Raw genomic sequence first — 55,331 nt, 5'->3', positions numbered from 1 at the left:
GCTGACCCAGTTCGGCGAGAACGTGACGCCCAACCAGCACGCGCTGGCCGAGCAGTTCGGGCTCTACGACAACACGTACGACATCGGCACCAACTCGGCCGAGGGCCACAACTGGCTGATGCAGGCCGACAACCCCGAGTACACCGAGTCCTCGGCCGGCGAGTACGCGCGCAGCTACGACACCGAGGACGACGCGCTCGGCCACCAGAAGACGGGCTTCCTGTGGAGCGGTGCGCAGGCGGCCGGCAGAAGCGTGCGGGACTTCGGTGAGTTCCAGCAGTTCCTGACGAAGCCGTCGGACGCCAGCTGGCAGAACCTGTACTGCGACGCCAAGAACATGGCCACGACCGGGCAGGGCACCGCCTACCCGCTGAACTCGTCGTCGCCGATCCCGTCGCTCAACAACGTGTCCGTGCCCGGCTTCCCGAAGTTCGACACCAGCGTCCCGGACGTCTACCGGGAGCAGATCTGGCAGCAGGACTTCGAGAAGAACGGTCCGGCGAACCTGAACATGTTCTGGCTCTCCAGCGACCACACCGGCGGTCCGGCGAGCCCCGCCGCCCAGGTCGCGGACAACGACCTCGCGACCGGCAGGATCGTCGACAAGATCTCGCACAGCAGGTACTGGAAGGACTCGGCGATCTTCGTCGTCGAGGACGACTCCCAGGCCGGCCTCGACCACGTCGACGGCCACCGCGCGCCGATCCAGATCATCAGCCCCTGGGCCCAGCACGACAAGGTCGACAGCCACTACTACTCGCAGATCACCGTGATCCGCACCATCGAGCAGATCCTCGGGGTCCGCCCGATGAACCAGAAGGACTCCGCGGCCACCCCGATGCGCGGCGCCTTCACCGGCCGCCCGGACTACACGCCGTTCGACGCGCTGCCCAACCGGACCTCGCTGACCGACGGTCTGAGCACCCCGCCGTCCTGCGGCGTGGACACCCCGGCGAAGCAGTCCCTCAAGGCGGCCGCCGTGCCCGCGGCGAAGGTGCCGGCGGACAAGCGGTCCCTCGCGGCCACCTGGAACGCCTGGAAGTCGAAGCAGCGGCTGACCGGCCCCAACGCCGTGCCCGACTACGCGAACCCCGCGCAGATGAACCACCTCACCTGGTACGAGACCCACAACTGGGCCACGCCGTACCCCGGTGAGAGCAAGATCTACGCCCCGAACGACGTACCGGGCGCGTACATCCCGTCCGCGGAGAACGACGACTGACGCGGTCCGGACCGCACCGAGGACCTCTGGCCGGCCACAGCGCCCGCCAGGGGTCCTCGCCGTCTCCCGTGCAGGAGCACCTGCTGGAGTTCGGCGGTGCACATCATGTAGCCGTCCGGCGTCGTCAGGCGTTCCCGGTAGTGGGCGAGGTCCGTGCCCAGGGCGTACACCCGCACCGGGGTCGCCGCGGCACGCGCGGACCGCACCACGCTGCGCAGTGCGTCCAGGACGGCGGGGTGCCGGGTCTGGTAGGAGTCGGCCACCAGGTGGTTGCCGCGGTCCGCGGCGAGATAGAACTGCACCAGATCCTTCGTGCCGACGAAGACCTCGCTGGCCCCGGCAGCGCAGAGGGCCGCGGTGGCGTGCACCGCGGCGGGGGTCTCGACGAACGCGGACAGGGGCACGTCCCGCGGCACGTCGAGGTGCGCCCTGAGCCGGGCGAACTCCCTTTCATCGGTGAGGAACGGAACCGAGAGGTGGACGCGTCGCGCATCCTCCCCGAGCCGCCCCCGCAGGGTCCGCAGCAGTGCGTGCAGTGCGTCCCGGTAGGCGGTGGAGCGCAGCAGCCAGCGAGCGCCGTGCAGGCCGAGTTCGGGGTTGGGCTCGACCGTCACCGGGGCCTGTTCGGTGACGTCGGCCGCGTGGTCGGAGCGGAGGTCGAGGAGCCTGAGGACCAGTCGCTGGCCGGGCAGGAGCGCGTCGACGAGGGCGCACAGCCGGTCCGCGACGGACTGCCCGTAGCTCTCGACGGCGGCGGGGCCACCGTGAAGGGAGTCCAGCGGGCGCAGAGCCGCCGCCAGGCAGAGGAACTCCTCCCGGATGAAGAAGCAGTCGACCAGCTCCGCGCCCGGTGCGCACGCGTTGACCGTGCGGATGTCCTCCAGGTCCGCGATGACCGCACACGCCGAGCCGAGATCGTCCGGAGACGGAGACGGAGACGGCGACGGAGACGGAGACGGAGACGGTGACGGAGACGGCGACGGTGACGGCCACGGCGACGCGACCGCGGTCCTCGGCCCCGAAGGCCCGGCGGTCGCAGGGGATCCGATGAGGATCGATCGGCTCCCCAGATCCAGTGTCACCTCGCCGACCAGGTCCGCGAGATCCGCCCGGTCGACGCGGAGCACGGGAATTCCTCTGGCGCGGCAGAGGGACTGCATATGGCCGGTCAGTCCCCCCGAACCGCAGACGACCGCTCGCGCCGTCACGATCGCGTCGTACAGACCGGCGTGAAGAACCGGGGTGACGAGGATGGATCCCACCAGCGGACTTCTTGTGTGATTGCAGATGCCGCGCAGCACACTCTGTACACCGCCGGTCAGAAGGGATCCCTGAATCCGTCGCCCGTTCAAGCGGTACTCCCGTAGTCCCGTACTCCTGTACCCCCGTGCGGTCTTGTGGCAAGTCTGTCAGCGGCCATGATGCGGTCATCGAAGACACCGGCGAGCAAATGGCGGATCTTCGGGAAATCGCAATACCGCCGAGGAGTGCGCGTCAGGCTCCCGCCTCTTCGGCGTCCGCTATCCCCAGTTGTCGACGCAGCTGACGTGGTGTCACGGAGACGTCGGTGAGGCGTGCGACGGCGGCCCGGTTGACGGCCACCCGCATGAGGCGATCGCGCGAGGAAGCATTTCCCGGAAAGGCCGGACGCCCATCCACGGACCGGATACAGGCGTCCACTCTGGAATCGAGCAGTTCCCGCTCACGTCGGGTGCGTGTGGCCAGCCTCCGCACCTCCAGCATCACCGCCTCCTCGAATCCGCCCCGGACCGCTTCCTCCGCCAAATCGCCCACGTCGCCGCGGAATTGACGGGGATCCTCAGCCGGCCCGTCCTCGCGCAGTTCCAGTCGCGCGACGACGCGGGCGGCGACCGCGATGGACTGGTTCTTGATGGAGGCGAGATTGAAGGCGAACGCACCGGTCCGGCCGTTCCGCACGAACTCGTCGCCCTCTCGCAGCGCACCGACCGCGGAGACCGGGCCGGCCGGCTCGCCGCCGGGGCCCAGCAGCGTTCCGTGCTCGTCGACCTCCAGACCGCGCCCGGTGCGCCGATGGGGTACCGCGATCCCTCTTCGCAGGAGGTTCCGCCAGAGCGGCCGGCCCACCCTGCTGTAGTCCCACTCCCTGCCGAAATTGGACACCACCAGGTCGGCCTCGATCGTGTGTCTGCGCTCCGCGGACGCGACCGAGACGACCAGCCGCCCCGACTCCGCCGACGTGATCCGCTCCACCGCGCCGACGACCAGCCGCACCGGCCCGGCCACGGGATCCATCGCGCGCTCGATGACCCCCATGGTGTACTCCACCGCGCCGACCCGGTACGCGGCGATCGCGGTCCCGAACTCGTCCAGCAGGCGCCGCAGTTCCGCGGAGGGGATCCGCTCGATGGCCTCGGGAAGATACGGCTCCCACGCCTTCGCCACCCGCTCCGCGATCACCGCCGGGTGAACTCCGGGGTGATCCCGGGCGACCGTGGAGCACGCCGTCTCCCACGCGGACCGTACCCGGGCAACGAACTCCGCACGGTTCCGGTACGGCTCCAGCAGCGCTCTCGGACAGGGCAGCGGCAAGACCCCGTGCTCATGGTCGGCCGGGTACGTCCTGAACATCGTCCCGGTCCTGGAGACCAGATGGATCCGGCCGGTGTGTCCCTGGCGCAGCAGCAGGCCCGCCGAGTCGTACGCGCTCAGCACCGATCCGACGATCGCGACGCTCGCTTCGGACGGGAGTGCCACGAGCTTGCGGACACCGGCCGCGGAGTAGGGGTTGCGCACGAAGGACGGGTGCGTGAGCACCTCGGAGGCGAAGGGCGGTTCCCTGAGTTCGAGACCGGTCGCGAGCACGACGTGTTCGGCGAACAGAAGACACGGGTGCGGGCCCTGCCCGGCACCGGGCCCGCTCGCCGACAGCCGGCACACGGTCACACCGACTCCTGTCGGGCGTACCTCCATGTCGACCGCCTCGCCGTCCGCTTCGACGAGTACGACACCGGGACAGGCCTCCCGCCTGGCCTCGGCCAGCCGGTCGATCAGGTAGTCCTGGAAGATCCGCCGGGGTGCCGGGCCCTGCTCGGCGAACTCGTGCCGCGCCCACCGCGCCGGCCACTCCCGGCGGTCCGCCTCGACGTTGGCCCAGCGGACGAAATCGAGAACATCCTCCCGGAACACCGACATCCGGCCCGCCTGGATGTTGAACACATGGTCCCAGGGGTTGCCCTCCCGGTGGTAGGCGACACCGGCGGACCGGTAGTCGGGACGCCGCTCCAGAAGGACGATCTCAAGCGGTCTGCGCGCGAAGCGGAGCAGCCGGATCGCCGTGGCGGTGCCCGCCAGGCCCGCCCCGACTATCAGCACTCTCGGGCACCCGTGTGTTCGCCCCATGGCCAAGCCTCCCGCTTCGGCGACGACAACCCGACTCTGCTGTCTCACGCCGGGCGGGGGCCTGTCCAGGGCGCCCGGTCTGGACGCGTTGCTCTGGCGAGATGGCGACGGCGCGTGCAGCGTGGAGACAGAGGGGGTGAAACGACGGGGCGGGAGAGCCGTAGGAGAGGTGGGAGATATGGACAGGGATGCCGTCCTGCCCCGGGTGGTCGTCGGTGTCGACGGGTCGTCGTCCTCGTACGCGGCCCTGCGCTGGGCCGTGCACTACGCGGGCCTCGTCGGCGCCACCGTGGACGCCGTCGCGGTGTGGGAGCTGCCGGGGCTGTACGGCTGGTCGGCGCCCGCCGTCGACATGGACGTCGACGAGGAGGAGACCCGGCAGCGGATGCACAAGGAGCTGACCGACGTGCTCGGCGCCGACGCGGCCGGCACGGTCCGCAGCCTTGTCGTGCACGGCAACGCCGCCGACGTGCTGCTGCGGGCCGCCGAAGGGGCCGAGGTGCTGGTCGTCGGCGGCCGGGGCAGGGGTGGGTTCGCGGCCGCCCTGCTCGGCTCGGTCAGCCAGCACGTGGCCCAGCACGCGAGCTGCCCGGTCGTGATCGTGCGCGCCCAGAAGGAGTGACCCCGCCGACTCGCCACAGGCGCCGGCCAAGCACTCGGCCGCGCCCTTGCCGAGGGGCTCGCGGCCCGTCCGGACCCGGAGGCGGTCAGCCGGCGGTCCTGTGTTCGCTGATCCAGAGGGCGGCGAGGAGTCCGGAGCCGGCGGTGAGGACGGCGGCGGCGACGACCGTGGCGTTCAGGCCGAGGGCATCGGCGAGGAGGCCCGCGACCAGGGCGCCGACGGCGTAGCCGATGTCGCGCCAGAAGCGGTAGGCGCCCAGCGCGTTGGCGCGCCAGGCCGGGTGCGCGTGGCCGGAGACCGAGGCGATCAGCGCCGGGTAGACCATGGCGGTGCCGAGTCCGAGCGCCACGGCGGAGAGGACGCCCGCCAGCAGCGGGGTGTCCAGCAGGGCCAGGGCCAGGACGAACCCGGCGGCCTGGGTGAGCATGCCGGCGACGATGAGGGGCTTGCGGCCGATACGGTCCGACAGCCGGCCGGTGGGGATCTGGCCGAGCCCCCAGAGGATGGGATAGAGGCCCTTGATGAGGCCGACGGCGGCGAGGCCGAGACCGTGGTCGGTGAAGAGCAGGGGGAACACGCCCCAGGTCAGGCCGTCGTTCAGGTTGTTGACCAGGCCGGCCTGGCTGGCGCCGCGCAGCGACGGGTGGTGCCAGGAGGTCCGGGCGAAGGTGGCGCCCAGCGTGGTGCTCTCGCCGGTCGGCACCGGCGCGGTGTGCTGGGAGAGTTCGAGGGCGACGTGCGCCGCGGTGTCGCGCACGATCAGGGCGAGGGCGAGCCCGGCCACCACGAACACCACGCCGATGAGTTCCGGGACCGGGCGCAGGCCGTAGGCGGTGGCGAGGTAGCCGGTGACCAGGGCGGTGACGCCGACGGCGGTGTAGCCGGCCGCCTCGTTCAGCCCGGTGGCCAGTCCGCGCCGCGCGGGACCGACGAGGTCGATCTTCATATTGACGGTCATCGACCAGGTCAGACCCTGGTTGAGGCCGAGCAGGACGTTCGCGGCGACGATCCAGCCCCAGGACGGCGGCGAGGCCAGGGCGAACGGCACGGGGATGCCGATGAGCCAGCCGGCCACGAGAAGCTGCTCGCGGCGGAAACGGGCTGTGAGCGCGCCGGCGGCGAGATTCGTCAGGGCCTTGGTGAGTCCGAAGGCGATGATGAAGGAGAAGACGGCCAGGTCATCGCCGAGGCGGAAGGTGTGGGCGCCGATCAGCGGAACGGTGGTGCGTTCCAGACCGACCAGGCCGCCGACACAGACGTTGACGATGACGAGCAGCGTGAACTGACGAGCAGCGTGAACTGCAGCCGGTTCTCCCGGAGCCCCAGCCGCACGGGCCCGGCCGGGGACGCGGTCGTCGTGCCGCATCGGGTGCCGCCCTCGACGAGGCGCCCGCCGTGGGCGGCGGCGTGGTCGCCCGGCCCGCCGTCCAGCACGGTGAGTCCGCTGTGGCCCGCGCGTTCCAGGACGCTGGCCGCGGTCATGGCGCGCTCCCCGTGTCCGCAGGCCACGACCGCGCCCCGCGGGACCTCGGCGGCGCGGGCGGCGAGGGCGCCGAGTTCGAGGTGGCGGGCGCCGGCGACGTGCCCGGCGGTGTACTCGGCTTCCTGCCGTACGTCGACGTACGGAGCGGCGGGCGCCCGGTCGGCGGTGACGAACGCGGCGGCCGAGGTCGGCAGGCCGGCCTCCCGCCAGGCGGCGATGCCTCCCGAGAGCCGGCCGGCGAGACACTCGTAACCGATCTTGTACGCCTGCCAGACGATCTCCGGCACGTCCTGGTCCTCGTCGACCACGAAGGCGACGGGCGCCGTGTCGGGCAGGAGCCGGCCCAGCCAGGTGGCGAACTGGCCGCGCAGGGGGATGGAGAGCGACCCCGGTATATGCGCGGCGGCATACCGCGCCGCGGGACGGACGTCGACGACCTGGCCGCCGTCGGCGAGCAGCGCACGCACCTGCCCGGCCTCCAGGGCGGGCAGCGGCGGTACGCCGGTCAGGACGCCGGGGCCGCGCCGGTTGAGCTCGGCGAGCCGGTCGAAGTAGGTGGGGTGGCTGCCGAGGCTCGCGATCAGCCGGGCCACGAAGGCGTCCTCGTCGGGTGCGGCGAGCAGCGGGTTCGACCGCTTCTCGGCGCCGATGGCGCTGGTGCGCGCGGTGCTGGGCGGGGCGGAGCAGAACGAGCCCGCGCCATGGGGGGGCCACACCGCGGTCTCGTCCGGCAGCCGGATCAACCGCCGCAGCGAGCGGTACTGCGCGCGGGCCAGCTCCTCGGTGCGCACGGCGCCCAGGAGGTCGGTGCGGGCGGCCGCGTGCACGATCAGGGAGCCGCCGGTGAACACCCCGAGCGGGCGCTCGCCGTCCAGCAGCAGCAAGGACAGGTGCTCGTCGGTGTGCCCGGGGGTGGCCAGCGCGCGCAGCGTCAGCCCGCCCAGCTCGACCTCGTCGCCGTCGGCGAGGCCCCGATGCGCGAAGACGCGGCGCCCGGCGGCCGAGGCCAGCACGGTGGCCCCGTGGCCGTGGCCGAGCTGGACGGCGCCGGACAGGAAGTCGGCGTGCAGATGAGTGTCGGCCGCGAACGCGACGCGCAGCCCGCGCCGGACGGCCGCGGAGTGCAGGGCGCGCAGATCGCGGCTCGCGTCCACGGCCAGGGCACGGGCGTCGCCCAGGTCGACGAGGTAGGCGCTGTTGCCCAGCCCCTCGTCCACCAGCGGGATCAGATGGTCGTCGGCGAAGCCCACGGCGGTTTCTCCGAAGTGCCGGTCCGCCCTCTACAATATTCCATGGATTTATGGAGGAAGGTGGGGACGTCATGACGGGCACGACGGATTCCGGCTCGAAGGGGACCGGCTCGAAGGCGCGGCTGTACGACGCCTTCGCGGCCAGCGGCAAGGCCCTGGCCGGCGGAAAGCGCCTGGAACTGCTCGACCTGCTCGCTCAGGGCGAGCGGACCGTCGACGCCCTCGCGAAGGCGGCCGGGCTGAACCTGACGACCGCCTCGGCCCACCTGCAGACGCTCAAACAGGCCGGATTCGTCACCACCCGCCGGGAGGGCGTACGCATCCACTACCGGCTCGCCGGGGACGATGTCGCGCTGCTGTTCGCCCTGCTGCGCAAGGTCGCGGAGCGGCACCAGGCCGCCGTACCCGCCGCCCGCGACGCCTACCTGGGAGACGACGGAGCCGAGGAGGTCACCCGCGAGGAACTCAGGGCGCGTGTCGCGGCGGGGCGGGCGACGGTGCTCGATGTCCGGCCCGTGGCGGAGTACCGGGCCGGACACATCCCCGGTGCGCTCTCCATCCCGGTCGGTGAACTGGCCGACCGCATCAACGAGTTGCCCGAGGACACCGAGATCGTCGTGTACTGCCGCGGTGAGTACTGCGTCCTCGCGTACGACGCCGTACGCCTGCTGACCGACCACGGGCGCCGCGCCATTCGGCTGAGCGACGGCATGCTCGAATGGCGCCTGGCAGAGATGCCCGTGGACGCGGCGGAGCTGAGGTGACCGACGCGCTCCCGCTCCGCCCGCGTCGGCCCCGAAGCGATCCGATCCGGGAACGGAACGTCAGCGGCGCAGGCCCAGGACCTCGCGGCCGGCGTAGCGGGCCTGGGTGCCCAGTTCCTCCTCGATGCGGACCAGCTGGTTGTACTTGGCGGTGCGGTCGGCGCGGGAGAGCGAACCGGTCTTGATCTGGCCGCAGCCGGTGGCCACGGCGAGGTCGGCGATGGTGGTGTCCTCCGTCTCGCCCGAGCGGTGGGACATGACGACCGTGTAGCCGGCGCGGTGGGCGGTGGCGATCGTGGCCAGGGTCTCGGTGAGGGTGCCGATCTGATTGACCTTGACCAGGATCGAGTTGGCGATCCCGTCCCGGATGCCGGCGCGCAGCAGCGCCTCATTGGTGCAGAAGACGTCGTCGCCGGTGAGCTGACAGCGGTCGCCGAGCCGGGCGGTCAGCTCGCGCCAGCCCGCGTGGTCGTCCTCGGCCATCGGGTCCTCGATGGAGGCGACCGGGTGACGCTCGACGAGGCCGGCGAGATAGTCGGCGTGTTCGGCGGGGGTGCGCCGGACCCCCTCGCCCGTGTAGTCGTACACACCGTCGCGGAAGAACTCGGAGGTGGCCGGGTCCATCACGACGGTGATGTCCGTGCCGGGCTTGTAGCCGGTCTCCTCGATGGCGCGTACGACGAACTCCAGGGCCTCGTCGGCGGTGCGCAGATCGGGCGCGAAACCGCCCTCGTCACCGACGTTCACACTGTGGCCGGCGGCGCGCAGGGAGTTGCGCAGGGTGTGGAAGACCTCCGAGCCCATACGGACGGCCTCCGCGAAGGAGGCCGCGCCGATGGGGGCGATCATGAACTCCTGGAAGTCCAGCGGATTGTCGGCGTGGGCGCCGCCGTTGACGATGTTCATCATCGGCACCGGCAGCAGCCGGGCGTCGACGCCGCCGACATAGCGGTACAGCGGCAGGCGGTGCGCTGCCGCGGCGGCCTTGGCGGTGGCCAGTGAGACGCCCAGCAGCGCGTTGGCGCCCAGCCGTGCCTTGGCGGCCGTGCCGTCCAGCTCGATCATGGCGCCGTCGACGGTCGCCTGGTCCTCGGCGTCGAGTCCCGCCACGGCGTCCGCGATGCTCTCGTTCACCGCGTCCACGGCCCGCCGCACGCCCTTGCCGTGAAAGCGGGCCGGGTCGCCGTCACGCAGTTCGACGGCCTCCCGGGCGCCGGTGGAGGCCCCGGACGGGACGGCGGCGCGGCCGAGGGAGCCGTCCTTCAGTTCCACGTCGACCTCGACCGTGGGATTGCCCCGGCTGTCGATGATCTCTCGTGCCACGACCCGGCTGATGGCGGTCACGCTGCAACTCCTCACGCTGGGCCCGCCTCGCGGCGGGCGACGGATTCTCTGGAAATGCGCCCAGGAAAGTTCCGATGACAAACAAAGTGAGTCCCGAAAAGGAACCTACTATGGGTGCATGAGGATGCACAACGCTGACGAGACCTGCGGCATCGCCCAGGCCGCGCTGGTCCTGGGGGACTGGTGGAACGTGCTGGTGCTGCGGGAGGTCGCGCGTGGGCACGTCCGCTTCGACGCGCTGGCCGCGGAGATCGGCCTGTCCCGCAAGGTCCTCACCGAGCGGCTCGGCCGGCTCGTCGCCCACGGCGTTCTGCAGCGCAGCCTGTATCAACGGCGCCCGGTGCGCTACGAATACCTGCTCACCGAAGCAGGCGTGGGGCTGCTGCCCCTGCTCGTCGCCATGCAGGACTGGGGCGACCGCTGGGTGCTCGGCGACGGCAGTGTCACCGCGACGGCCGCGGACGACAGCGCCGAGCACGCCCGCGTCCACGCCCTGGCCGGCACCCGGCTGCCCGACGCTCTTGAACTGCCGGGCACACAGGGCGCCGACCTGCCCCTCGTCCGGCCCGACGCGGCCGCGACCGTGCTGTTCACCTATCCGGGCACCGGAGTCGAATGGGGCGAGCCGATCCCCGGAGCCCCCGGCTGCACCCTGGAGAACCGGCTCTTTTGCGACGCCTGGCCCGCATTCCGGCGGGCGGGCGTCGACGTGCGCGGCATCAGCACCCAACTCCCTTATGAACAAGCCGAGTTCGCCCGCGCGGAACAGGTCCCGTACGACCTCCTGTCCGACGCCGGGCAGCAGCTGTCCGCGGCCTTGCGGCTGCCGACCTTCCGCGGCGCGGGCCGTCTACGGCACAAGCGCCTGATCCTCGTCGTCGACGCCGAACGCATCGTCCGGCACACCCTGTTCCCGGTCGCCGACATCCCGCACGAAGTGTCCCGGAGCCTGCGTCTGGCCACCGAATGCCGCTGAGGCAGGCCGGGCCGGCCGGTGTCACCACAGCTTGTCGATCTGCCCGGGGTACAACTCGATACAGCTGTGCCGGAAGGACGCCTCGGCGCGGCGGGCGTCGGCCGAGAAGAAGCCGGCCATGGTGACCTTGTCGAAGCCGGGCCGGTCGCTGGGGAAGGGATCCTCCGGTGTGCCGCCGATCAGGACGGCGCCGGGCAGAACCTCCCAGCCGGCGCTCTCGTAGAACGCCCGCAGCTCGCTGTCGCAGGTGAACAGACCCAGATCGAGCCCGCCGGTGATCATCGTCTCGCGGGCCGCCGCCACCAGTCGGCGTCCGTACCCCTGACCACGGCTCACCCGCCCCACCACGACGGTGCTCAGTCCTCCGGCAGCAAAGCGCCGGCCCGCGTGGACGATCTCCTTGGTCAGGATGTCCAGAGCCGCCAGCACCGTCGACTCCTCGTCGACGAGCAGCATCGACAACGGCCGTAGCGCGGGATCGTGGGACGGGGCGTCGGCCGGGGCGGGCGAGCCCGGCGGAGAGGGCCACGCCTGCTCCTGGAGTTCCCGCACCTGCACACGCAAGGGGAGAGGGGTGGCTTGCTCGGGGAAGGACAGAATACGCACGCGCCGATTCTCGTGATGTGCGCGGCGCGCGCAAGTGGTTTGCGGCTGACGCGCGCTGGGCCGTCCCCCGTTCACCGGGCCGGGCCGGATGGACGGGGGACGGTCACGGGACCCGGGGCCGTGGGTCAGGGCTTGCGGGCGAGGCCGCCGTGTTCGGCGATGACCTCCGGCGTCGGCGCGCCGGGCTCCGGACGCCACTGCGTGACCGAGACGACGCCGGGCTCGATCAGCTCCAGGCCGTCGAAGAACGTGGTGATCTCGTCGACGGTGCGCAGGTTGTACGGAACGGCGCCGCTGTTGTTGTAGGCGTCCTGGGCCCGCTCGAAGACGGGGTCGACACCGCGGGAACCGTCGTTGACGGAGAGGTGACTGCCCGACGGCAGGGCGTCCACCAGGCGGGCCGCGATGGAGCGGGCCTGCGCGTAGTCGCCGACATGTCCCAGGATGTTGCTCAGGATCAGCCCGACGGGGCGGTCGAAGTCGAGGGTCTCGGCGGCGGTCGCCAGGATCCGGTCCGGATCCGTCACATCGGCGTCGATATAGGCCGTCGCGCCCTCGGGGGAGGAGAAGAGCAGGGCACGGGCGTGGGCGAGGACCATCGGGTCGTTGTCGACGTAGACGATCCGTGCCTCGGGAGCGAGCCGCTGGGCGACCTCATGGGTGTTGTCGGCGGTCGGCAGACCCGTGCCGACGTCCAGGAACTGCCGGATGCCCGCCTCACGGACCAGATAGGTGATGTTGCGGCGCAGAAAGGCCCGGCTGCTGCGGGCGATGGTGACGATACCGGGGAAGACGGCGGTGTACGCGTCACCGGCCTGCTCGTCGACGGGGTAGTTGTCCTTGCCGCCGAGCCAGTAGTTCCAGATGCGGGCGGAGTGCGGCACCGATGTGTCGATCTTCTGGCGCATCGCCGGTTCGGGTGCCCTCGCGGGGTCGGTCATGGGTCGCTGTCCGTCTTCTCAGTCGAGGCGTTGGATCATTCATGGCACAACCTACGTCCGAATGCCCGCCTTTCGCCTACCGGTTCGGATTCCGTTCCGCAGGCCCCACCGGACTGGGGTACGGCGAACAGCCCGCGCAGGTTCTCCTCCGCACGTCTCTTTCCGCGTACATCTGGAGTCGTAGAAGGATCGCCCGGCAGATGGATCCGCACACCCGCGCCGACACGAAAAGGTCGTGGGGTCCTGAACATTGACAGAAAGGAACGGCCATCGTGCGGATACGACGCGTGGCGCCCTTGATCACCTCGGGCGTCACGGCGACGCTGCTCGCGGCCCTCGCTCCGGCGCAGGCATCCGCGGCGGAACCGCTGAACAGATTCGAGAACCAGAAGCCGGCATGGCACCGCTGCGACTCCTCGCAGCCCGCCGCCCTGCAGTGCGCGACGATCAAGGTGCCCCTCGACTACCGCCGCCCCGACGGCAGAACGATCGACCTGGCCATCTCCCGGATGAAGACCAGCGTTGCGGGCAAGCGGCACGGTGTGATCCTCTTCAACCCCGGCGGTCCGGGCGGCGAGGGCCTGGACATGCCGGTCATGATGAAGGGCGCGTTGCCCAAGAACGTCCTCCAGCAGTACGACCTCATCGGCTTCGACCCGCGTGGCGTCGGCCACAGCAGCCCCGTCACCTGCGGGCTCACGGAAACGGAGCAGGACTTCCAACACGCCTACCGGCCCGAGACGTTCAACCGTGATGTCACCTGGGCGCGCACCGTCGCCGAGAAGTGCCGCGCCAGGAACGGCGACAAGCTGCCGTACATCACCACCCGCAACACCGCCCGCGACATGGACGTCATCCGCGCCGTCCTGGGCGAGAAGAAGATCTCCTACCTGGGCTACTCCTACGGCACCTACCTGGGCGCCGTCTACGCGCAGATGTTCCCCCGGCGGACCGACCGCTGGGTGCTGGACAGCGCGGTCGACCCCGCACGGGTCTGGCGCGGCATGATCCAGGTGTGGGCTGAGGGCACCGAGCCGGCGTTCGCCCGCTGGACGAAGTGGACCGCGCGGCACGACCGCACCTACAAACTCGGCAACACCCCGGCCAAGGTGAACAAGACGTTCTGGGACCTGATCGCCCGAGCCGACCGCTCACCCATCGACGACGGCGGCCGCAAGGTCACCGGCGACGACATCCGCGCCGAACTGCGTGCCGAGTTCTTCACGCCCAAGGGCGCGGCCGAGTCGGTCATGAACCTCAAGAAGGCCGCGAACGGCCATGCCACGCCGGGCCGTTCGCTCGCACCGGACACCCCGCAGCAAGCGCACCGGTCCACGGGCTTCGCCGCGCAGGTGCCCGCCGACAACGGCACGGCCGCCTTCTGGACCGTGGTCTGCGGGGACACCTCGGCCTGGCCGCGCAACCCCGAGCAGTACCGGCGTGACGCGATCCGGGACAAGGCCAAGTACCCCGTCTACGGTGACATCGCGTCCAACATCATGCCGTGCGCGTACTGGAGCAAGCCGGCCGAGGCTGTCACCGCCGTCGACAACAAGGTCGGCGTGCTCACCGTCCAGAACCAGTGGGACTCCCAGACACCTCTGGTCAGCGGCCTGGGCATGCACCGGGCCCTGAAGGGCTCGCGGATGGTGTACGTCCAAGGCGGCGAGGGCCACGGCGTCTACTCCGGCGACCCGCGCGCCTGCGCCGACATCACCGTCAACGCGTATCTGAGCACCGGAAAGCTGCCGACGAAGGACGTCACCTGCAAGGTGTCGGGCCGGCCGAGCCCCGGCGTGAACCAGCAGCTCGTGCCGGCCGCGCCGCACACACCGCAGGCCCCGCGCTTCTGACACCGAGAAGCCACCGGCCGAGCGCAGGGTGGCGGCGCACAACCCCCGGGCGGTACCCGGGGGTTGTGCGCTGTTTGCTCCGGGGGTCAGTTGAGCTGGAACGTCGCCTCGACCGGGTAGTGGTCGCTCGGGGCGTTGGTGTCGAGCTGGCCGCTGGTCCAGCCGGACTGCGGGTCGAAGTCCACCTTGACGGCGGACATCCCGGCCGGCGTCGGGCGGCCGGGCGCGTTCAGATAGCCGAGATAGTCGAGGTCGTCCCGGTAGTCCTTGGGGAAGGACTCGACGCCGGACATGTACTGGCACCAGGAGGCGACCGGACAGTCCATGGTCCGCAGGGTCTGGTCCGGGTCGGTGGCCGGGGTGCCGAGCACACCGTTCACCGCGCTCTGGGCGTTGGTGTAGTCGCCGCGCGACTGTCCGCCGTAGTACTCCACGTTCATGTCGCCGCCGATCAGCACCGGCGCACTGGAACCGGCGATGCCGTCGGCCCAGGAGCGGATCTCCTTGAGCTGGGCCAGCCGGGTGGACTGCGTGGTGTCGGTGGAGGTGTCGGACTCGTCGGCCTGCAGATGGGTGCCCACCACCCAGCTCTTCACCCCGCCCTTGTCGATCTGGGCCAGCGCGGCGCCCTTGTTGGCGTGGTAGTCCCAGGTGCCGTAGGTGGAGTTGCTGAAGACGTGGGCGTACTGCGCGCTGATCGGGTACTTGGACAGGATCATCGTGCCGCCGTTGATGACGAACAACGAGTTGGAGCAGTCCCCGCTGATGCCCGTCCAGCCGCCCCCGGAGCAGGTCTGCCCGACGACCGGGGTGTGGTACGGGTAGAGGTCGGCGAGCTTGCTGGTGATGTCGGCGGTCGAGGTGTTGTTGAAGTCCTCGTCCAGCACGACCACGTCCGCGCTGTGCTTGCGGATGATCGACTCGATGGTCGGGGTGCGCTGGGCCGCCTTCTCGTGCTGGGTGCTGTCGACGATCGGGGTGCCGAGGTCGACGTTCCACGCGAACACCGAGAGGTCGGTGCTGGTGCCCGCGCTCGCGGCGGGGGCCGTGTAGCCGCTGAGGCCGAGCAGCATGGCTGCCGCTGTGGAGGTGAGGGTGACAGCCGTACGACGCGAGACCATGCGCTCTCCAGGTGACGGTGGGGTAGTGGTCCCGACCCGTGATTGGGTCGAGTCGCGTACATGACAGCGTGACTCTAGGGGCTTGCCGGTACGTCCGAGGGAACATCGATGGATCTGTCCGTGGAGAAAAGGTGTATGGACAAGTTCAGTCCATCGCGAGCGGATCACACCGGCCAGTACGAGCAGCGGCCCACAGCGTGCGCACAGCGTGACCGGAAGCGCTGGTCAGCAGGAGGGAAACGCGCGCGCCGGGGCCGCCCGGGGGGGCGCGGCTAGTGTGGGGGTGTGGGCGGCGATGTGGTGACGCTGTTCCTGTGCGGGGACGTGATGCTCGGGCGCGGCGTCGATCAGATCCTCCCGCATCCCGGAAGTCCGGTGCTGCGCGAGGACTATGTCAGCGACGCCCGGTCGTATGTGGAGTCGGCAGAGGCGGTCAGCGGTCCGATCCCCGCACCGGTCGACCCCGCCTGGCCGTGGGGCGAGGCGCTGCGGGTGCTGGAGCGGGCCGCCCCGGACGCCCGGATCGTGAACCTGGAAACGGCCGTCACACGCAGCGACGCGTTCTGGCCGGGCAAGGCGGTCCACTACCGGATGCACCCGGCCAACCTGCCCGCCGTGACGGTGGCCCGGCCCGACGTGTGCGTGCTCGCCAACAACCATGTGCTGGACTTCGGCAGACCGGGCCTGGTGGAGACACTCGACGTGCTCGCGGGAGCGGGCGTGCGGACCGCCGGCGCGGGACGCGACGCCGACGCGGCCTGCGCGCCGGCGCGGATCCCGCTCGCACCGGGCCGCCGCATCCTGCTCTTCGCGCTCGGGGCGTTGTCCAGCGGCATCCCGCCGGACTGGGCCGCGACGGCCGACCGGCCGGGTGTCGCCTACGTCCGTGAGCTGTCCACCGAGACCGCCGAGGCCGTTCTGCGGCGGATACGGCGGGCGAGGCGGCCGGGCGACATCGTGGTGGCGTCGGTGCACTGGGGTGCCAACTGGGGATATCCCGTCCCGCGCGACCAGAGGCGGTTCGCGCGCGCCCTGGTCGACGGCGGCGTCGACATCGTCCATGGGCACTCCTCGCACCATCCCCGTCCCGTCGAGGTGTACCGGGACCGGCTCATCCTCTACGGCTGCGGCGACTTCATCGACGACTACGAGGGCATCTCGGGCCACGAGGCGTATCGCGACGACCTCCGGCTCGGCTATCTCGTCTCGACGGCGGCGGACACCGGATGCCTCACCGAGATGCGGATGTTCCCGCTCCAGGCCCGCCGGATGCGGCTGGAGACCGCGGTGGAGCAGGACCGCGCCTGGCTGCGGGCGACCCTCGACCGGATCGGCCACGGCGTACGCGTCGGCGTACGCCCCGACGGCATGCTCGGCCTTGTCCGCCACTGAGCCCTGGTCCGCTGCTGCACCGCTGTCCCGCTGCTGAACCCCTGTCCCGCTGCCGAACCCCTGTCCCGCTGCCGAACCTCTGCCCCGCTACTGAGCCGCTGCCGCGTCCAGCCGCTCCTCGCACCATTCCCGCACCGCGCCGGCGACCTGCTCCAGAGCGCCGGGTTCCTCGAAGAGATGGGTGGCTCCCGGGATCACCCGCAGCGAGTGCGGGGCCCGGAGCCGCCGTGCGGCCTCTTCGTTGAGCCGCAGCACCTCGGTGTCCCGGCCGCCGACGACCAGCAGGACGGGCGCGCGTACCGCGTACAGCGCCTCGTCGCCCGCCAGATCGGGCCGCCCGCCCCGGGAGACGACGGTCAGGACCGGGTCGGGGCGGCGGGCGGCGGCCCGGAGCGCGGCGGCGGCGCCGGTACTGGCACCGAAGAGGATGACGGGCAGGGCCCGGGTGCCGGGCCGGGCGCCCAGCCACTCCATGGCCGCCTCCAGGCGACGTCCCAGAAGAGCGATGTCGAAGCGGTGCTCCGCGGTCATGACGTCCCGGCGTTCCTCCTCCTCGGTGAGCAGGTCGATCAGCAAGGTGCCCAGCCCGGCCTCCCGCAGCGCGGCGGCGACGGCCCGGTTGCGCGGACTGTGCCGGGAGCTGCCGCTGCCGTGCGCGAACAGCACCACGGCCCGTGCGGACTCCGGCATCACGAGATCACCTGGAAGCTCGGCACCGTCGGCCGGCACCACCACCGTCTGGGACTTCATGGCCATCATCTTCCCCGAAGGACTCCGAAGACCTCGGTACTCCTGTCGTACCACCTACCACGATTGAAAGCCCAACAAGACATCGCAACCCGGCCGCGCGCACGATGGCTGCAGGCTGTCCCGGAGTTTTCCGTGCTTGAGATGGAGGGACGAGCGATGACGACTGCGAAGGACATCATGCATCGGGGTGCCCAGTGGATATCCCGGAACGAGACATTGGACCGCGCCGCGCAGCTGATGCGCGACCACGGCGTGGGCGCACTCCCGGTCGCCGACCCGGACAACGGCGACCGGATGTGCGGCATCATCACCGACCGCGACATCGTGCTGAAGTGTGTCGCCTTCGGCCATGACCCCGCGCAGATGACCTGCGGCGACCTGTGCGAGGGCACCCCGCGCTGGATCGACGCCGGCTCGGACATCTCCGATGCGCTCAGGGAGATGGAGGGCCACCAGATCAAGCGGCTCCCGGTGGTCGAGGACAAGCGCATGATCGGAATGATCAGCGAGACCGACATCGCCCGGCACCTCGGCGACGACCAGCTGGCGGAGTTCGTCCAGCGCGTGTACGCGGCCTGATCCCGTACGCGATCAGGAGCCGTCCTTGGAATCTGTCGCCGTCTTCGAGTAGGCGTCGTGCCACGCGGCCTTCGCCCCGGAGTCGCCGATCCGGTAGACGTCGACCACCGCACCGGCCGCGACGGCCAGGGAGAGCACGCCGACGACGATCCGTACCGGCAGGGCGGACCAGCGCAGGCCGCCGCCCTGCCCCGATTCCGCTTCCGCCGGAGTACGCCGGGCCGCCCACCACACGAGCGCGGCCAGCACGAACAGGCCCAGGGCCCACGGCAGCAGACCGTCGCCCAGCTCGGTGTGCCGGCGGACCAGGGGGTCGTCGTCCACATGCCGTTCGAGCCATTCACCGGCGTTCGTGGTCAGCGGCACGCTCGCCAGGGCGACGAGAGCCAGCAGCGGCAGCAGCAGACCCAGCCGCTGGGCGGCGCGCGGCCACAGTGCGGCCGTCACCAGGGCCAGCGCGGTCAGGGGTATCAGTACGACGACCACGTGGACCAGCAGGACGTGGGCGGGCAGGCCATTGATCAGAGTCATCCGGGCGCTCCTGAAGGGGGACGGGGCCGCGCCAGCCTGCCATGGCAAACTCTCAGTCGGCTCTCAGCCGCCCCACCACGCTCAGGAGGTCACTGCCGCCCGCACCAGTGACCGTGGGCTCTGCCGAAGACCTGAGTGGGTGCCGGGGGAGCGGGGGACTTTCGCAACACGCCCTAGCCGGCCGGCCGGCCCAGGACACGGCGGGCCGCCTCGGCCTCGGCCGCCGGGGGAGACAGCTCGTCGAGGGTGTCGAGCTCGTCATCCACTTCCAGTTCCCGCTCCCAGGCCGCCGCGAGCCGCTCCTGCTCCTGACGCGGCTTGGCGCCTACGGCCTCCCGGTGGTCCGGGTCCAGGGCCGCCATGAATCGTCCGACCGGGTCCGTCGCCATGCCGTGCTCCTTGTCGTGGGAACGGTGCGCCGCCCGCCGGCCGACCAGGGCCGGACAGGCCCGCGCCGACGGAGGGACACCATCTGAAAACATCCTGATGGCCTCGCGGCTCACCCCGCAATCGGGGCGGCGGCCGCGGCGGTGCCCGGCCGGATCACGGCGTCCCTGGGTTTCGCGTCAACTCCGCCCGCAGGCCGGCCACTTGCATGTGAGGAGCGTGTTCCCGTCGAGTCCCGTGCGTCTTACACCAGGCCCCCGGCGGCGGCGAGGAGCAGCGCGGTGAGTGCGGTGAGGGTGGTGCCCTGCCGGCCGAGGGCGTCGAGGAGGGGTGCGGCGACAGCGGTGCCGATCGCGCCGACGGTGAAGTACAGCACGAGGCAGACGCTGCTGAGGCTGCCGGACGGGCGGGGGCGAGGGCGATGATCCGGCTCTGGTTAGCGGCCTGGGCGGCGAAGCAGCCGGCGTCGAAGAGGGCGAGCCCGAGGCCGGTGACGAGCGGGCTGCCGAGGCCGAGGGCGAGCAGCGCCGTGCCGGCCGCGGTGGCGAGCACGCAGCCGGTGGTCACCGTGGCCGGTGTGTGCCGGTCGGTGAGGCGTCCGGTCAGCGGGAACGCCGCGAAGCCGAGCAGTCCGGCCAGGCTGTACAGGCCGATGGCGCTCGGCCCGAGCGAAAGGGGCGGCTGGGCCGGGGCGAGGACGAGAGCGACCCGGATGACATTGCAGGCGAAGTACCACAGCCCGCCCACGGCCACCGCGCGGCGCAGCTCGGGGAACCGGCGCGGCAACGGAGGGAGCGCGGCGAAGGCGAGGAGCATCCGCCGCCGGCCGAGGAGGTCGGAGAGGGTCCCGCCCGTCAGACGGCTGAGCAGGATGCCGGCCGACATGCCGGCGGCCATCGTGGCGACGCCCGTCCCCCGGCGCCCTGCCGGGGTGTGGCGGCCGGCAGCACGGTCGCGCCGGACGTGGCCGCGGCGAGCGTGAGGGCGCCGGCCAGGACGGTGAGCCGAACGCCGACCAGGCGGTGGGGCGCGAGCTGGTCGGTGAGCGGCAGCAGCAGCGCGAAGCCGGTCATGCGGCCGGCGAGCGCGGCGGTCGGCACGAGGCCGATCACGGCGAGCGGGACGCCCAAGTCGGCGGCCGCCGTGGTGAGTTCGGGTTGGAGTGCGTAGTTGTTCGCGATCGCCGTGCCGGCTATGGGGGCCAGGAGAAGCGTGCCGCCGCGGGGGAGCGGCCGGGTCACGGCGTGGTGCCGCGGGTGAGGATGACGGCGTAACGGCACTCGGCGTCGGCGGTGTTGGCGAGGACGCGCTCGGCGGGCTCGCCCAGCTCGATGGTGTCGCCCGCGTCCAGTTCATGGACCGTGTCACCGTCCTGGAAGGTGAGCCGTCCGTCGAGGACCCAGACGACCTGCCGTACGAAGGCGAAGGCGGCGGCCGGATACGGCACGCGGGCGCCGGCGGGCAGACGGATCTCGGCGATCTCCGCGGGAAAGTGCGGGCCGGTGATCTGCCGACGCCGGTAGCCGGTCGCCGGGTCGCGCCACTCGGCCGTGTCCGTCCCGCGGCGCACACCCGCCGTGTCCTCGGCGTCGTCCCGTGTCCCCTCGGCGAGGGCGAGCAGGGAGGCGACGCCCAGCTGGAACGCCGCGGACAGCTTGCCGAGGACGACGGCCGTGGGGTTGCTCTCCCCGCGCTCGATCCGGCTGATCATGGCCTGGGACACGCCGGACGCGTCGGCGAGCTGGGCAAGGGTCCACCGGCGGCGTTCCCGCTCGGTGCGGACACGTGCGGCGATCCGCTCCACCAGGGGATCTACTATATTGGACATGTCATCAATATACGCAAGAGGCCCGGCGGTCGTGGCCGTCCGTCCCGCCCGGCCCGAGGACGTGGCGGCCGTCCGCGCGATCCGCAACCACGCCGTCGAACACTCGACGGCCCTGTGGACCGAGACCCCGCAGACCCCCGCCGAAGCCGTCACCTGGCTGGCCGCCCACCTGGAGCGCGGCTCGGCGTTCGTGGCCGAGACCGGCGGCGAGGTGGCCGGGTTCGCGGTCTACGGCCCATGGCGGGACCTCGCCGGATACCGGCACACGGTGGAGAACTCGGTCTACGTCCGTGCCGACCGGCACGGCCTCGGCATCGGATCCGCGCTGCTGGCCACCCTCGTCACCGCCGCCCGCGAGGCCGGGCACCACGTCATGATCGCCGGCATCGAGGCCGGGAACACGGCCTCGATCCGGCTGCACGAACGATGCGGCTTCCAGAACGTCTGCACGGTGGCCGAGGTCGGCACCAAGTTCGGCCGCTGGCTCGACCTGACCCTCATGCGCCTGCCCCTGACCTGAGGCGTCAGCCCGCCCGGGGGTCGTCCGGGTGCCGCCCGTAGCGCGCGGCGATCCAGCGGCGTACGACCGTCACGGGCACATGCCCGTCGGCCGCGATCACCTGCTCGGGTACGCCGTTGAGCCAGGCGGTGAGCGCGGCCCGGCGCAGACACGCCGAGCGGACGGCGAGCCCGGCCCGCAGGGCGCTCGCGGAGCCGGCGGTGAGCCGCGGAGCGTCCGCCGCAAGTTGCCGGGCTGCCTGGCGCACGGCGTCGCGGGCGGCCAGGCGCGCGGCGCGCCGGCCGGTACGGCGCCCGGCGCTGTCGTTCGCCGTGGTGTCGAGGTCGTTCATGCCACCGCCTCCCGCTCCGTGTCGAAGGATGTGTCGTCCAGGTGCCAGTGCAGGTCGCGCACGCCCGGTTCCAGGGAGAGACGGGCGATGAGCTGCTCCAGGGCGCGGGCGGGGTCGCCGTTCAGGGCCACCGCGGCCCGCAGGCTGGTGCTCCCCTCCTCGTCGCGCCGCACCCTGAGCCCGGTGGGCGCGAGCCCGTCACCGGCGAGTGCCTGCGACAGCAGCGCCCGGACATGTGTCTCGGCGGCGCGCTCGCAGATGAGGTGGACGGTGGCCCGTACGCCCTCGTTGTCGGGGTCGCGCTGCGGAACGCGGTCGATGAGCCGGCCCGCGGGGCGCAGCACCATGTGTACGGCGAGGACGGTGGCCGTTCCGATGAGGCACAGCGCGAGGCGGCCGGAGGCGGCGAGGACGCCGACCGCCGCCGAACACCACAGGGTGGCGGCGGTGTTGAGGCCGCGCACGCCGCCGCCCTCGCGCAGAATGACGCCGCCGCCGAGGAATCCGATGCCGGAGACGACGTAGGAGGCGACCCGGGTGGGGCTGCCGGTGTCGCCGACGGCCTCGCTGTAGAGGACGAAGAGCGTGGCGCCGACGGCCACCAGGGCGTTGGTGCGCAGTCCGGCCATGCGGGCACGCCACTGCCGCTCGACGCCGATCAGGGCGCCGCAGGTCACGCCGACGGCGAGCCGGAGTGCGAAGTCGAAGGTGGTCAGGTTCGCCATGGGAACCTCCCCTCGCCCCGCCGGAGCGGGACAGGTCGAGGGCATGGCGGCCGCCTGGTCGGCTGTGGAGCCGGGGGTTACCGGATGCCCGAGGAGTGGGGGGACACGGGGATGTGGGGCCGGTGACGGCCCGGACTACTGCTGCGATCCATGTCGCTCACCTCCTCCTCGACGGGCTTCCCTCTATATTTGCACATCTACGCAACTAGCGCGCCCCGAGATGGCGTGTGCATCACCGGCTACCATACTTGCATGGAAGCGCAAGTAGCGTCATGGGACGAGGAGCGGGCCGAGCGGTCGGTGGCGGTGCTCAAGGCGGTCGCGGACCCGTCGCGCTACCGCCTGCTGTGGGCGCTGAGCGAGCGGGAGCTGCCGGTCAGCCGCCTTGCCGAGCTGATCGAGGCACATGTCGCGGCCACCTCCCAGCATCTGTCGAAACTGCGCGCGGCCGGACTGGTCACCTCCCGGCGGGAGGGCACCCGCATCTTCTACCGGGCCGCCGGCCCGCAGGTGCGGGCGCTGCTGGAGAGCGCGGTGCTGGCCACGGACGCGGTGCCGGCCCCGGGGCACCCGGAGGCGGCGCAGGCCGTGGAGGCGGCCGCCGCGCGGCGGCAGAGCGCTCCCGCCCGGGTCGCCAGGGCCCGGCGGCCGGCCGCGGAGCACTGACGCCGCCTCAGTCGCGCGCCGCGGCGGTGGCGGCCAGACGGGTGTCGTCGCTCTCGTCGAGGTGGTACTCCTGCGGCTCGGCGTCGTAGGAGTACAGCTCGGCATAGCGGCCCCAGTCGGTGGCCGTCTCCAGCTGGCGGGTGACCTGCTCGGCCGTGAAGTGATGGGCCAGCAGATCGCGGAAGAACCCGGCGCGCAGTGTGCCGTCGGAGTTGTTCCTGAGGCTCTTTGTGATCAGCGTGACCAGCGGGGCGCGCTGGACCGCCTCGGCGAAGATCTTCTTCGACTCCTGCACATCGGCGTCCGCGAAGGCCGTACCGGTGTCGGTCAGCAGCAGGTCGTCCCCGCTGAGCGTGGTGAAGCCGAGCAGGTCGAGGGCGTCGACCTGGGGGAGCAGATCGTCGACCTCCAGGCCGAGTTCGTCGGCGAGGTCGGCCAGGTCGCACCGGCCGCCGCGGACGAGCACCATCTCGGCGAGCCCGGACAGTCCGTCCACGCTGGCCGGGGGCAGCGGGGTGTTCGCCGGGGTGCGCTTCTCCAGCTCGACCGCCTCGTGCCGGCCGGGGACCCGACCCTCCTTCTGGCGGCCCGTCATGGTGCGGTAGACGCGGTCGATCAGATCCTCGAAGGCGTCGGAGTCACGGTCGCGAGGGCGCTCCAGGCCGACCTCGAATACCTCGCGGATCGTGCCGTAGGGGCGGGCGCCCAGGACGACGATCCGGTCGGCCATCAGCACGGCCTCCTCGATGTTGTGGGTGACCAGGACGATGGCGCGGGTGGGGAACTGGCCGGACTCCCACAGCTCCATCAGCTCGCCGCGCAGATTCTCGGCGGTCAGGACGTCGAGGGCGGAGAACGGCTCGTCCATCATCAGGACATCCGGCTCCACGACAAGGGCGCGGGCGAAGCCGACGCGCTGGCGCATACCGCCGGACAGCTCCTTGGGATAGGCCGACTCGAAGCCGTCCAGGCCGATCAGATCGATGGCCTGCCGGGCGGCGTCCGCGCGCTCGGCGGCCGGAACTCCCTTGGCCTCCAGGCCCAGTTCGACGTTCTGCTGCACGGTCAGCCAGGGCAGCAGCGCGAACGTCTGGAACACCATGGCCGTACCCGGGTTGGCACCGGTGAGCGGGGTGCCCTTGTAGGCGACGGTGCCCGAACTTGCGGGCACCAGCCCGGCCAGGCAGCGCAGCAGGGTGGACTTGCCCGAGCCGGACTTGCCGAGCAGGGCGACGACCTCACCGGCGCGGACCTGTAGATCGATGCCGGACAGGACCGGCAGTTCGCCGTCGGCGCCGGCGTACGACTTGGTCAGGCCGACGCTCTCCAGCAGCAGCTCGCCGTCGGCCGGCCGGCGGGGCCGGTCGGCGGTCAGATGGGCGAGGCCGGCGTGGGCCTGGCGGTCGGCGCGCAGCCGGCGCAGGGCGTTCAGCACCATGACGTGCTCCAAATACGTGTCGGAAAAAGGAAGTTCAGAGGGAGTAGCGGGTCTCGGCCAGCCGGTACAGGCGGCGCCACAGCAGGCGGTTGAGCCCGACGACGTAGAGGCTCATCACCGCGACCCCGGCGATCAGATGCGGATAGTCGCCGCTCTCGGTGGCCTTCGCGATGTACGCGCCGAGGCCGGTGGCGGTGAGGGTGGTGCCGCCGAAGGTGACGACCTCGGAGACGATCGAGGCGTTCCAGGCGCCGCCGGAGGCAGTGATCCCGCCGGTCACGTACGACGGGAAGATCCCCGGGATGATGAGCCGCCGCCACCGCTGCCGGCCGCGCACGCCGAGGTCGTCCATGGCCTCGCGCAGATCGCTCGGGATGGCCATGGCGCCGGCGATGGTGTTGAACAGGATGTACCACTGGGCACCGAGCGCCATCAGCAGCGTGCCGCCGATGTTGATGGACAGCCCGGTCCGCAGGAAGAACCACACCGCCAGCGGGAAGAGGAAGTTGGCCGGGAACGACGCCAGGACCTGGACGACCGGCTGGGCGATCCGGGTGAGCCGCGGCGAGAAGCCGATCCGCACGCCGATCGGCACCCAGACCACGGTGGCCAGCGCGACCAGGACCACCACCCGGGCGAGGGTGGCGAGGCCGAGCAGCAGCGGCTCGCCGAAGACGCCGAGCCCGGTGCGGTCGTGGAGATAGTGCCCGAGGTCGAACAGGCCCCACAGGATCAGCCCGCCGGTGACGACGGTGAAGACGATGTCGCCGGTGCGCCGGCGCACGGGGTCCACGACGAGCGGGCGGTCGTCGCGGCCGAAGACCCGGCCGGCCGTGCTCAGCGCATGCCCCACCGGGCGCAGCACCCGGCCGAGCAGGCGCGGCCAGTGCGAGCGGCGCAGGAAGTCCAGGACGACGGACCGCTGTACCTCGCTCGCCTCGGACTGCTCGTTCTTGAACTTCTCCGCCCACGCGGTCAGCGGCCGCCAGAACAGGAAGTTCACACCGATCACCATCACGGCCATGGTGAGGATGGCCCAGCCGACCTTGCCCAGATCGCCGTCGGCGATCGCGGCACCGGCGTAGGAGCCGACTCCGGGCAGCGCGTACCGCTGGTTGTCGACGCTGATGGCCTCCGAGGCCACCAGGAAGAACCAGCCGCCGCCGAAGCTCATCATGCCGTTCCAGACCAGCCCGATCATTCCGGCCGGCAGCTCCACCTTCCAGAACCGCATCCAGCGGGTGAAGCCGAACGACCGTGACAGCTCGTCGAGTTCACGAGGCAGGGAGGTGAGGGAGTAGTAGAACCCGAACGTCATGTTCCACGCCTGCGAGGTGAAGATCGCGAAGATCGACGCGCACTCCAGGCCCAGCATCGAGCCGGGGAACAGGGCGATGAACCCGGTCACCGCGACCGTCAGGAAGCCCAGCACCGGTACCGACTGCAGGATGTCCAGGGCCGGGACGAGGATCCGCTCCAGCCGCCTGCTCCTGGCGGCCGCGTAGGCGTAACCGAAGGTGAACGCGATCGACAGCGCCAGCGCGGCGAACATCCGCAACAGCGAGCGCGCCGCGTCGTACGGCAGTTGCGTGGGATCGGTGTCGACCCGGACGTTCTGGTGGGTGTTGAAGGCGACGGTGGTGCCGTGCCCGACGCGCAGCACCCCATAGAGGATCACCAGGACCGCGGCGGCCACCGCCGCGTCCACCCAGGAGAACCGGGACAGGCGTCCGGGCAGCCTCGCCACCAGCGGTGTGCGCTCCACCGTCTTGGCGGGCTTGTTGTCCGTACGGATCGACATCACGAAGACCTCCGCCCCCACTCTGGGCACGCCGGCCTGCCCGGCCGCGGCCGACGCACCGGCGGCAGGACAGGGGGCACCCAGGCAGCATGGGAAAAACAGGTAAGTAGGAAGGGCCCGCCCGGAGGGTCACGGCAGCCTCGTCGAGCCGAGGTCCGATGCCGCGCCCGGCGCGGGACGCCGAGCCCACAAGGCCCGGCCGGTCAAAGCCAGCGCATGCCCTGGAGGCAGCGCGGACTGGGAGGGTCTGCACCCATGGCTGCCTCCGTTCCGTGATGCGGCTCCGCCCCGAGCACGCGCGACGCGCACAGGACCCGACTCCAAGAGTGTGCCCCTTGTTGCGTCGATACGCAAATAGTCCGCTCGGCCGCCGTGCTGTCAGGGGGCGGTTTCGGTGCTCCGGAGGCCGCGGAACACGGTGGGCGTCGTCCAGCCGCGCAGCGCGGCCTGGAACGTCGGCCGGAACGCGGCCTCGGCCGTGCGGGCGTCGAGGGCTCCGGCCAGTTCGAGCGTCACCAGCCCGTGCAGGGTCACCCAGAGCGAGAGGGCGATCGACGTCGCCTCGCCGGCGAGGACGGCCCCGCTCACACCCCGTTCGATCGCGGCGACGAGCGGACCGATCGGGTCACGGCCGCCGACCGCGCCCGTCGGCTCGAAGGACTGCACCCCGCCGAACAGCACGGTGTACAGGTGGCGGTGTCCGCACCCCCAGCGCCGGTAGGCGACGGCCAGGGCGTGGATGTCGGCGAGGGGATCCTCGGAGGCCGGCACCGCCGACACGTCCTGGAACAGGCCCTCGACGGCTCTGTCGCGCACCGCCCGGATCAGTCCGTCCTTGCCGCCGAACAGGGAGTACACCGCCGTCGTCGACGCCCCGGCGGCAGCGGCCAGGGCGCGCAGGGTGACCGACTCCTGCGGGCGGGTGGCGAGCATCTCGGTCGCGCACACCACCAGCCGCTCTTTGACGGTCTCGTCGTTCGTTCTGGGCCTGCCCATGACGAGAAGCCTACCGTCTTTGGTAACGTCGTTTTGAAACGCCGTTCCGAAACGGTGTTCTGAAACCGGGGAGGTTCGCTGTGCCCACATTCGCCATACGCCTGATCCGCTTCGTCGGGCGCCTGCTGCTGGCGCTGACCGCCGTCGCGGCGGCGGCCGTGGTGTTCCTGCTGCTGATCGTCGTCACGGACGGAGCCGCGTCGGGGCTCGCCGCATGGCTGACGACGGTGGCGGTCGCCGCCGGCGCCGCACTGTGGCTCGGCCGGCGGCGCACCGGCGCGGCGCGGCTCGTGCCGTTCCTGCCCGTGGTCGTCGCGGCGGCGCTGACGGCCTCGGTCTGCGTCCCGACCGTCCCCACGGACCGGCGCCAGCCGCCCGCCCTGCCGTTCGTGGCCACCCAGCACTGGAGCCTGGCCACCGGCAGCAGGGTCGCGGTGTACCACTACCCGCCGACGGCATCCGCGACCCGGCATCCCGTCCCGCTCGTGTACCTCAACGGCGGACCGGTGCGCGGCATCTCGCTGCTCGACCACCGCTTCCTGCGGCTCCTGGCACACCAGGGCTACGACGTCTACACGTACGAACAGGCCGGCGGCGGCCGCAGCGACCTGCTCCCCATGGACCAGTACACGATCTCTCGGTCGGTCCGTGACCTCGCCGCATTCATCCACCGCCTGGGCCCGGGCAAGGCCGACGTCCTCGGCTTCTCGTCGGGCGCGGTGGTGCTCACCCGGGCCCTGGCCGACCCTTCCGCCGCCGCGCGGGTGCACCGTGCGGTCATCGCCGAACCCGGCCCGATGGACGGCCCCACGACGCGGATCGCCGGGCAGCGGGGGCGTCCGTCCGCGCGCGGCCTCGCCCCGGCCATGACCGGACCGCGCTCGACCCATGTCCCCCGCTACGCCGTGGCGTTCGGGCTCATGCGCCTCGGCCTGCTCACCCCCGGCACCGGACTGATCGGACAGGCCGAGGGCGACAACGCTTTCACCGCCGCCGACCTCGGCAGCGACACCGCGTCCGCCTACTGCGCGCGCGACGCGCACCGCATCCCCCGCGAGGACTCGGCACGGAACTTCTCCTTCAGCGCGGCGGCCAGCCTGCGTATCCAGCAGACGGTGAAGGACACGCCCTCTCTCGCGCCGCGCCTCGGGCGTTCGAGGACGCCCGCCATGCTGATGATGGCCGAGTGCTCCTCGCAGGTCCGTCAATGGGAGACCGCCGTCCTCGCCGCCGACCCCGCCGTCGAGCGCACGCAGTACATGCCCGGAGTCGGGCATCACCTGTGGAACGGCCTGGACGACAACGACGACCGGGCCGCCGCCGTCATCACCGCGTTCCTCCAGGCCAAGCCGGCCCCCTTGCCGAACTACCCGACCCGCGACGACATCCCCGTCTTCCTGCGCGCCCGCAAGTGACGCTCGGCCGGGCACTCATCGTGGCCCCCGGCCGTGGATCACAGGAAGCTGACTCCCTGGGCGAGGGAGAGTTCGGTGGCGTAGCTGACGGTGTTGGTGGCCGAGCGCATATAGGCCTTCCAGGCGTCGGAGCCGGACTCGCGGCCGCCGCCGGTGTCCTTCTCGCCTCCGAAGGCACCGCCGATCTCGGCCCCGGACGTGCCGATGTTGACGTTGGCGATCCCGCAGTCGGAGCCCTCGGCGGACAGGAAGATCTCGGCCTCCCGCTGGTCGCGGGTGAAGATGCTGGACGACAGGCCCTGAGGGACGCCGTTGTGCAGGGCGATCGCCTCGTCGAGGGTGTCGTAGGTGAGGACGTACAGGATCGGCGCGAAGGTCTCCTCCCGTACGACGTCGCTCTGTTCCGCGACGCGGACGAGGACCGGTTCGATGTAGGCGGCCGCGGGCGCCGCCCCGGCCAGGCGCCGGTTGCCGCCGGCGAGGATCTCGCCGCCCTCGGCCTGGACGCGGGTCACCGCCTCGTGCATGGCGTCGAGCGCCGCCGCGGAGATCAGCGGGCCGACGAGCGTCGTGTCGTCGAACGGGTCGCCGACGGGGAGCTTGGCGTAGGCAGCGGCCAGCCGCTCGATGAGCGTGTCGGCGATGTCGCGGTGGACGATGAGGCGGCGCAGCGTCGTACAGCGCTGGCCCGCGGTGCCGGCCGCGGCGAAGACGATGGCCGGGACGGCGAGGTCCAGGTCGGCGGACGGGGCGACGATCGCGGCGTTGTTGCCGCCGAGTTCCAGCAGGCTGCGGCCGAAGCGGGCGGCGACGCGCGGGCCGACCGCACGGCCCATGCGGGTCGAGCCGGTGGCGCTGACGAGGGCGATGCGCGGATCGTCGACGAGCCGCTCACCGACCGCCCGGTCGCCGAGGAGCAGCCGGTGCACCTCGCTTGGCGCGCCGGCCTCCTCGGCGGCGCGGGCGAGCAGCCGGTCACAGGCCAGCGAGGTCAGCGGCGTCAGCTCCGAGGGCTTCCAGACCACGGTGTCGCCGCAGACCAGCGCGACGGCGGTGTTCCAGGACCAGACGGCGGCGGGGAAGTTGAAGGCGGAGATGACGCCGACCACGCCGAGCGGATGCCAGGTCTCGGCCAGGCGGTGGCCGGGCCGCTCGGAGGCGATCGTACGGCCGTACAGCTGCCGGGACAGACCGACCGCGAAGTCGCAGATGTCGATCATCTCCTGGACCTCGCCGAGCGCCTCGGAGCGGATCTTGCCCGCCTCGATGGTCACGAGGTCGGCGAGGTCGCTCTTGTGCTCGCGCAGCAACTCGCCCAGGCGGCGCACGAGTTCACCGCGGCGCGGGGCGGGCGTGGTGCGCCAGGTCAGGAACGCGGCACGGGCGGCGGCGATCGCCGCGTCGGCGTCGGCGTCCGTGGCGGCCGCCAGCACGAAGAGGTGCTCGCCGGTGAGGGGTGTACGGGCGGGCAGGTCGTCGCCCTCGGGCAGGGTGACGCCGATGGAGTGCAGGGACGTGACGGCGCGGGCGCGCAGCTCGTCGGTGGTGGGCGGTGCGGTGCTGGTCATGGCGGTCCTCGGGAGGGGGGGAGGGGTCAGCGGAGCGGGCCGGTCGGATCGAGTGCGCGGGCGACCTCGTCGAGGGAGCGGCGCTGCTGCCGTTCGTAGAGGTCGAAGGGGTCCAGGACCTCGTGGCCGATGGCGTCGGAGAGCCAGGCGGCGTCGTACGCGGTGCCCTGCCGGTCGTTGTCGCGGGTGCCCTCGCCGCCGAGGTTGGACTGGAAGATGCCGGCGGCGGAGCGGGGCAGGAAGTCCTCGTAGACGATGGGCTCGGCGCGCACCCAGCCCTGCCGGAGCAGTTCGCCGGGGCCGGTGGGCGGCCGGCTGCCGTCGCGCGGCCGGTCGGGGCGGGGCCGGTAGGTGAAGTAGGCCAGTCCCGCGGCGGCGAGGTCCCGCTCGCTGCCGGGCATGTGCCGCTCCCACACGGCGCGCGCGATGTCACCGCGGGCTTCCGTGGGGTTCTGGGCGGCCCGTTCGTCGACGCGGGCGAGGAGTTCGTCGTACAGGGCGCGGCCCCGGCGGGTGAGGGCGATGCCCCGGGCCTCGACCTCGCCGAAGCGGACCCGCAGCGCGCCGGTGACGACGTCGCCGTCCGGGGTGCGCATGGCGCGGGGTTCGGCCAGGGCCCGGAAGGAGGTCTGGCGCAGCAGGACGTCGGGGCCCCGCCAGGCCGGCGGGCCCTGGACGGTGTCGATCATCTCGATGCCGCGCTCGGTCATCCGGCGGTACAGCTCGTCGATGTCGAGGACGCGCGGGGTGAGGTGGTTGATGTGTGTGCTGCGTACGCCGCCGATGTCCGCGGCGACGGCGGAGACCCGCTCCAGGGTCTCGTACCAGGCCCGGTCGACCGGCTCGGCGGACAGCTCGAAGGCCGCCACGGCGAGCCGCAGGAACCGTTCGGCCTCCTCCTCGGGCAGTTCCCGCTCGGCGGCGGCACGGTCGGCCAGTTCGAGCAGCTCGGGCGGGAAGAGTGCGCGGGCGGCGAGGAAGGCCTCCAGGCGCGAGCGCAGACCGGCGTCGAAGAAGCGGGGGTCGTCCGGGGTGAGCAGGGAGGTGAACACCCGGAAGGGGTTGCGGGCCAGTTCCTCGCCGTCGACCGGCCGGAAGGCCGTGGAGACGACGGGGACGGCGCTGGCGGCGGCCTCCCGCAGGTCGTAGAAGCCGACCGGACGCATGCCGAGAGCGCCGAAGATCCGGGCGACCTGCCGCAGTTCCCGTGGTGTGCCGACGCGGATGGCCCCGTGCCGCTCGGCGGTGACCCGGCCGATGGACCCCAGGCGTTCGGCTGCGGCTCCCCGGGCGCGCAGGACGTCCTCGTTGACCTCCCGTGAGACGTCGACGAGCGTGGTGTAGGCGGGCACCTCCCGCCCGTACATCCGCGACAGCCGCTCCGCGAACGCGGCCCGCAGTCGCCACTGGCTGATCGTCGGCATGGTTCGGCCTCTCGGTCGGGGTCACATCACCTGGGCATCGGGGCTCGGGGGTCACACCACGTGGGCTTCGGGGCGGGTCTCGGCGCCGTGGTGGAACCGGTCGGCGCTGAGCGGGGCGATGTCGGTGAACGGCTCCCGCTCCAGGCAGAGATCGCGTACGACCTCGCCGACCGCGGGTGCCTGGAGGAAGCCGTGCCCGGAGAATCCGGTGGCGTACAGAAAGCCGGGCACTGCGCCGGAGCGGCCGATCAGGGCGTTGTGGTCGGGGGTGACCTCGTACAGGCCCGCCCATCCGCCGGCGGTCTCCATGCCGGCCAGGGCCGGGGCGCGGCGCCGGGCGACGGCGCGGAACAGCTCCAGCCACTGAGGGGTCCAGGTGGTGTCGAAGCCGTCCTCCTGGCCGGGGTCGGCCAGTCCGAACAGCAAGCCGTCGTCGCTGTTGTGGAAGTAGGCGGTCGAGGAGAAGTCGATGGTGAACGGGATCCGCGGGGCGGGCGGCGGGAGCGGCACGGTGAACGCCAGCTGCCGTTTCACGGGGCGGACGGGCAGGTCGACCCCGGCCATGGCGCCGATCCGCGCCGACCAGGCCCCCGCCGTGCAGATCACGGTGGGGCATGCGATGCGGCCGTGGCTGGTGTGCACACCGGTGACGCGGTCTCCGGCCGTGTCGATGCCCAGGACCTCGGTGCGGGTGACGAGGGTGACACCACGGCGCGCGGCGGCGCGGGCGTACCCCTGGACGACCAGGGCGGGGCGGGCATGACCGTCGGCGGGGGAGTAGGCGGCCGCCACCAGGCCGTCGGTGGCGAGGTAGGGACACAGGCGCCCGGCCTCGGCGGGGCTGATCATGCGGCTCGGCACATCGAGGCTGTTCTGGAGCTCGACCCCGGCCTCGAAGGCGCGCGCCTGCCGATCGCTGTCGAGCAGGAAGAGATAGCCGACCGTGTCGAGCCGGATGCCGGCACCGGGCCGCCGGGGGAACTCCTCGTAGGCGCGCAGGCTGCGGCTGCCCAGTTCGATGTTGAGCGGATCGGAGAACTGGGCGCGGACGCCGCCGATCGGCTTGCCCGAACTGCCGCAGCCGAGGTCACCGCGCTCGACGACCACGACGTCCGGCACGCCGGCCTCGGCGAGGTGGAACGCGGTGCTCACACCCATGACACCGCCACCGACGATCACGACGTCGGCGCGGGCCGGAACAGTACGGAAGGCCGAGGAGGACAACGGGCCACTCCCTTCCAGGAGCCACCCCGCCGGGGACCGGACCGGGCGGCGGGACTGTCGGTGACAGAGTGGTGCCGATCAGCGCTCTCCGCGTCATCGTGCAGCAAGCCGACCGTTGACGTCCATCAACGATCCATGCCGTTGATCTTTGAGGGTCGCTATATGGACTGGACGAGTGCGCAGCTGCGTTCACTGGTGGAACTGACCAGGCGCGGCACCATCACCGCCGTCGCCGAGGCCCTGGGCTACACGCCCGGCGGAGTGTCCCAGCAGATCGCCGCACTGGAGAGGGCCACCGGCTGGCAACTGCTGCGGCGGGTGGGGCGCCGCGTCGAACTCACCGACGCCGGGGCCACGCTGGCCCGGCACGCCGAGCGCATCCTCACGACCGAGGCCGAGGCCGTGGAGGCGCTGGAACGCACCCGCAACGAGATATCCGGAACGCTGCGCGTCGGGCTGTTCGCCACGGCCGCCGCCGAGATCCTGCCGCCGGCCCTGCGCCAGGTGCGCGAGCGGCACCCCGGGATGACCGTGCGCAGCCGGGACATGGACGTGGACGAGGTCTACGACGCGGTCGCCGGCGGCACCGTCGACCTGGCCCTCGGCCTGGACTATCCGGATGTGCCGATCCCACGGGATCCGTCCCTGCGGGTGCGGGAGCTGTCCAGGGAGCGCTTCTCGCTCGCGGTGCCCGCGGGGGCCATGCCCGGCCGGCGGACGGTGTCGCTCGCCGACGCCGGGCAACTGGGCTGGATCCTGCCGTCGGCCGGCAGCTACTACGGCCGCGCCGTGCTCACGGTCTGCCGCCGGGCCGGATTCGAGCCGCAGGCGCTGCACGAGGTGACGGACACGGCCGCCACCCTGGCCCTGATCGAGGCCGGTGTCGGGGTCGGCGTGGTGACCGATCTGATGCTCCGGCTGCGCCCGTCCTGCCTCGATGTGCTGGATCTGCGGGAGACGATGGAGCGTCATATCGTCGTGGTCTGCCGCTCCTTCGCCGAGCACCGTCCGACGATTGCGGCCCTCGTCGAGGTGCTGGCCCGCACCGCACACCCGGGCCGGCCACCGTCACGTACGGCGGCCGGGCCGTTGAACCCCCCGACGTAGGTCTCTTTCGGCGACGGCCCGCTCTGCGCGTCGGGTCGCCGGGAATGTGCTGGAGTCGGTGCTGCGCCCACTTCCCGAGCCGCGGTCGCGCTCCTCACTAGAATTCCCGTGACGGCGCCACCGCCGAGCAGGCGGTTCCCGGTGCCGATGGCCGGACGAGGAGGACCGCAATCATGCGTGAGCTGGCGGAGACGGCACGGCGGTGGGTGGCCCAGGGGCGTACGGGCGTACTCGCCCGCCCCCTCACCGAGCAGGGCTTCGGCCCCCGGCACCCGGCCGACGCGGTCCTGATCGACCAGGACGGACAGTGCCACGGCACCCTGTACCGCGGTGTGTTCGACGCCTACCTGGCCGCGGAGGCCGCCGCGCTGCCGGCCGGCCACACCGCGTGTGTCCGTGCGGTGTCCGTCCACGGCGACGAGGTGAGGCGGGCGGGCATGACCTGCGGCGGTGAGGCCGAGGTGCTGCTGCAGTCCCTGCACACCGTGCCCGCCCGCTGGTGGGACCTGCTCGCCGAGGGAGCGGACGCCGCCCTGATCAGCCGACTGGACGAGAAACAGACCCAGGTGGCCAGCACCGTGGCGACGCCCGCGCCGGAGGGGACGGAGGGCGATGAGGGCGATGAGGGCGATGATGACGCGCTCGCCGAGGCCGTCGAGCGCGCTCGTGAGCTGCTCGCCCGGCGCCGGGCCGGCCGGGCCGCCCGCTCCACGGACGACGGGCTCGTCCTCGTCGAGGCGTTCCCGGCCGTGCCTCATCTGGTCGTGGTGGGAGGAGGCGAACTCGCCGACCTGCTCACCGCGCAGGCCCGTCTGCTCGGCTGGCACGCCACGGTGGAGACCGCCGCCCCGGACGCCGTACAGCGGCTCGCCGAACGTCCGGCCGCCGCCTGCCTGATCGTCCTCAGCCATGAACCGGACGTCGACATCCCGGTTCTGTCCGCCGCGCTGACCGGCGGGATCCGCTACGTCGGCGCGCTGGGCTCCCGCCGTACGCAGGCCCGGCGCGCCGCCGGTCTCGCCGAGGCCGGTCTCACCGAGGCGCATATCGACCGCATCCACGGTCCCATCGGCCTCGACCTGGGCGCCCGCACCCCGGCCGAGACGGCACTCGCCATCTGCGCCGAGGTACTCGCCGCGCTCGACGGCCGCGAGGCCCGCGTGCTCCGCGAGGCGGCCGGCCCGCGGAGCGCCTGACCGACGGCCCCGTGACGTCGTGTACGGACGGCGAGTGAGGTCGGTCAGCTGCGCAGGAGCCGCAGGTCGATCGCGTCGGCCAAGGCCTTCATGCCCGCGTCACCGGGGTGGAGGTGGTCGCCCGAGTCGTATGCCGGGTCCAGGGCGGCGGGGTTCGCGGGGTCACGCAGGGCCCGGTCGAAGTCGATGACGCCGTCGAAGGCGCCGCCCGTGCGGATCCACTGGTTGACGGTCTGCCGGATCGCCTCGGCGGCAGGCGTGTAGTAGCCGTTGCCCTGGTCGGGCAGCAGGGTCGCGCCGATGACGCGGACACGGGCGGTGTGCGCCTCGTCGGCCAGGGTGCGGTAGCCGTCGATGAGGTCCTCGGCGGTCAGCGGCTGTCCGTCGGGTCCGGCGTTGTTGCCTATGTCGTTGATGCCCTCGAAGAGGATCACGTCCCTGATACCGGGCCGGCCCAGCGCGTCATGGCCGAACCGCTTCAGGGCGCTGACACCTTGCCGCAGGTTCGGGGCGTCGGTGAGGACCCGGTTTCCACCGATACCGGCGTCGACGACACTCAGCCGCTGCGGGCGGGGCCCGGCGCCCAGCCGGCGTCCGAGGAAGTCCGGCCACCGGCGGTAGGTGCCGGTCGAGGAGCGGTAGCCGTCGGTGATGGAGTCTCCGAAGGCGACAACGGTGCCCTTCGCGGTCGCCGGTACGACGTCCAGCCCTGCCAGGTAGTACCAGGAGGTCCTGGTGGCGCCGAACGCGCCGGCGCCGTCGTCACCGGTGTGGTCGCCGGAGGCGAGATAGGTGGTGTCGAACGCGTCGGAGTGCCAGGTCGACACTCCGGTGCTGCCGGGCACGTAGAGACTGACGAGCAGGTTCTCCCCGGCGCCCACCGAGATCGGGACGACATCGCTGGCCGCCTCCGCGCCGGCGGGAAGCGTGATGTGGCCGGACGCGCCGAAGGTGACGTTCCGTGTGGTTCCGCGCTCCGCCTGCGCACCGCTCGCCTGGACGGCCACGTCCACGGCGCCGACGTCCAGCGGCGTGGCGCTGTACCGGTTGGACAGTGTGATCCGTGCCCGCGAGCCCGCGACGCTGCTGTGCACCACCATCCGGATGGTCCGGTCGTCGAAGGACGGGCCGCCGGTCGTCATACTGGGCGACCAGGCGCTGACCCGAACGCCCCTGCCCTGCGCCGACGGTGTGGCGGCGCCCGCCGCATGCGCGGTGCTGAGCGGTACGGCTGCCAGGGCCATGCCGGTCACCGCGCCGAGCACGGACAGCAAGGACCCGCGACGCGGTCGGCGACCCGCGTCCGTTCTTCCCTTTGCCGGGAACATCCTCGATCTCTCCACTCTTGTCGTCGGCCGTTCTCAGGCGAAGTCGCCCGGGATGACGGACTGACCGGGCTCAAGGCTGATCCTGTGCGAGGTGGCGCCCGCGACGACGGTCGTGTCACGGCCGCCGACGCTCTTCAGCGTCACCCGCGTCACCTTTCCGTTCTTCCACCTGAGGTCGGCGACGAAGCCGCCGCGGCCGCCGACGCCCGAAACCGAGCCGGAAACCGCCCACGCGGCGGGCAGCGCCGGCAGCAACTCGACGCGCTTCCGTGCCGCGTGCGGTCAGCAGGGCCGTCGCGCCGGCGAGGATGTCCTTCGGGGTGGAACCGTCCGGGCGGATCCGGTCACCGGGGAAGAGGCCGAACAGCGGCGAGAGATGACGGTGTGGTACCTACAGGCGCATCGGCAGGCATCCCCGGGATCCGGAGATCATCAGATAGCGGCCGAACTGCAGGTAGGCGGCACCGGCCGCGTCGAGGACCTTGGCGCGTGCCAGGTGGCCGCCCCGAACGAGGCGTAGCGCCCCGACCTGTTCGCCGTGGTGGACTCGCTGTTGGTGAAGATCTGCCGCCGGTAGGTGACGCCGGCGAGGTCGTACGAGGTGGTCAGGAGGCCCTGGGCCAGGTCCAGGGTGCGACGGTAGCGGTCGACGGCGCTCTGGTCGTGTCCGGGGACGGCGATCGTGAGCTCGGCCAGCTGGGTCAGGGAACCGAAGTCATCCCGGCCGCAAGGGAATTGGCCGTCGCTCTACAGGGCGTCGTTGAGACCGCCGGTCCACAGGGTGGCGTCGGTGATCATCAGCACCGGCGCCCGGCCCGTGAGCCGTACATGCCGGGCCAGCCGGATGCGGCACCGCAGGTCGGTCAGCACGGCGATGATCTCGTCGCCCGTCACCTTGATCCCGAGGAACAGCGCCTTGCCCCCGTCCACCCGCACCAGGTTGGCCGGACGCCCCACCGCGGGCCGCGCCTCCGGTCTCGACCCCGGCCCATCTCGGGCATGGCCGGAAACGTAGAGAGGTTCCTTTTCGCTCTCAGGCGGCCGAGCCGTTCAGATAGGCCAGTACCGCCAGCACCCGGCGGTTGGTCTCCTCCGAGGCGGTGATGCCCAGCTTGCCGAAGATGCTCGCGGAGTGCTTGCCGACGGCGCTCTCGCTGACGAACAGCCGGGCGGCGACGGCCGCGTTCGAGTAGCCCTCTGCCATCAGCGCCAGTACCTCCCGCTCGCGCGATGTGAGCGTGGCGAGGGGCTCGTCGCGACGGCGGCCGCCGAGCAGTTTCGCCACGACCTCGGGGTCCATGGCGGTGCCGCCCTCGGCCACGCGCCGTACGGCCTCGACGAACTCCGCCGCGCCGAGGACCCGGTCCTTGAGCAGATAGCCCACGCCGCCGGTGCCGTCGGCCAGCAACTCGCGTGCGTACAGCTGCTCGACGTGCTGGGAGAGCACGAGCACGGGCAGCCCCGGCCGGCGACGGCGCGCCTCCAGCGCCGCCTGGAGGCCCTCGTCGGTGAAGGTGGGAGGCAGCCGTACGTCGACCACGGCGACGTCGACCTCCTCCTTGGCCAGCGCGCGGCGCAACTCCGGTCCGCTGGCCACGGCGGCGGCCACGGTGAAGCCGTGTGCCGTCAGGAGGGTGCAGAGTCCTTCCCGGAGGAGGAAGAGGTCTTCGGCGAGGACAACACGCAAGGCAGCTCCATCGTCACCACGGTCGGCCCTCCGGCCGGGCTCTCGATGGCGATGCTACCGTCGAAGGACGACAGTCGGCGCCGGATGCCCCGCAGGCCGCTGCCGCCCGCCCCGAGCACCGGGCCGTCCTCCTCGTGGGCGCCCCCGCACCCGTCGTCCCACACCGCACAGCGCAGCACCTGGCCGTCGTGGCTCAGCTCGACGCGGGCGTGTACCGCGTCGCCGTGCCGGGCTGCATTCGTCAGCAGCTCGGCGACGGCGAAGTACAGCGCCGCCTCGATCGGCCCCTCCGGACGGCCCGTCAGCCCCTTGGCGTCGACGTCGGCTTCCAGCGGGGCGTCCAGGGCGAGCGCGCGCAGCGCGTCGACCAGCCCGCGCTCGGCGAGCACCGGCGGGTGGATACCGCGTACCAGGTCGCGCAGTTCGGTGAGGGCGCGCGCCGAGTTCTCGCGGGTCTGCCGCACCAGCTCGCGGGCCCGGTCCGGGTCCGTCTCCATCAGTGTCTCAAGGGCGCCGAGGGCGAGGCCCATGGCCACCAGCCGGGCCTGCGCACCGTCGTGCAGGTCGCGCTCGATCCGGCGCAGCTCCGCCTCTCGGCTGTCCACGGCCGCGGCGCGGGTCTCGGTCAGCTCCGCCACCCGCTCGGCCAGCCGGCGGCGTTCCACCTCCGCGGCCACGGACGGGTCCGGGCCGAGCAGCCGCGGCAGCCAGCGGCGGGCGTGCAGCCGGGAGGCGGGGGCGGCCAGCCGCAGCCCGGCGTAGTACAGGAGAAGGGCGGCGGCCAGCGCCACGGCGGGTGAGGTCAGCACCGTGCCGTGGGGCAGGCCGCCCGGGCTGCCGAGGAGGGCGGCGATGCCCGGGGCGAGCAGGCCGAAGAGGCCGTACCAGACCAGCGCGCTGGGCCCGAGCAGCAGCACCGGCGCGATGACCGACTCCAGCGCGAGGAAGGCGAGGTCACGGCGGTAGGCCGGGTCCTCGCGCGGCGGCCGGTCGCGGAGATAGGGACGGACGACGGCAGTGCCGCCGAAGCGCGCGGGCACCGTGCGGTAGTGGTCGGCCAGTCTGCGCAGCGTGCGCAGCCAGCCCCGGTCGGGGTCGCCGTCCGTGAGGAGGCTGGCCGGCACACACACGAGCGTCATCGCCAGGGCGCCCACACCGCACCAGCCGATCGCCCAGCAGTACCCCAGTTCCCGATGGCGCCGCCCGAAACGGCGCAGGGCGATGCCGGCGGCGCGTCCGGCGGTCGTGGTCATGGGCCTGCCTCCTGGAAGGGTCTCGTGGTGCGTCGCCTGCACCGCCTCACCAGTGTGACGCGGCCGGGGGACGGGCACGGTGTGTCCGGGCCCCGCACGGGGGTGGGTCTAGCCCCACCCCGACTCGGCGGCTGGACTCAATGTCCGCGTTCCCGCAGGTCCGTAGCGTCGAAGACGTCGACAACGGACACGGACGAGGGACCAGGGTGAGGGACATGACGGGGATGCGCATCGCGAACAAGCACGTCGGATCGAGCAAGCACGCGGGATCGAACAGGCGCGAGGCATCGGCGAACGGGCCGCTGCTGCAGAGCCTCGCCCTGAACGTCGTCGGTCCGCTGGCCGTGTTCTACGGGCTGCGGGCGGCAGGGGTGGGCCTGTGGTGGGCGGTGCTGGCGAGCGCCGTACCGCCCCTGGTGGAGGCGCTGCTGACCGTAGTGCGCGAGCGGCGGATCGGGATGCTGGGCATCCTGGTGCTCACCATGGTCGCCCTGGGCGCGGCACTGTCGGCGGTCACCGGGAGCCCGCGGTTCATGTTCGCCAAGGACGGCTGGATGACGGGGATCGTCGGGCTGGCGTTCCTCGCCACGCTGCGCGGACAGCCGATCATCTTCCGGATCCTGTCGTCGGTGGCGAAGGGCGACAAGCGCGCCGAGTTGGAGCACAACTGGCAGGTGTCGCCCACCTTCCGTCATGTGATGCGGCTGCTGACGGCGGTCTGGGGCGTGGGGCTGCTGCTGGACTCGGGGGTGCGGGTGATGCTCGCGTACACGCTGCCCATCGACTCGGTGATGCTGGTGACCACGCTCCAGTACGTGGCGCTGTTCGTGGGCCTGGAGATCTTCAGCCGTCGCTACGGGCGCAATCCGGCCAGGATCGCCCTCATCCACAACGAGGCCGCGGCGGTGACGACGGCGGCCTGACAGACACAGACACAGACACGGACACGGCGGAACGGCGGCCCGAAAGGGCCGTCAGTACTCAGATCTATACGGAACTCGGATCTATACGGAGGAGCAGAGTCATGGCGCAGGTTGTGGTGGTCACGGGGGCGGCGAGCGGGATCGGTGCGGCGGTGGCGCGGCACTTCGCCCGCCTCGGCGCGCGGGTGGTCGTGGCGGACATCGACGAGAGGCGCGGCACGGCCGTCGCCGAGGAGGTCCACGGACTGTTCGTCCGCACCGACACCACCCGGGAGGAGGACAACCTCGCACTGATAGCCGCCGCCGTGGAGGCCTACGGCGGGCTGGACCTCGTCCACCTCAACGCCGGGATCGGCGACGGCGGCGGCTTCGGGGAGGACGACTACGACGCGGAGCGGCAGCACCGGGTGCTGGCGGTGAACCTGCACGGTGTGATGTACGGGCTGCACGCGGCGCTGCCGGCGCTGGCCGCGCACGGCGGGGGCTCACTGGTGGTGACCTCCAGCATGGCCGGTGTGGGGATGGCGCCCTTCGACCCGGTGTACGCGGCGACCAAGTACGGCGTGATCGGGCTGGTCCGCTCGCTGGCCCCGACATGGCGGGAGCAGGGCGTGCGGATCAACGCGATCTGCCCGGGGGTCGTCCGCACGCCGATCCTGCCGCCGGAGGCCGTCGACTACATCGAGGGCCAGGGCTTCGCTCTGGCGGAACCCGCCGAGATCGCGGCGTCGGTCGCCGGGATCGCCGCGAGCGAGGAGGCGGGGCACGCGTATGTGCTGCAGGCCGGCCGCGCCCCGGAGCCGGTGGCGTTCCCGGAGCTCGACCTGGTGCGCAGCGACGCCTGAGCGCCGCCCTGTAGGGCACGGATGACGGGGGCGCGTGCGGTGGTCGGGCGGATGCGGTGGGGCCAGGCCGACCGGTCGCCTCGCTGCCCCTGCTCGGCGATCAGCTCGTCGACGGTCTCCCTGCGTGACATAAGCACCGCCGCGCCACGACCGCCGCTACAGCGCGCTCACGCGGTCTCAGCAGGCCGAGTGCACATCCGCGCCATGCCTCCCGATAATCGCTGGCATGGTGAGCGCGAACGGCGGACGCTCGTCTCATGTCTGACATGGCGGCGTTCCGGGAGGCGGTCATCGGGTGGGCGGCCGGTGACTCCGGCGACCTCGCGCACGAGCTGGCCGGGCGGCTGTCCGTCCGCACGGCCGTCCTGCTCGAAGGGCCGAGCGATGCCGCGGCGGTCAACGCGCTGGCCGGGCGCCGCGGCCGGAATCTCGCGGCCGAAGGAGTCTGTGTCCTTCCGATGGGCGGCGCGATGAGTGTCGGGCGCTTCGCCCGCCTGCTCGGGCCGCCCGGCCTGGGGCTCCGCCTGACCGGGCTGTGCGACGCGGCGGAGCGCCGCTACTACGCCCGTGCCCTGGAGCAGGCCGGTGCGGCAGAGCAGGGTTTCTTCGTCTGCGCGGCGGACCTGGAGGACGAACTCATCCGGGCACTGGGTGTGACACGGGTGGCGGAACTCGTCCGGGCAGAGGGCGACGTGCGGGCCCTGCAGACCTTTCTGCACCAGCCCGCACAGCAGGGGCGCACCGCGCAGCGGCAATTGCGGCGCTTCCTCGGCACGAAGAAGGGCCGCAAGATCCGCTACGGCCGCGTCCTCGTCGAGGCCCTCGGCCCCGGCCAAGTCCCCGCCCCGCTCGACGGGTTGGTCACCGGCCTCTGACCGTTGTCCGACCGCCGTACAACCGTGGAGCCAGGTCGCTGGCCTTTGTCACCGTACGAGCCGATCCGGCTCTTTGGACCAGGTTGTACTCATGGGGGAAGACATGAACGTTGTCCGTCGACACACCCGCGGCGTCGCGACCGCGGCCTGCACACTCCTCCTGGCGGCCGGCCTCGGAGCCGCGAGCGCTGGAGCCGCGAGTGCCGGAGCCGCCGGCGCCCGGACCGCGGCGCCACGGAACCAGGTGATCGCCTCCTCCGTCCTCGGCGGCGACTACAAGGTCACGCTGACCGCGCTGCGGTCGCCCGAGGACCCGTACGCGGCCTCCGTGCGGCTGCAGGTCTACACGCACACCGACGGCACCTGGAAGGAGCCCGACCGGGTCACCGTGGGCGACGTCGACGGCTGGTTCTGGTACCCGCTCACCGGCAGCGGCGCAGTCTGCCAGTTCTCGACCGCGAGCACGGAGCCCGCGCCGCTCACCGTGAGCCTGCTGATCACACCGTCCATCGGCTGCTCCGAGCCGGCGCACTACGTCGTGAAGCAGGGCAGGGTCTTCGCCGGCTGAGCCGCGGCCGTCCGGCCGGAGACGGGGCGTGAGAACTCCGAGCGGGACGGCGGCCGCACCCGGCCCTTGCTTGTGACGCGTTCACCGGAGACATAAGGTGCGTCCGGTGAATGCGTCTCCAGCCGCCGTCGGCCGGGCGGGACTGCTCAACAGCGTGGACGACGAGGGGTGTTCGGCCTCGGGCTGTGCTGTCTGCTGGACGGGATCGCCGCGACACGGGAGAGCCGCTGATGCCACAGAACACCCTGCCCTCCAGCGCGCACTGGGTCCGCGGAGGGAGCAGGGTCACCGTGCGGGGGCGTACTGGACGGCACACCCTGTTCGTCCGTCAGGACGGTCCCACAGCCGGGCCGCCCGTGACGCTCGTACACGGCTTTCCCACCTCCTCCCACGACTGGTCGCCGATCGTGCCCCGGCTGGCGGCGCGAGGACACCGGGTCACCACCTTCGACCTGCTCGGCTTCGGGCACAGCGACAAACCGCGCCGGCACACCTACTCCGTGCTCGAACAGGCCGACCTGGTGGAGGACCTGTGGCGCCGCCTCGACATCGGCGACACGGCGCTGGTCGCCCACGACTACGGCGTCAGTGTGGCCCAGGAACTGCTCGCCCGCGGACCCGCCCGGATCACCCGTATGGCCTGGCTGAACGGCGGCCTCTACCCGGACCTGCACCGTCCCGTGCGCGTACAGCGGTTGCTCCACGGCCCGCTCGGCCCGCTGCTCACCCACGCCGTCTCCGAGCGCGGCTTCCGCGCGACGATGCGCCAGGTCCTGGGCCGACCCGTCCCGGACGAGGATCTGCACACGATGTGGGAGAGCATCCGCCACGACGGGGGCCGCCTGCTGGCCCCGCGGCTGCTGCGCTATATCGACGAACGGCGCACACATCAGACCCGCTGGGTCGCGGCGCTGGAGGGCTATCCGGGCCCCACCCTGTTCCTCTGGGGACCCGCCGACCCGATCAGCGGTGCCCATGTGCTGCCCCGCATCCGCCGGCGCATGCCGTCCGCCACCGTGACCGAACTCGCCGGACCGCCCGCCGTCGGCCACTACCCCCAGGTGGAGGCACCGGATGAGGTCGCCGCCCACCTCGTGCGCTTCCTCGACGCCCGGTGACCCGGCCATGCGGCCATCCCGTGCCCTCGCCGTGCGCCCCGCGTCGATTACCCGACAGGTCATCGACCGCGGCTCTACCTGACGGCAGGATCGTGGACATCAGCAGCCGATCAGCCGGAAGGACGCCACCATGACCGCCTACGCGATAGCCCACCTGCAGGAAGCCGCCCCGCACCCGGAGATCGCCGAGTACATCGCACGGATCACCGCCACCTTCGAGCCGTACGGCGGCCGCTTCCTCGTCCACGGCACCCCGCACGAGGTGGTGGAGGGCAGCTGGCCCGGTCATGTCGTGGTGATCGGCTTCCCCTCGTTCGCGCAGGCACGCGCCTGGTGGGACTCCGACGCGTACCAGGCCATCGCGCCCCTGCGCTCGCGACACATCGAGGGCGACATCATCCTGGTGCCGGGCGTCAGCGAGGACTACGACGCGAGCGCCACCGCACGGACGATGCTCGAAGCCATCGCCGCGCGTTGACGTGGTGGGTCCCGCAGCCGGCAGGGACCCCGCGGTCCGCCGGGCAGCCCGTCACGTGGCTCGGCGGCCGGCCGAGCCGTCAGTCGCAGTCGGCGTCGGCGGCCTTGGCGGGCAGTTGCTGCTCCGCCCAGATGGTCTTGCCCGTCTCGGTGTACCGGGTGCCCCAGCGCTGGGCGACCTGCGCGACCAGGAAGAGCCCTCGTCCGCCCTCGTCGGTGTTGTGGGCACGGCGCATATGGGGCGAGGTGTTGCTGGCGTCCGACACCTCACAGATGAGCGACCGTTCGTGAATCAGCCGCAGGCCGATCGGTCCGCAGGCATGCGTGATGGCGTTGGTGATCAGCTCGCTGACGATCAGTTCGGTGGTGAAGGCGATGTCCTGCAGACCCCATGCGGCCAGCTGCCGCACGGTGTTGTCACGTGCCTCGTGCACCGCCTGGGGATCGGCGGGCACCTCCCAGGAGGCGACGCGGTCCGGGGGCAGGGCGCGGGTCCGGGCGATGAGGAACGCGACGTCGTCGTGCGGATGGTCCGGTAGCAGAATGCGCACCATCGTGTCGCAGATCTCCTCCAGCGGCCGGTCGGGATGGGCCAGGGCGAAGCAGAGACGCTCGAAGCCCACGTCGACATCGCGGTCCGAGGCCTCGATCAGGCCGTCGGTGTAGAGGGCGACGACACTGCCCTCCTCCAACTCGATCTCGGCCGACTCGAAGGGCAGACCGCCCAGTCCCAGCGGGGGACCGGCCGGGATGTCGGGCAGTTCCACCGGCTCGCTGAGGTGGGCGATGGCGGGAGTGGGATGTCCGGCACGCGCCACCGTGAGTTTCCGCGAGATCGGGTCGTAGACCGCGTAGACGCAGGTCGCGCCGATCACCATCGGCCCGTCCGTGGCCGCTTCCGCCTCGTCCGCGAGGCGCAGCACCAGGTCGTCGACATGGGCGAGCAGTTCGTCCGGCGGCAGATCCAGGTCGGCGAGGGTCTGTACGGCCGCACGCAGCCGGCCCATGCTGGCCGCGGCGTGGATGCCGTGGCCGACGACGTCCCCGACGACCAGGGCGACGCGGGCACCGGACAGCGGGATGACATCGAACCAGTCGCCGCCCACACCGGCCTCCGCATCGGTCGGCAGATAGCGGTAGGCGACCTCGACGGCGCAGTGGTCGGGCAGATCGGGCGGCAGCAGGCTGGTCTGGAGAGCGAGGGCGGCATGGTGCTCGCGCACAAAACGCCGGGCGTTGTCCACGCACACCGCGGCCCGCGCCACCAGCTCCTCCACGAGCAGCAGGTCGTCCTCGTCGAACGGGTTGGGGTTGTCCCAGCGCAGCAGCGTGACCACCCCCATGGTCGTGCCCCGGGCCCGCAGCGGCACCACCAGGTGTGTGTGCACACCGATACGGACGAGCTTGGACAGGCGCTGCGGATCACCGGCCAGCCACCAGGTCGTCTGGTTCAGCACCGGATCGAGGATCGGCCGGCCCGTGGACAGGCAACGGCGTTGCGGGGACTTGGACGGATACCTGGTGGGCTCCCCGATGGCAACGATCGCTTCCGGCTGTTCCTTGTGGACCGACACATGCGCCGCCCGACGGAGTGTGCCTCCGGTGACCGGTCCCGGGGTGAGATCCCCTGCCGCGAGGACGCCCTGGAAGAGGTCGATCGCCACGAAGTCGGCGAGCTGTGGCACGAGGACCTCGGCGAGTTCGGCCACCGTGCGGTCGAGGTCCAGGGTGGTGCCGATGCGCTGGGCCGCCTCGTTGACCAGCGCGAGCCGCTCACGAGCCCGGTCCTGGGCGGTGAAGTCGACCGCGGTGTGGCACACCCCGAGCGTCTTGCCGTCGTCGTCCCGCAGCGGGAACGACGAGCGGAGCCTGAGATGGCCCTGCGCATCTCGGCGGGATCTGCCGTGCGCGGGCGGCACATGTTCCACGGCCGGTGTGGCGTGGCCCGATATCAGCGCCTGGCGCGCCTGCCAGTCCACGGCCGACGGCACCTGCACCGGACCGAGGGCCGTTGCCGCGTGACGGCCCCCGGGGGTGGCCGGCAGGCCCTCCATGGCGGCCAGTACCTGGTTCACCCACTGGAAGCGCAGTTCGCTGTCGAGGACGGCGATGCCGATCGGTGACTCCTCCAGCAGGCCGCGCAGCACCGCCTGATCCAGTTCCCAACGGCGTGCGTCCGAGACCTCACACGCCACGGCGAGCCAGCCGGATCCCTGCTCCGCGGGCAGCGGACACGCCCGTACGGCCAGTTCGACCGGGTGCCCCGCACAGTGACGCACGGTGACCAGGCCCTCCCAGCCCTCGCCGACGCGCTGGGCCGAGGCCAGGGCGGACACCGAGGCGTCCGCGCCCGGGAGGAGGGAGGCCACGGGTTGGCCCAGCACGCTGGACGCCGGATACCCGAGGAGATCTTCCGCCCGCCGGCTCCAGCGCCGGATCAGGCCGTCGACGTCCACGAGGGCGACCGCGGCAGACGTGATGCCGAACGGATCGCCCCGGTGCGTCTCGGCAAGGTCCCTGAGATCCATCGTGTCTGCCACATCCGCAGGCGGGCTTCCTCACACCACGGTCTCACATGGACCCGGGAGTGTCCTCGGGCCGCCGCCCCGGGCATCTGCGCAGGCCGCGGGGCATCCATCGGCGCCGGACGCGGACCGGGCCGCCGGAGACCTGACGCGGCCGCCCGAGAGTCGGACGGGGCCGCCGGAGGCCGGACGGGGCCGCCGTCCAGGGCACGGCGGCCTCCGGCCGGCTCCGGGCGTTACGCGCGCGGGCGCTCGAAGGTCAGCAGCAGTCCCTCCACGGCGCCGGGCCCTATGCGGCCCTTGACGTCGGCGGAGGTGATGGCCTTGAGGCCCCAGCCGTCCTCGGCGTGCTTGTTCAGAACCTTCTCCAGCTTGTCGCTGTCCAAGGCGTCGCCGATCAGCGACTCCCGGAAGGTGACGACCTTGTACTCGTACGCGTATCCGTTGCTCATGGGGCGGAGTCCTCCTGAATGCCGGGCGGGTGATGGTCCGAAGACCGGGGCAAGCTAACCATCATTGCCTGCGGCCGGAGGAATCCCGGCAGAGAAGAAACAGGGGACGCACAGCTCCCGGAGATCCGTGCCGGTCCCATGGGTCACGGCCGGCCGGCGCGGCGCGATGCTGGCCGGGCAACCGCTTGCCGCGGCCTCGTCGAAGCCGCAGCATGGCCCTTCCCACCCGTTGTTCGGCAGTGAGCGGCCCATGCGCTGCTCCGGAAGGGGCTGGACGTGCCAGAGCCGTTTGATGCCATGACACCTGCCGTCGCCGGCGGACCCGCCTTCCCGCCGGAGGCGAGCGCACCGCCGACGGTCGGGGTGGAGGAGGAGTTCGTCCTGGCGGACCGGCACAGCAGGTCGGCTGTGTACCGGGCCCCTTCCGTCGTGGGCGCCGCCCGGGCCCACCTCGGCGGACCGCATGTCACTCCCGAACTGTCCCAGTCCCAGGTGGAGACGGTGAGCGCGGTGTGCCGCACCGCCGTCGAACTGGAGTCGGAAATCCTTCGATTACGCGCCGGCGCGGCGGCGGCCGCGGCCGAGCACGACTGCCTGCTGGTGCCCAGCGGCATGGCCGTCCTCGGCCGCCCCGGGCCGCCGCCCGTCCTCGACCAGCCACGCTACCGCGCCCTCGCACGCCGCTTCGGGCCCGTGGTCCACGGGCAGGGCGTGAACTCCTGCCATGTGCACGTCGGCGTGGCCGACCGGGAGGAGGCGATACAGGCGGTCAACCACCTACGGGGCTGGATGCCCCTGCTGCTGGCCCTCACCGCCAACTCGCCGTACAGCGACGGGGTGGACACCGGATACGCGAGCTGGCGCTCGATGGTCTGGAGCCGGTGGCCCTCGGCGGGACCTCCGCCCTATCTGCGAGGCACGGCCCACTACGCCTGGCTGGTCGACCAACTCGTGGCCACCGGTGCGGCGATGGATCCGGCCATGCTCTACTGGCACATCCGGCCCTCGGCGCACCTGCCCACCCTTGAGGTACGCGTCGCGGACGTGATGCCCGACGCCGCGACCACCACCGCCTACGCGCTGCTCGTCCGCGCTCTCGTCGGCCACGCCGTCGAGGCGGTACGCGCCGGTGAACGCGCACCGGAGGTCCCGGACCTGCTGCTCCGCGCCGCGAGCTGGCAGGCCGCCCGGCACGGTCCGACCGGCACCCTGCCCGGCACCCATGTCCGCGACGGTGGACCCATGGCCGTCGGCCGGCTGATCGAGGAACTGTGGAAACGGGCGGAGCCACACCTCAGCCGGCACGGCGACGACCAGCGCGTCGGCGACTGGCTGAGCGACGTCCAGCTCAACGGATCGGGCTCCGCTCGCCAGAGACGTGTCGCGCGCCAGCACGCGGCCGGCCTGCGGGCCGTGGTCGACGACCTCGCCGTAGAGCTTCCGTGAGCCGGAGCAGGGCGGGCGAAGTCCCGAGCGGTGTCAGCCGATGACATCCGTGAAGCCGTGTCCGGTGACCGCCTCGCCCGCGAGCGTGCCGGTCACCCGGCATGCGCCGGTGTACGCGCCCTCCGCGCTGGCGAGTGCCTGATGGGTGATGTCGAGGGACGCGTCGAGGGCGGGCACGGTCAGTACCCAGTGCCCGTCGTGGCCGGTGCGCCGGGCGTGGGTGACCAGGTGCGAGCCGTCGGCCGTGACCTGTGTGAGCCAGGACGTGCCGTCTCCCACGGCGTCCCAGACGCTCAGATACCGGCCCGCGCCGAGGTCGAGCCCGAGCCAGGTGAAGCGCGGCGCCTGGGTGATGCCGGCGACCCACTGCCGGTCCAGCCATGTGTGTCCGCCGACCTGGTGAGTGACGCCGTCGACGGTGATCGTTCCCGAAGTGGTCAGGCCGGGCAGCGCGTACTGCCCGGTCGTCCCGCCGAAGAAGGGGAACACCCCACCGCCGCCGTTGTAGAGGACAGGTGTCTCGCGGCGCAGGGAGAGCCGGATCGTCGCGGTGTCCGTCGTGCCCGAGATCTCCAGCCGGTCCAGATCTCCGCTCACGGTCAGGACGGACGTCTGCACATGGAGGGAGTCCGCGGAGATCTTCACATCGTCAACGGCTTCGCCGGTGTGCCTGCCGCTCGCGTGGCCGCCTCCGTCCTCCAGCAGGGCCACTGTGCTGAGGCAGCCGCCCTGCATGATCATCGCGTGGATCTTCACCCAGAAGACCTTCTCCTGGTCGTGCACCTTCGCGCAGAACCACCAGGAGTCCGTGTTGTCGGGTGAGGTCGGGGTGAGATCTCCGGCGGCGTCGATCAGTGCGGGGCGGGTCGTGGTCATCGAATCTCCTTGTAGCGGGCGGCTGTTGCCGCCTGATCACATTCAATCAAAGTGATCGCGCTGAACGGTTTGTGCGATACGGACGCGGGGCGGCGCGGCGGCGGCTCACCTTCCCCGCTCCGTTGACTCCGGCCGAACGGCCGTGCAACGTTGAGGGTGCGGTCCTGTCGAAATCACTGGCACCTGGAGGCAGAAAGCTGTGACTTTCGGAAACGATGACTCCGGCCCCGCCATGGATCGCAGTCTGACTCCAGATCAGCTCGAAGTGTTCGAGAAGGAGTTCGCCGCCAGGCCGGTGAACCGGCTGATGCAGAACGCCGTCACCCAGACGCCGGTGGACGAGGTGGCCCTCGACCGCCGGATCCTCACCGGCATCGACCACTCGGTCTCCCACCACCTGGACGACTGGAAGGCCACCAACCAGAAGCAGAGCGGGCGCTGCTGGATGTTCGCCGGGCTCAACCTGCTCCGGGTGGGCGCCGCGCGGCAACTGGGCCTGAAGGACTTCGAGTTCTCCCAGAACTACCTGCTGTGGTGGGACAAGTTCGAGCGGGCGAACCACGTCCTCGAAGCGGTCATCGAAACCTCGGACCGGGATGTGGACGACCGTACGGTCGCACATCTGCTGGCGGACCCGATCGGTGACGGCGGGCAGTGGAACATGTTCGTGGCGCTGGTCGCCAAGCACGGCCTGGTGCCCAAGTCGGCCATGCCGGAGACCGACAGTTCCTCCGCCACCCGGGCGATGAACCGGTCCCTGAAGACCCTCCTCCGTCAGGGCGCCCACGACCTGCGCGAGGCGGCCGCCCAGGGAGTCGCGGCGCAGCGGGAGCGCAAGCGTGAGGTGCTGGCCGCCGTCCACCGGGTCCTGAGCATTCACCTCGGCACTCCTCCGCAGCGCTTCCTGTGGCAGTGGGAGGACAAGGACAAGACGTTCCACCGCGACGGCTGGCTCACCCCGGCCGAGTTCGCCGCCTCGTATGTGCAGCTCCCGCTGGAGGAGTACGTCTGTCTGGTGCACGACCCGCGCGAATCCAGCCCGGTCGGCCGTACCTTCACCGTGGAGTACCTGGGCAATGTCGTGGACGCTCCGCCGGTGGTCTATCTCAATGTGCCGATGGAGCTGCTGAAACGGCTGACGATGGAATCGGTCGTCGGCGGTGAGCCGGTGTGGTTCGGCTGCGACGTGACCAAGATGATGCGCTCGGACGCCGGTGTCTGGGACGCCGCGCTCTTCGACTACGCGGCCGTGTACGACGCCCCCTTCACCATGGACAAGGCCACCCGGCTGCTGTACCACGACACACAGATGACCCACGCGATGCTGTTCACGGGCGTCGATGTGGTGGACGGCAGCCCGCGCCGCTGGCGGGTGGAGAACAGCTGGGGCGAGGAGAAGGCCGACAAGGGCTTCTGGACCATGAACGACTCATGGTTCGGCGAGCATGTCTTCGAGATCGCGGTCCGGCGTTGCGCGCTGCCGCCGGAGCTGGCAGCGGCCCTCGACCAGCCGCCGATCGTCCTCCCCGCCTGGGACCCCATGGGCGCCCTCGCCGACTGAGCCGTCCGCCGTCACGGTTGCGCGTGGCCCTGCCGGTCAGGTGCCCGTGGCGCGCAGGGCGCGGTGCGCGGCGGTGCGGAGATGGGCGAGGACGTCCGGGTCGGCGTCGAGGGTGTAGTCGGTGTCGAGGCCGGCCAGGGTCTGGGCGATGCGGGGCAGATGGTCGTCGGAGGCATCGACGCGGCAGCTGCGGGCGTCGATGGGCTGGAGGCGGGTAGCCAGGCCGCGGCTGTGGGTGCGCACGTGGTCCGCCGAGGCGTGGACGGTGGCGACGGCGCGATAGCGGGTCGGTGCGGCGGAGAGCCGGGCGGCGACGAAGGCGGTGGGATCGTCGCCGGGCACGGGACGGGGCGCGACACGGCGCCCGGTGGGCGTGACGTCGCTGATGCGGTCGAGACGGAACAGACGCCAGTCCTCCTTGTCGAGCTCGTGCGCCAGGAGATACCACAGGCCACCGGAATCGACCAGATGACAGGGCTCGGCCCGGCGTGCGCCGGCGGTGCCATGGCGGGTGGTGTAGCCGAAGGTGACGATCTCGTGGTCACGGCAGGCGACGGCGAGTCCGGCCAGGAGCGCCGGGTCGACACGCGGCCCCCGCTCTTCCCAGGTGATGCCGGCGAGGGAGGTCTGAAGGGCGGCGACCTGTACGCGCAGCCGCTGGGGAAGGACCTGCTCCAGCTTGGCCAGGGCGCGCAGGGCGCTCTCCTCGATCCGGGCCAGACCGCCGGCCGTGGTGCGCAGGGCGACGGCGATGGCGATGGCCTCCTCGTCGTCGAGGAGGAGCGGCGGCAGGTCGCTGCCCGAGGTGAGGCGGTAGCCGCCGGCGTGCCCGCGGGCACTGGCGACGGGATAGCCCAGTTCGCGCAGCCGGTCGATGTCGCGGCGGACGGTGCGGACGGTGACGTCGAGACGTTCCGCGAGATCGGCGCCGGCCCACTCACGGCGGGTCTGCAGCAAGGACAGCAGCCGCAGCATCCGGGCGGTCATGTCGCTCGTCATGAATTCCATGATGCCGTGGTCAAAGGACAGGACCTGTCCTGAAATGACCCTACGGTGGACCTGTCCGCACGGAGCAAAACGGGAGGTTTCCTCATGAAGATCGCTGTTCTCGGTACCGGCGGCGGTGCCCGCTGTCACATCGCCAAGCTGGGCGAACTCGGTCACGAAGTGCTGGTCGGCACCCGCGAACCGGCGGTCACACTGGCCCGTACCGAACCCGACATGATGGGCACCCCGCCCCTCGCGGGATTCCTCGCCGAACACCCCGGTGCGCAGCTGCACACGTTCGGTGACGCCGCGGCCGCCTCCGACGGCGTGGTCATCAACGGCATCGACGGCCACAACGCCGTCCGGGCGCTGTCCGCCATCGCCGACCAGCTCGCCGGCAAGACCCTGATCGACTACGCGGTGCCGTTCATCTATCGGCATGAGCCGGAGCACCCCTGGCCGACCCCGTGGGGGATCATGCCGAAGCTGGAGCCGGTGGACACCGACAGCCTCGGTGAGCGGATCCAGCGTGCCCTGCCCCGGACGAAGGTCGTGAAGTCCTTCGTCACCCAGGAGCAGAGCACCGTCGTCGACCCCAAGAGCGTCGGCGGTGGGGAGCACACCATGTTCGTCGCCGGTGACCACGAGGACGCCAAGCGGCAGACCGTCGACTTGCTCACGTCCTACGGCTGGACGGACATCCTCGATCTCGGCCCACTCGTCAGCGCGCGCGGCATGGAGATGTACGCGCACCTGCACTCCGCCATCGGCTTCGGCCTGGGCCAGCGGTTCGGCGGCCATTTCGGCATCAAGGTCGTCCGGTGACACCATGACCGCTGGAACGACCGTACTGCCGCGCGTCACCGCCGCTCAGCGCCGCGCCCGCCTCGTCCTCCGTCACCTTCTGGCACCTCGTGCGCGCAAGGACACGGCCGGGGCGGTCGTCGACGCGCTGGTCGGTCTGCACGCCACCGACCCCGCAACCGTCTATCTGTCCGCCGCGGCCCGTATGCATGCCCCCACGGCGGCCGCCATCGACCACTCGCTCTACCACGCCCCGGACGGGGTTCCCGGACTGGAGCGGATCCGCTGTATGCGCCGCACCATGTTCGTCGTCCCCGCCCCGCTCGCCCCGGCGGTCCAGTCCGCCACCACCCGAGACACCCACCGTGCCCAGGCCGTGGCTCAGTTGAGCGAGGCCTTCGGCTGGGACGAGCGCCGCCGCGTCCTGGTGGAGCAGGCCGTTCTGGCGGCCCTGGCCGCGCGCGGTGGCGCCACCGCCGCTCAACTCGCCGTCGACATACCCGACTTGCGCGAGCAGATCGTCATCTCCCGCGGCAAGCCATACGAGTCCCGGCAGCGCGCCGGCACATCCGTCCTGGGGCTGCTGGCGGCGCAGGGACGTATCCGCCGGACCCGGCCGAACGGCTCCTGGACCTCCGCCCAGTTCCGCTGGGCCCCCGCCCGCCCCCTGCCGCGTATCCCCGAAGCGGAGGCGAAGACCATGCTCGCCCGTCACTACATCGGCGCGTTCGGCCCGGTGACGGCCGAGGACATGAAGTGGTGGACGGGGTGGACCGTCTCCGACACCCGCAAGGCCATCGCGGCCACGGGCGCGCAGGCCGTGGAACTCGACGAGGGTACGGGCTATCTCCTGCCCGAGGACCTCGCGAGCCTGGAGCGCCTCGGGCATTTCGACGCCTCCGAGGACAATGCGGGTCCCGAGCCCGCGGTGGCCCTGCTGCCCAGCCTGGACCCCACCCCCATGGGCTGGCGACACCGCGACTGGTACCTCGACCCGGACCACACCAAGGCCCTCTTCGACCGCAACGGCAACATCGGCCCCACCATCTGGTGGAACGGCCGTGTCATCGGCACCTGGGCCCAGCACGCGCAGGGGCACATCAACCACCACCTGCTGACCGACCCCGGCCGTCAGGCACGCGCCGCCATCGAGGCCGAGATCCAGCGCCTCCTCACGTTCCTCGACGGCACCCGTGTCACCCCCTGCTACCGCACTCCCCTCGAACGCGGCCTCGCCGGCCGACCCCGGCGCGAGGTCAGCCGATGAGCGAGCGGAACTGCTCGATCGTACGGCGCCGCATGGTGAGGAACGCGTGCCAGGAGCCGTCGGCGTAGTGCAGCCGGAAGCGGGCCATCAGCTGCAGGCGGGGCCGGCGCTCGACCCGGGCCACCCAGGGCCGCGGCACCTCCCACACCGGGGTGCCGTCCAGGGGCTTGACCAGCCCGACACGCTGGTCGGTCACGCGGAGCAGCAGCGCGCCCGAGGTGCTCGGCATCCCCGCGGCGATGCTGCCGGCCCGGCTGGACTCCGCGCCGATATGGCTGACGAACTGGTTGGCGATGGCCCCGCCGACACCGCCGCCGATGCCTTTGGCGCTCTTGGCGGGCACGACGGAGGCATACAACAGGAGCTGCTCGCCGGGGGCCAGTTGACTGAGAGCGGAACGTTCACGGAGGGCCGACATGCGCATGATCATAGGGGCACGGCGGGAGCGCCCGGCTCCTTGGGCCGGGGGAAGGGCTTGCTCGGCCCGGATCGACGCCCGCATTCCTGGGTGCAGTCACTTCCGGCCACTGCTGTAGGGGGCCCGTCATCTCCTTTCGCTGTCGCACGCGGACCGGACGCTGCCTGCGGTGGGCGTGGGACCGGCGGTGCCGGTGCCATGGCCGATCACGGGCAGCTGGATGACGAGGGCGGCCGCCGCGAGGAGTCCCGCGGCCGCGGCGACGCTCACCGCCGGGCACGCGCGGGCGAGCGGACGCAGCCAGGGCAACAGACCCGGTGTCTGTGCCGTACGCGGCCGGGCGTGGCCGGCGGGGCGCGACGGCACCCCGGACCCCGCGGCTGCGGCGGCCGTGGAAGCGCGGGTGCCGGGCCTCCTTCTGGCGGCGGCGAACGCGGTGCCGCCCCAGGGGAGCAGGGCCTCGGCCAGTACCGCGCCGGG

54 protein-coding genes and 2 pseudogenes (2 of these 56 cut by a window edge) are annotated in these 55,331 nt (G+C 71.8%); 22 read left to right on the top strand and 34 right to left on the bottom strand.

Annotated features, from left to right (window positions below; genetic code table 11):
* Positions 1-1,222: the final stretch of a bifunctional YncE family protein/alkaline phosphatase family protein gene (locus IE277_RS19365; RefSeq protein ID WP_189954080.1), read on the top strand. Its footprint begins 1,529 nt before the window's first position; the window shows 1,222 of its 2,751 coding nt (coding positions 1,530-2,751); the start codon falls outside the window, past its left edge; the stop codon is at positions 1,220-1,222.
* Here the strand turns inward: IE277_RS19365 and IE277_RS19360 are convergent.
* A complete protein-coding gene (locus IE277_RS19360) occupies positions 1,165-2,523 on the bottom strand; it encodes a putative PEP-binding protein (protein WP_373310829.1) in 1,359 nt (452 codons plus the stop codon). The two genes, IE277_RS19365 and IE277_RS19360, sit on opposite strands and share 58 nt — an antisense overlap.
* A gap of 193 nt (positions 2,524-2,716) precedes the next feature.
* On the bottom strand, positions 2,717-4,603 hold the full coding sequence (locus IE277_RS19355) for an FAD/NAD(P)-binding protein (protein ID WP_189954076.1): 1,887 nt from the start codon (positions 4,601-4,603) through the stop codon (positions 2,717-2,719).
* A gap of 178 nt (positions 4,604-4,781) precedes the next feature.
* Here IE277_RS19355 and IE277_RS19350 point away from each other — a divergent pair, with 178 nt between their 5' ends.
* On the top strand, positions 4,782-5,225 hold the full coding sequence (locus IE277_RS19350) for a universal stress protein (RefSeq protein WP_189954074.1): 444 nt from the start codon (positions 4,782-4,784) through the stop codon (positions 5,223-5,225).
* A gap of 85 nt (positions 5,226-5,310) precedes the next feature.
* Here the strand turns inward: IE277_RS19350 and IE277_RS19345 are convergent, their stop codons facing one another.
* Together IE277_RS19345 and IE277_RS19340 are read right to left on the bottom strand one after the other, a co-directional pair.
* Complete coding sequence (locus tag IE277_RS19345; RefSeq protein WP_229881845.1) at positions 5,311-6,357, bottom strand: MFS transporter; 1,047 nt, start codon at positions 6,355-6,357, stop codon at positions 5,311-5,313.
* 77 nt (positions 6,358-6,434) lie between these two features.
* On the bottom strand, positions 6,435-7,958 hold the full coding sequence (locus IE277_RS19340) for an MBL fold metallo-hydrolase (RefSeq protein ID WP_229881783.1): 1,524 nt from the start codon (positions 7,956-7,958) through the stop codon (positions 6,435-6,437).
* 71 nt (positions 7,959-8,029) lie between these two features.
* On the opposite strand from IE277_RS19340, the gene IE277_RS19335 reads away from it, so the two are divergent.
* Positions 8,030-8,722, top strand: coding sequence for an ArsR/SmtB family transcription factor (locus IE277_RS19335; protein WP_189954072.1), 693 nt, complete (start codon positions 8,030-8,032; stop codon positions 8,720-8,722).
* Positions 8,723-8,782: 60 nt separating this feature from the next.
* Here the strand turns inward: IE277_RS19335 and eno are convergent, their stop codons facing one another.
* Positions 8,783-10,066, bottom strand: coding sequence for a phosphopyruvate hydratase (eno, locus tag IE277_RS19330; RefSeq protein WP_189954070.1), 1,284 nt, complete (start codon positions 10,064-10,066; stop codon positions 8,783-8,785).
* A gap of 118 nt (positions 10,067-10,184) precedes the next feature.
* Between eno and IE277_RS19325 the strand changes: the two genes are divergently transcribed.
* Positions 10,185-11,042 carry a winged helix-turn-helix transcriptional regulator gene (locus IE277_RS19325; protein ID WP_189954068.1) on the top strand — a complete coding sequence of 286 codons (858 nt, stop codon included), beginning with the start codon at positions 10,185-10,187 and terminating at the stop codon, positions 11,040-11,042.
* A gap of 21 nt (positions 11,043-11,063) precedes the next feature.
* Here IE277_RS19325 and IE277_RS19320 read toward each other — a convergent pair whose 3' ends face one another.
* On the bottom strand, positions 11,064-11,648 hold the full coding sequence (locus IE277_RS19320) for a GNAT family N-acetyltransferase (protein WP_189954066.1): 585 nt from the start codon (positions 11,646-11,648) through the stop codon (positions 11,064-11,066).
* A gap of 125 nt (positions 11,649-11,773) precedes the next feature.
* Positions 11,774-12,589, bottom strand: coding sequence for an SAM-dependent methyltransferase (locus IE277_RS19315; protein ID WP_189954064.1), 816 nt, complete (start codon positions 12,587-12,589; stop codon positions 11,774-11,776).
* Positions 12,590-12,861: 272 nt separating this feature from the next.
* Here IE277_RS19315 and IE277_RS19310 point away from each other — a divergent pair, with 272 nt between their 5' ends.
* The gene (locus IE277_RS19310; RefSeq protein ID WP_189954061.1) at positions 12,862-14,442 is read left to right on the top strand and encodes an alpha/beta hydrolase; all 1,581 of its coding nucleotides are present in this window, start codon (positions 12,862-12,864) and stop codon (positions 14,440-14,442) included.
* 86 nt (positions 14,443-14,528) lie between these two features.
* Here IE277_RS19310 and IE277_RS19305 read toward each other — a convergent pair whose 3' ends face one another.
* Positions 14,529-15,563 carry a sphingomyelin phosphodiesterase gene (locus IE277_RS19305; protein WP_189954060.1) on the bottom strand — a complete coding sequence of 345 codons (1,035 nt, stop codon included), beginning with the start codon at positions 15,561-15,563 and terminating at the stop codon, positions 14,529-14,531.
* 285 nt (positions 15,564-15,848) lie between these two features.
* Here IE277_RS19305 and IE277_RS19300 point away from each other — a divergent pair, with 285 nt between their 5' ends.
* Entirely contained in the window at positions 15,849-16,955 is a 1,107-nt protein-coding gene (locus IE277_RS19300; RefSeq protein ID WP_189954058.1) for a CapA family protein, read from the top strand.
* Positions 16,956-17,042: 87 nt separating this feature from the next.
* Here IE277_RS19300 and IE277_RS19295 read toward each other — a convergent pair whose 3' ends face one another.
* Positions 17,043-17,705 carry a dienelactone hydrolase family protein gene (locus tag IE277_RS19295; RefSeq protein ID WP_189954055.1) on the bottom strand — a complete coding sequence of 221 codons (663 nt, stop codon included), beginning with the start codon at positions 17,703-17,705 and terminating at the stop codon, positions 17,043-17,045.
* 156 nt (positions 17,706-17,861) lie between these two features.
* Between IE277_RS19295 and IE277_RS19290 the strand changes: the two genes are divergently transcribed.
* Positions 17,862-18,284, top strand: a complete 423-nt coding sequence (locus tag IE277_RS19290; RefSeq protein ID WP_189954053.1) for a CBS domain-containing protein — start codon at positions 17,862-17,864, stop codon at positions 18,282-18,284.
* Between the two features lie 12 nt (positions 18,285-18,296).
* On the opposite strand, the gene IE277_RS19285 is transcribed toward IE277_RS19290, so the two are convergent.
* The 5 genes from IE277_RS19285 to IE277_RS19270 all read right to left on the bottom strand — a co-directional run bounded on the left by IE277_RS19285 (position 18,297) and on the right by IE277_RS19270 (position 21,030).
* A complete protein-coding gene (locus IE277_RS19285) occupies positions 18,297-18,815 on the bottom strand; it encodes a DUF2231 domain-containing protein (RefSeq protein ID WP_189954051.1) in 519 nt (172 codons plus the stop codon).
* 173 nt (positions 18,816-18,988) lie between these two features.
* A complete protein-coding gene (locus IE277_RS19280; protein ID WP_189954050.1) occupies positions 18,989-19,204 on the bottom strand; it encodes a hypothetical protein in 216 nt (71 codons plus the stop codon).
* 154 nt (positions 19,205-19,358) lie between these two features.
* Entirely contained in the window at positions 19,359-20,087 is a 729-nt protein-coding gene (locus IE277_RS47250) for an MFS transporter (protein ID WP_229881781.1), read from the bottom strand.
* Positions 20,057-20,443 (bottom strand): hypothetical protein, encoded by a 387-nt coding sequence (locus IE277_RS47245; protein WP_229881779.1) that lies wholly within the window; start codon positions 20,441-20,443, stop codon positions 20,057-20,059. Before IE277_RS47245 ends, IE277_RS47250 begins: the two co-directional genes overlap by 31 nt.
* The gene (locus IE277_RS19270) at positions 20,440-21,030 is read right to left on the bottom strand and encodes a helix-turn-helix domain-containing protein (RefSeq protein ID WP_189954048.1); all 591 of its coding nucleotides are present in this window, start codon (positions 21,028-21,030) and stop codon (positions 20,440-20,442) included. The genes IE277_RS47245 and IE277_RS19270 overlap by 4 nt, the downstream gene beginning before the upstream one ends.
* On the opposite strand from IE277_RS19270, the gene IE277_RS19265 reads away from it, so the two are divergent.
* Positions 21,029-21,550: a GNAT family N-acetyltransferase gene (locus tag IE277_RS19265; RefSeq protein ID WP_189954046.1), complete on the top strand. Its 522-nt coding sequence runs from the start codon at positions 21,029-21,031 to the stop codon at positions 21,548-21,550. The genes IE277_RS19270 and IE277_RS19265 overlap by 2 nt on opposite strands.
* Positions 21,551-21,554: 4 nt before the next feature.
* Here IE277_RS19265 and IE277_RS19260 read toward each other — a convergent pair whose 3' ends face one another.
* Positions 21,555-21,881 (bottom strand): hypothetical protein, encoded by a 327-nt coding sequence (locus tag IE277_RS19260; RefSeq protein ID WP_189954044.1) that lies wholly within the window; start codon positions 21,879-21,881, stop codon positions 21,555-21,557.
* Positions 21,878-22,606, bottom strand: a complete 729-nt coding sequence (locus IE277_RS19255; RefSeq protein ID WP_189954042.1) for an MgtC/SapB family protein — start codon at positions 22,604-22,606, stop codon at positions 21,878-21,880. Before IE277_RS19255 ends, IE277_RS19260 begins: the two co-directional genes overlap by 4 nt.
* A gap of 252 nt (positions 22,607-22,858) precedes the next feature.
* Here IE277_RS19255 and IE277_RS19250 point away from each other — a divergent pair, with 252 nt between their 5' ends.
* A complete protein-coding gene (locus tag IE277_RS19250) occupies positions 22,859-23,272 on the top strand; it encodes an ArsR/SmtB family transcription factor (protein ID WP_189954040.1) in 414 nt (137 codons plus the stop codon).
* A gap of 7 nt (positions 23,273-23,279) precedes the next feature.
* Here IE277_RS19250 and IE277_RS19245 read toward each other — a convergent pair whose 3' ends face one another.
* The 3 genes from IE277_RS19245 to IE277_RS19235 form a co-directional block, all read right to left on the bottom strand.
* Positions 23,280-24,710 (bottom strand): ABC transporter ATP-binding protein, encoded by a 1,431-nt coding sequence (locus tag IE277_RS19245; RefSeq protein ID WP_229881778.1) that lies wholly within the window; start codon positions 24,708-24,710, stop codon positions 23,280-23,282.
* A gap of 34 nt (positions 24,711-24,744) precedes the next feature.
* The gene (locus tag IE277_RS19240; protein WP_229881776.1) at positions 24,745-26,511 is read right to left on the bottom strand and encodes an ABC transporter permease; all 1,767 of its coding nucleotides are present in this window, start codon (positions 26,509-26,511) and stop codon (positions 24,745-24,747) included.
* A 378-nt stretch (positions 26,512-26,889) separates the two neighbouring features.
* Positions 26,890-27,507 (bottom strand): TetR/AcrR family transcriptional regulator, encoded by a 618-nt coding sequence (locus IE277_RS19235; protein ID WP_189954038.1) that lies wholly within the window; start codon positions 27,505-27,507, stop codon positions 26,890-26,892.
* An 80-nt stretch (positions 27,508-27,587) separates the two neighbouring features.
* Between IE277_RS19235 and IE277_RS19230 the strand changes: the two genes are divergently transcribed.
* Positions 27,588-28,922 (top strand): alpha/beta fold hydrolase, encoded by a 1,335-nt coding sequence (locus tag IE277_RS19230; RefSeq protein ID WP_189954036.1) that lies wholly within the window; start codon positions 27,588-27,590, stop codon positions 28,920-28,922.
* 38 nt (positions 28,923-28,960) lie between these two features.
* On the opposite strand, the gene amaB is transcribed toward IE277_RS19230, so the two are convergent.
* From amaB to IE277_RS19215, 3 genes are read right to left on the bottom strand one after another with little or no spacing between them, the layout of a single operon-like run.
* Complete coding sequence (gene amaB, locus IE277_RS19225; RefSeq protein ID WP_189954034.1) at positions 28,961-30,490, bottom strand: L-piperidine-6-carboxylate dehydrogenase; 1,530 nt, start codon at positions 30,488-30,490, stop codon at positions 28,961-28,963.
* 26 nt (positions 30,491-30,516) lie between these two features.
* Complete coding sequence (gene hglS, locus IE277_RS19220; protein WP_189954032.1) at positions 30,517-31,914, bottom strand: 2-oxoadipate dioxygenase/decarboxylase; 1,398 nt, start codon at positions 31,912-31,914, stop codon at positions 30,517-30,519.
* Positions 31,915-31,965: 51 nt separating this feature from the next.
* Complete coding sequence (locus tag IE277_RS19215; protein WP_189954030.1) at positions 31,966-33,138, bottom strand: NAD(P)/FAD-dependent oxidoreductase; 1,173 nt, start codon at positions 33,136-33,138, stop codon at positions 31,966-31,968.
* A gap of 162 nt (positions 33,139-33,300) precedes the next feature.
* Here IE277_RS19215 and IE277_RS19210 point away from each other — a divergent pair, with 162 nt between their 5' ends.
* Together IE277_RS19210 and IE277_RS19205 are read left to right on the top strand one after the other, a co-directional pair.
* Positions 33,301-34,245, top strand: coding sequence for a LysR family transcriptional regulator (locus IE277_RS19210; protein ID WP_189954028.1), 945 nt, complete (start codon positions 33,301-33,303; stop codon positions 34,243-34,245).
* Positions 34,246-34,418: 173 nt separating this feature from the next.
* Entirely contained in the window at positions 34,419-35,441 is a 1,023-nt protein-coding gene (locus IE277_RS19205; protein ID WP_189954026.1) for an XdhC family protein, read from the top strand.
* A gap of 44 nt (positions 35,442-35,485) precedes the next feature.
* Here IE277_RS19205 and IE277_RS19200 read toward each other — a convergent pair whose 3' ends face one another.
* From IE277_RS19200 to IE277_RS19180, 6 genes and pseudogenes are all read right to left on the bottom strand, one after another.
* Positions 35,486-36,706: an SGNH/GDSL hydrolase family protein gene (locus tag IE277_RS19200; protein ID WP_229881844.1), complete on the bottom strand. Its 1,221-nt coding sequence runs from the start codon at positions 36,704-36,706 to the stop codon at positions 35,486-35,488.
* 96 nt (positions 36,707-36,802) lie between these two features.
* Positions 36,803-37,024, bottom strand: coding sequence for a glycoside hydrolase family 95-like protein (locus IE277_RS49545; protein WP_373310822.1), 222 nt, complete (start codon positions 37,022-37,024; stop codon positions 36,803-36,805).
* A gap of 297 nt (positions 37,025-37,321) precedes the next feature.
* A pseudogene (locus tag IE277_RS47235) lies at positions 37,322-37,573 on the bottom strand (glycoside hydrolase N-terminal domain-containing protein); the annotation flags it as partial.
* Positions 37,574-37,741: pseudogene (locus IE277_RS19190) on the bottom strand (sugar kinase); the annotation flags it as partial.
* Between the two features lie 61 nt (positions 37,742-37,802).
* The gene (locus IE277_RS19185) at positions 37,803-38,456 is read right to left on the bottom strand and encodes a LuxR C-terminal-related transcriptional regulator (RefSeq protein WP_189954022.1); all 654 of its coding nucleotides are present in this window, start codon (positions 38,454-38,456) and stop codon (positions 37,803-37,805) included.
* Entirely contained in the window at positions 38,396-39,709 is a 1,314-nt protein-coding gene (locus IE277_RS19180; protein WP_189954020.1) for a sensor histidine kinase, read from the bottom strand. Before IE277_RS19180 ends, IE277_RS19185 begins: the two co-directional genes overlap by 61 nt.
* Before the next feature lie 215 nt (positions 39,710-39,924).
* Here IE277_RS19180 and IE277_RS19175 point away from each other — a divergent pair, with 215 nt between their 5' ends.
* From IE277_RS19175 to IE277_RS19150, 6 genes are all read left to right on the top strand, one after another.
* On the top strand, positions 39,925-40,632 hold the full coding sequence (locus IE277_RS19175) for a VC0807 family protein (RefSeq protein ID WP_189954018.1): 708 nt from the start codon (positions 39,925-39,927) through the stop codon (positions 40,630-40,632).
* Between the two features lie 101 nt (positions 40,633-40,733).
* Positions 40,734-41,477, top strand: a complete 744-nt coding sequence (locus IE277_RS19170) for an SDR family NAD(P)-dependent oxidoreductase (RefSeq protein ID WP_189954015.1) — start codon at positions 40,734-40,736, stop codon at positions 41,475-41,477.
* A gap of 257 nt (positions 41,478-41,734) precedes the next feature.
* Positions 41,735-42,352 carry a TOPRIM nucleotidyl transferase/hydrolase domain-containing protein gene (locus IE277_RS19165; protein WP_189954014.1) on the top strand — a complete coding sequence of 206 codons (618 nt, stop codon included), beginning with the start codon at positions 41,735-41,737 and terminating at the stop codon, positions 42,350-42,352.
* A 103-nt stretch (positions 42,353-42,455) separates the two neighbouring features.
* Positions 42,456-42,920, top strand: a complete 465-nt coding sequence (locus IE277_RS19160; protein WP_189954012.1) for a hypothetical protein — start codon at positions 42,456-42,458, stop codon at positions 42,918-42,920.
* 230 nt (positions 42,921-43,150) lie between these two features.
* On the top strand, positions 43,151-44,038 hold the full coding sequence (locus tag IE277_RS19155) for an alpha/beta fold hydrolase (RefSeq protein WP_189954010.1): 888 nt from the start codon (positions 43,151-43,153) through the stop codon (positions 44,036-44,038).
* A gap of 130 nt (positions 44,039-44,168) precedes the next feature.
* Positions 44,169-44,516 carry a DUF1330 domain-containing protein gene (locus tag IE277_RS19150; protein ID WP_189954009.1) on the top strand — a complete coding sequence of 116 codons (348 nt, stop codon included), beginning with the start codon at positions 44,169-44,171 and terminating at the stop codon, positions 44,514-44,516.
* Positions 44,517-44,595: 79 nt separating this feature from the next.
* On the opposite strand, the gene IE277_RS19145 is transcribed toward IE277_RS19150, so the two are convergent.
* Together IE277_RS19145 and IE277_RS19140 are read right to left on the bottom strand one after the other, a co-directional pair.
* Positions 44,596-47,043, bottom strand: coding sequence for a SpoIIE family protein phosphatase (locus IE277_RS19145; RefSeq protein ID WP_189954008.1), 2,448 nt, complete (start codon positions 47,041-47,043; stop codon positions 44,596-44,598).
* 233 nt (positions 47,044-47,276) lie between these two features.
* Positions 47,277-47,492: a DUF4177 domain-containing protein gene (locus IE277_RS19140; protein ID WP_189954007.1), complete on the bottom strand. Its 216-nt coding sequence runs from the start codon at positions 47,490-47,492 to the stop codon at positions 47,277-47,279.
* A 276-nt stretch (positions 47,493-47,768) separates the two neighbouring features.
* Between IE277_RS19140 and IE277_RS19135 the strand changes: the two genes are divergently transcribed.
* Positions 47,769-48,938, top strand: a complete 1,170-nt coding sequence (locus IE277_RS19135) for a carboxylate-amine ligase (protein ID WP_189954006.1) — start codon at positions 47,769-47,771, stop codon at positions 48,936-48,938.
* Between the two features lie 33 nt (positions 48,939-48,971).
* Here IE277_RS19135 and IE277_RS19130 read toward each other — a convergent pair whose 3' ends face one another.
* Complete coding sequence (locus IE277_RS19130) at positions 48,972-49,814, bottom strand: lipocalin-like domain-containing protein (RefSeq protein WP_189954005.1); 843 nt, start codon at positions 49,812-49,814, stop codon at positions 48,972-48,974.
* 232 nt (positions 49,815-50,046) lie between these two features.
* Between IE277_RS19130 and IE277_RS19125 the strand changes: the two genes are divergently transcribed.
* Entirely contained in the window at positions 50,047-51,375 is a 1,329-nt protein-coding gene (locus IE277_RS19125; protein WP_189954004.1) for a C1 family peptidase, read from the top strand.
* A 36-nt stretch (positions 51,376-51,411) separates the two neighbouring features.
* Here IE277_RS19125 and IE277_RS19120 read toward each other — a convergent pair whose 3' ends face one another.
* A complete protein-coding gene (locus IE277_RS19120; protein ID WP_189954003.1) occupies positions 51,412-52,374 on the bottom strand; it encodes a helix-turn-helix transcriptional regulator in 963 nt (320 codons plus the stop codon).
* 93 nt (positions 52,375-52,467) lie between these two features.
* Between IE277_RS19120 and IE277_RS19115 the strand changes: the two genes are divergently transcribed.
* Together IE277_RS19115 and IE277_RS19110 are read left to right on the top strand one after the other, a co-directional pair.
* On the top strand, positions 52,468-53,187 hold the full coding sequence (locus IE277_RS19115) for an NADPH-dependent F420 reductase (protein ID WP_189954000.1): 720 nt from the start codon (positions 52,468-52,470) through the stop codon (positions 53,185-53,187).
* 4 nt (positions 53,188-53,191) lie between these two features.
* The gene (locus IE277_RS19110; protein WP_189953998.1) at positions 53,192-54,433 is read left to right on the top strand and encodes a winged helix DNA-binding domain-containing protein; all 1,242 of its coding nucleotides are present in this window, start codon (positions 53,192-53,194) and stop codon (positions 54,431-54,433) included.
* On the opposite strand, the gene IE277_RS19105 is transcribed toward IE277_RS19110, so the two are convergent.
* Complete coding sequence (locus IE277_RS19105; protein WP_189953996.1) at positions 54,423-54,851, bottom strand: hypothetical protein; 429 nt, start codon at positions 54,849-54,851, stop codon at positions 54,423-54,425. The two genes, IE277_RS19110 and IE277_RS19105, sit on opposite strands and share 11 nt — an antisense overlap.
* A gap of 126 nt (positions 54,852-54,977) precedes the next feature.
* On the bottom strand, positions 54,978-55,331 hold the 3' portion of the coding sequence (locus tag IE277_RS19100) for a hypothetical protein (protein ID WP_189953995.1). 12 nt of this gene lie beyond the right edge of the window; 354 of the gene's 366 nt are visible here — the last part of the coding sequence; the start codon falls outside the window, past its right edge; the stop codon is at positions 54,978-54,980.

The sequence above is a fragment of the Streptomyces alanosinicus genome (assembly GCF_014650595.1).
Classification (GTDB): Bacteria; Actinomycetota; Actinomycetes; order Streptomycetales; family Streptomycetaceae; genus Streptomyces; species Streptomyces alanosinicus.
This window is presented reverse-complemented; position numbering and strand designations above follow the sequence as displayed.

Excerpts from the sequence above, each read along its gene's own strand:
- IE277_RS19355 (WP_189954076.1), bottom strand. The coding sequence starts at position 4,603 with ATGGGGCGAACACACGGGTGCCCGAGAGTGCTGATAGTCGGGGCGGGC.
- IE277_RS19350 (WP_189954074.1), top strand. The coding sequence starts at position 4,782 with ATGGACAGGGATGCCGTCCTGCCCCGGGTGGTCGTCGGTGTCGACGGG.
- IE277_RS19335 (WP_189954072.1), top strand. The coding sequence starts at position 8,030 with ATGACGGGCACGACGGATTCCGGCTCGAAGGGGACCGGCTCGAAGGCG.
- IE277_RS19325 (WP_189954068.1), top strand. The coding sequence starts at position 10,185 with ATGAGGATGCACAACGCTGACGAGACCTGCGGCATCGCCCAGGCCGCG.
- IE277_RS19315 (WP_189954064.1), bottom strand. The coding sequence starts at position 12,589 with ATGACCGACCCCGCGAGGGCACCCGAACCGGCGATGCGCCAGAAGATC.
- IE277_RS19305 (WP_189954060.1), bottom strand. The coding sequence starts at position 15,563 with ATGGTCTCGCGTCGTACGGCTGTCACCCTCACCTCCACAGCGGCAGCC.
- IE277_RS19295 (WP_189954055.1), bottom strand. The coding sequence starts at position 17,705 with ATGAAGTCCCAGACGGTGGTGGTGCCGGCCGACGGTGCCGAGCTTCCA.
- IE277_RS19290 (WP_189954053.1), top strand. The coding sequence starts at position 17,862 with ATGACGACTGCGAAGGACATCATGCATCGGGGTGCCCAGTGGATATCC.
- IE277_RS19285 (WP_189954051.1), bottom strand. The coding sequence starts at position 18,815 with ATGACTCTGATCAATGGCCTGCCCGCCCACGTCCTGCTGGTCCACGTG.
- IE277_RS19280 (WP_189954050.1), bottom strand. The coding sequence starts at position 19,204 with ATGGCGACGGACCCGGTCGGACGATTCATGGCGGCCCTGGACCCGGAC.
- IE277_RS47250 (WP_229881781.1), bottom strand. The coding sequence starts at position 20,087 with ATGTCGGCCGGCATCCTGCTCAGCCGTCTGACGGGCGGGACCCTCTCC.
- IE277_RS19265 (WP_189954046.1), top strand. The coding sequence starts at position 21,029 with ATGTCATCAATATACGCAAGAGGCCCGGCGGTCGTGGCCGTCCGTCCC.
- IE277_RS19270 (WP_189954048.1), bottom strand. The coding sequence starts at position 21,030 with ATGTCCAATATAGTAGATCCCCTGGTGGAGCGGATCGCCGCACGTGTC.
- IE277_RS19260 (WP_189954044.1), bottom strand. The coding sequence starts at position 21,881 with ATGAACGACCTCGACACCACGGCGAACGACAGCGCCGGGCGCCGTACC.
- IE277_RS19255 (WP_189954042.1), bottom strand. The coding sequence starts at position 22,606 with ATGGCGAACCTGACCACCTTCGACTTCGCACTCCGGCTCGCCGTCGGC.
- IE277_RS19250 (WP_189954040.1), top strand. The coding sequence starts at position 22,859 with ATGGAAGCGCAAGTAGCGTCATGGGACGAGGAGCGGGCCGAGCGGTCG.
- IE277_RS19245 (WP_229881778.1), bottom strand. The coding sequence starts at position 24,710 with ATGGTGCTGAACGCCCTGCGCCGGCTGCGCGCCGACCGCCAGGCCCAC.
- IE277_RS19240 (WP_229881776.1), bottom strand. The coding sequence starts at position 26,511 with ATGTCGATCCGTACGGACAACAAGCCCGCCAAGACGGTGGAGCGCACA.
- IE277_RS19235 (WP_189954038.1), bottom strand. The coding sequence starts at position 27,507 with ATGGGCAGGCCCAGAACGAACGACGAGACCGTCAAAGAGCGGCTGGTG.
- amaB (WP_189954034.1), bottom strand. The coding sequence starts at position 30,490 with ATGACCAGCACCGCACCGCCCACCACCGACGAGCTGCGCGCCCGCGCC.
- hglS (WP_189954032.1), bottom strand. The coding sequence starts at position 31,914 with ATGCCGACGATCAGCCAGTGGCGACTGCGGGCCGCGTTCGCGGAGCGG.
- IE277_RS19210 (WP_189954028.1), top strand. The coding sequence starts at position 33,301 with ATGGACTGGACGAGTGCGCAGCTGCGTTCACTGGTGGAACTGACCAGG.
- IE277_RS19205 (WP_189954026.1), top strand. The coding sequence starts at position 34,419 with ATGCGTGAGCTGGCGGAGACGGCACGGCGGTGGGTGGCCCAGGGGCGT.
- IE277_RS19180 (WP_189954020.1), bottom strand. The coding sequence starts at position 39,709 with ATGACCACGACCGCCGGACGCGCCGCCGGCATCGCCCTGCGCCGTTTC.
- IE277_RS19175 (WP_189954018.1), top strand. The coding sequence starts at position 39,925 with ATGACGGGGATGCGCATCGCGAACAAGCACGTCGGATCGAGCAAGCAC.
- IE277_RS19170 (WP_189954015.1), top strand. The coding sequence starts at position 40,734 with ATGGCGCAGGTTGTGGTGGTCACGGGGGCGGCGAGCGGGATCGGTGCG.
- IE277_RS19165 (WP_189954014.1), top strand. The coding sequence starts at position 41,735 with ATGTCTGACATGGCGGCGTTCCGGGAGGCGGTCATCGGGTGGGCGGCC.
- IE277_RS19160 (WP_189954012.1), top strand. The coding sequence starts at position 42,456 with ATGAACGTTGTCCGTCGACACACCCGCGGCGTCGCGACCGCGGCCTGC.
- IE277_RS19155 (WP_189954010.1), top strand. The coding sequence starts at position 43,151 with ATGCCACAGAACACCCTGCCCTCCAGCGCGCACTGGGTCCGCGGAGGG.
- IE277_RS19150 (WP_189954009.1), top strand. The coding sequence starts at position 44,169 with ATGACCGCCTACGCGATAGCCCACCTGCAGGAAGCCGCCCCGCACCCG.
- IE277_RS19145 (WP_189954008.1), bottom strand. The coding sequence starts at position 47,043 with ATGGATCTCAGGGACCTTGCCGAGACGCACCGGGGCGATCCGTTCGGC.
- IE277_RS19140 (WP_189954007.1), bottom strand. The coding sequence starts at position 47,492 with ATGAGCAACGGATACGCGTACGAGTACAAGGTCGTCACCTTCCGGGAG.
- IE277_RS19130 (WP_189954005.1), bottom strand. The coding sequence starts at position 49,814 with ATGACCACGACCCGCCCCGCACTGATCGACGCCGCCGGAGATCTCACC.
- IE277_RS19125 (WP_189954004.1), top strand. The coding sequence starts at position 50,047 with ATGGATCGCAGTCTGACTCCAGATCAGCTCGAAGTGTTCGAGAAGGAG.
- IE277_RS19120 (WP_189954003.1), bottom strand. The coding sequence starts at position 52,374 with ATGACGAGCGACATGACCGCCCGGATGCTGCGGCTGCTGTCCTTGCTG.
- IE277_RS19115 (WP_189954000.1), top strand. The coding sequence starts at position 52,468 with ATGAAGATCGCTGTTCTCGGTACCGGCGGCGGTGCCCGCTGTCACATC.
- IE277_RS19110 (WP_189953998.1), top strand. The coding sequence starts at position 53,192 with ATGACCGCTGGAACGACCGTACTGCCGCGCGTCACCGCCGCTCAGCGC.
- IE277_RS19105 (WP_189953996.1), bottom strand. The coding sequence starts at position 54,851 with ATGTCGGCCCTCCGTGAACGTTCCGCTCTCAGTCAACTGGCCCCCGGC.